The 47760-nt window shown below is 72.7% G+C and carries 48 protein-coding genes; 25 read left to right on the top strand and 23 right to left on the bottom strand.

What is annotated here, in order from left to right:
- The 5 genes from IEZ00_RS28880 to htpG form a co-directional block, all read right to left on the bottom strand.
- Nucleotides 1-820, bottom strand: an 820-nt coding sequence (locus IEZ00_RS28880) for a glycine betaine ABC transporter substrate-binding protein (RefSeq protein WP_229796178.1), incomplete at its 3' end; no start/stop codon positions are given.
- Nucleotides 817-1572, bottom strand: a complete 756-nt coding sequence (locus IEZ00_RS28875) for an ABC transporter permease (protein ID WP_189226507.1) — start codon at nucleotides 1570-1572, stop codon at nucleotides 817-819. The genes IEZ00_RS28875 and IEZ00_RS28880, both read right to left, overlap by 4 nt.
- Nucleotides 1569-2681 carry an ABC transporter ATP-binding protein gene (locus IEZ00_RS28870; protein WP_189226506.1) on the bottom strand — a complete coding sequence of 371 codons (1113 nt, stop codon included), beginning with the start codon at nucleotides 2679-2681 and terminating at the stop codon, nucleotides 1569-1571. The genes IEZ00_RS28875 and IEZ00_RS28870 overlap by 4 nt, the downstream gene beginning before the upstream one ends.
- Nucleotides 2671-3321 carry an ABC transporter permease gene (locus IEZ00_RS28865; RefSeq protein WP_189226505.1) on the bottom strand — a complete coding sequence of 217 codons (651 nt, stop codon included), beginning with the start codon at nucleotides 3319-3321 and terminating at the stop codon, nucleotides 2671-2673. Before IEZ00_RS28865 ends, IEZ00_RS28870 begins: the two co-directional genes overlap by 11 nt.
- 214 nt (nucleotides 3322-3535) lie before the next feature.
- Nucleotides 3536-5410, bottom strand: coding sequence for a molecular chaperone HtpG (gene htpG, locus IEZ00_RS28860; RefSeq protein ID WP_189226504.1), 1875 nt, complete (start codon nucleotides 5408-5410; stop codon nucleotides 3536-3538).
- 200 nt (nucleotides 5411-5610) lie between these two features.
- Here htpG and IEZ00_RS28855 point away from each other — a divergent pair, with 200 nt between their 5' ends.
- Nucleotides 5611-7218 carry a hypothetical protein gene (locus tag IEZ00_RS28855; protein ID WP_189226503.1) on the top strand — a complete coding sequence of 536 codons (1608 nt, stop codon included), beginning with the start codon at nucleotides 5611-5613 and terminating at the stop codon, nucleotides 7216-7218.
- Nucleotides 7219-7249: 31 nt separating this feature from the next.
- On the opposite strand, the gene IEZ00_RS28850 is transcribed toward IEZ00_RS28855, so the two are convergent.
- On the bottom strand, nucleotides 7250-8011 hold the full coding sequence (locus IEZ00_RS28850) for an SGNH/GDSL hydrolase family protein (protein WP_189226502.1): 762 nt from the start codon (nucleotides 8009-8011) through the stop codon (nucleotides 7250-7252).
- 82 nt (nucleotides 8012-8093) lie between these two features.
- Entirely contained in the window at nucleotides 8094-8378 is a 285-nt protein-coding gene (locus IEZ00_RS28845; protein ID WP_189226501.1) for an Rdx family protein, read from the bottom strand.
- 121 nt (nucleotides 8379-8499) lie between these two features.
- Between IEZ00_RS28845 and IEZ00_RS28840 the strand changes: the two genes are divergently transcribed.
- A complete protein-coding gene (locus IEZ00_RS28840; protein ID WP_189226500.1) occupies nucleotides 8500-9660 on the top strand; it encodes an SdrD B-like domain-containing protein in 1161 nt (386 codons plus the stop codon).
- Nucleotides 9661-9664: 4 nt separating this feature from the next.
- Here the strand turns inward: IEZ00_RS28840 and IEZ00_RS28835 are convergent, their stop codons facing one another.
- The 4 genes from IEZ00_RS28835 to IEZ00_RS28820 form a co-directional block, all read right to left on the bottom strand.
- The gene (locus tag IEZ00_RS28835) at nucleotides 9665-9940 is read right to left on the bottom strand and encodes a DUF202 domain-containing protein (RefSeq protein WP_189226499.1); all 276 of its coding nucleotides are present in this window, start codon (nucleotides 9938-9940) and stop codon (nucleotides 9665-9667) included.
- Nucleotides 9937-10293: a YidH family protein gene (locus IEZ00_RS28830; protein ID WP_189226498.1), complete on the bottom strand. Its 357-nt coding sequence runs from the start codon at nucleotides 10291-10293 to the stop codon at nucleotides 9937-9939. Before IEZ00_RS28830 ends, IEZ00_RS28835 begins: the two co-directional genes overlap by 4 nt.
- A 136-nt stretch (nucleotides 10294-10429) precedes the next feature.
- Entirely contained in the window at nucleotides 10430-11122 is a 693-nt protein-coding gene (locus tag IEZ00_RS28825) for a transglycosylase SLT domain-containing protein (protein WP_306344705.1), read from the bottom strand.
- 362 nt (nucleotides 11123-11484) lie between these two features.
- The gene (locus IEZ00_RS28820; RefSeq protein ID WP_189226497.1) at nucleotides 11485-12426 is read right to left on the bottom strand and encodes a helix-turn-helix transcriptional regulator; all 942 of its coding nucleotides are present in this window, start codon (nucleotides 12424-12426) and stop codon (nucleotides 11485-11487) included.
- Between the two features lie 86 nt (nucleotides 12427-12512).
- Between IEZ00_RS28820 and IEZ00_RS28815 the strand changes: the two genes are divergently transcribed.
- From IEZ00_RS28815 to IEZ00_RS28805, 3 genes are all read left to right on the top strand, one after another.
- A complete protein-coding gene (locus tag IEZ00_RS28815) occupies nucleotides 12513-12917 on the top strand; it encodes a VOC family protein (protein WP_189226496.1) in 405 nt (134 codons plus the stop codon).
- 143 nt (nucleotides 12918-13060) lie between these two features.
- Nucleotides 13061-13882, top strand: coding sequence for a protein phosphatase 2C domain-containing protein (locus IEZ00_RS28810; protein ID WP_189226495.1), 822 nt, complete (start codon nucleotides 13061-13063; stop codon nucleotides 13880-13882).
- 209 nt (nucleotides 13883-14091) lie between these two features.
- Nucleotides 14092-15024 carry an NADP-dependent oxidoreductase gene (locus IEZ00_RS28805; RefSeq protein WP_189226541.1) on the top strand — a complete coding sequence of 311 codons (933 nt, stop codon included), beginning with the start codon at nucleotides 14092-14094 and terminating at the stop codon, nucleotides 15022-15024.
- Nucleotides 15025-15303: 279 nt separating this feature from the next.
- Here IEZ00_RS28805 and IEZ00_RS28800 read toward each other — a convergent pair whose 3' ends face one another.
- Entirely contained in the window at nucleotides 15304-15510 is a 207-nt protein-coding gene (locus tag IEZ00_RS28800) for a helix-hairpin-helix domain-containing protein (protein ID WP_189226494.1), read from the bottom strand.
- Between the two features lie 119 nt (nucleotides 15511-15629).
- Between IEZ00_RS28800 and IEZ00_RS28795 the strand changes: the two genes are divergently transcribed.
- Nucleotides 15630-16370, top strand: coding sequence for a polyprenol monophosphomannose synthase (locus IEZ00_RS28795; RefSeq protein ID WP_244989557.1), 741 nt, complete (start codon nucleotides 15630-15632; stop codon nucleotides 16368-16370).
- 94 nt (nucleotides 16371-16464) lie between these two features.
- Nucleotides 16465-17601, top strand: a complete 1137-nt coding sequence (locus IEZ00_RS28790) for an AI-2E family transporter (RefSeq protein ID WP_189226492.1) — start codon at nucleotides 16465-16467, stop codon at nucleotides 17599-17601.
- Nucleotides 17602-17771: 170 nt separating this feature from the next.
- Here the strand turns inward: IEZ00_RS28790 and IEZ00_RS28785 are convergent, their stop codons facing one another.
- A complete protein-coding gene (locus tag IEZ00_RS28785) occupies nucleotides 17772-17960 on the bottom strand; it encodes a hypothetical protein (RefSeq protein WP_189226491.1) in 189 nt (62 codons plus the stop codon).
- A gap of 262 nt (nucleotides 17961-18222) precedes the next feature.
- On the opposite strand from IEZ00_RS28785, the gene IEZ00_RS28780 reads away from it, so the two are divergent.
- A complete protein-coding gene (locus IEZ00_RS28780; protein WP_189226490.1) occupies nucleotides 18223-19914 on the top strand; it encodes a hypothetical protein in 1692 nt (563 codons plus the stop codon).
- A gap of 6 nt (nucleotides 19915-19920) precedes the next feature.
- Here the strand turns inward: IEZ00_RS28780 and IEZ00_RS28775 are convergent, their stop codons facing one another.
- Entirely contained in the window at nucleotides 19921-20661 is a 741-nt protein-coding gene (locus tag IEZ00_RS28775) for an SDR family NAD(P)-dependent oxidoreductase (protein ID WP_189226489.1), read from the bottom strand.
- 223 nt (nucleotides 20662-20884) lie between these two features.
- On the opposite strand from IEZ00_RS28775, the gene IEZ00_RS28770 reads away from it, so the two are divergent.
- A complete protein-coding gene (locus tag IEZ00_RS28770) occupies nucleotides 20885-21601 on the top strand; it encodes an MOSC domain-containing protein (protein WP_229796177.1) in 717 nt (238 codons plus the stop codon).
- A 4-nt stretch (nucleotides 21602-21605) separates the two neighbouring features.
- Here IEZ00_RS28770 and IEZ00_RS28765 read toward each other — a convergent pair whose 3' ends face one another.
- Both IEZ00_RS28765 and IEZ00_RS28760 read right to left on the bottom strand, forming a co-directional pair.
- Nucleotides 21606-22616, bottom strand: coding sequence for an LLM class flavin-dependent oxidoreductase (locus IEZ00_RS28765; RefSeq protein WP_209618145.1), 1011 nt, complete (start codon nucleotides 22614-22616; stop codon nucleotides 21606-21608).
- 32 nt (nucleotides 22617-22648) lie between these two features.
- The gene (locus tag IEZ00_RS28760; protein WP_189226487.1) at nucleotides 22649-23038 is read right to left on the bottom strand and encodes a TerB family tellurite resistance protein; all 390 of its coding nucleotides are present in this window, start codon (nucleotides 23036-23038) and stop codon (nucleotides 22649-22651) included.
- A gap of 295 nt (nucleotides 23039-23333) precedes the next feature.
- Between IEZ00_RS28760 and IEZ00_RS28755 the strand changes: the two genes are divergently transcribed.
- Nucleotides 23334-25058, top strand: coding sequence for a cellulase family glycosylhydrolase (locus tag IEZ00_RS28755; RefSeq protein WP_229796176.1), 1725 nt, complete (start codon nucleotides 23334-23336; stop codon nucleotides 25056-25058).
- A gap of 118 nt (nucleotides 25059-25176) precedes the next feature.
- Nucleotides 25177-25638, top strand: a complete 462-nt coding sequence (locus IEZ00_RS28750; protein ID WP_189226485.1) for an RDD family protein — start codon at nucleotides 25177-25179, stop codon at nucleotides 25636-25638.
- Here the strand turns inward: IEZ00_RS28750 and IEZ00_RS28745 are convergent.
- The 3 genes from IEZ00_RS28745 to IEZ00_RS28735 are packed head-to-tail and all read right to left on the bottom strand — an operon-like array spanning nucleotide 25631 to nucleotide 27947.
- A complete protein-coding gene (locus tag IEZ00_RS28745) occupies nucleotides 25631-26275 on the bottom strand; it encodes a response regulator (RefSeq protein WP_209618151.1) in 645 nt (214 codons plus the stop codon). The genes IEZ00_RS28750 and IEZ00_RS28745 overlap by 8 nt on opposite strands.
- A gap of 2 nt (nucleotides 26276-26277) precedes the next feature.
- Nucleotides 26278-27486 carry a sensor histidine kinase gene (locus IEZ00_RS28740; RefSeq protein ID WP_189226484.1) on the bottom strand — a complete coding sequence of 403 codons (1209 nt, stop codon included), beginning with the start codon at nucleotides 27484-27486 and terminating at the stop codon, nucleotides 26278-26280.
- 5 nt (nucleotides 27487-27491) lie between these two features.
- Nucleotides 27492-27947: a hypothetical protein gene (locus tag IEZ00_RS28735; protein WP_189226483.1), complete on the bottom strand. Its 456-nt coding sequence runs from the start codon at nucleotides 27945-27947 to the stop codon at nucleotides 27492-27494.
- A 167-nt stretch (nucleotides 27948-28114) separates the two neighbouring features.
- On the opposite strand from IEZ00_RS28735, the gene IEZ00_RS28730 reads away from it, so the two are divergent.
- Nucleotides 28115-29827, top strand: coding sequence for an alpha/beta hydrolase (locus tag IEZ00_RS28730; RefSeq protein WP_229796175.1), 1713 nt, complete (start codon nucleotides 28115-28117; stop codon nucleotides 29825-29827).
- Nucleotides 29828-29880: 53 nt separating this feature from the next.
- On the opposite strand, the gene bla is transcribed toward IEZ00_RS28730, so the two are convergent.
- Complete coding sequence (gene bla / locus IEZ00_RS28725; RefSeq protein WP_229796174.1) at nucleotides 29881-30804, bottom strand: class A beta-lactamase; 924 nt, start codon at nucleotides 30802-30804, stop codon at nucleotides 29881-29883.
- Between the two features lie 183 nt (nucleotides 30805-30987).
- Between bla and IEZ00_RS37880 the strand changes: the two genes are divergently transcribed.
- From IEZ00_RS37880 to IEZ00_RS28695, 7 genes are all read left to right on the top strand, one after another.
- Nucleotides 30988-31122 carry a hypothetical protein gene (locus tag IEZ00_RS37880; protein WP_268248859.1) on the top strand — a complete coding sequence of 45 codons (135 nt, stop codon included), beginning with the start codon at nucleotides 30988-30990 and terminating at the stop codon, nucleotides 31120-31122.
- A 17-nt stretch (nucleotides 31123-31139) separates the two neighbouring features.
- Nucleotides 31140-31343, top strand: coding sequence for a DUF2795 domain-containing protein (locus IEZ00_RS28720; RefSeq protein ID WP_189226480.1), 204 nt, complete (start codon nucleotides 31140-31142; stop codon nucleotides 31341-31343).
- Nucleotides 31344-31451: 108 nt separating this feature from the next.
- Nucleotides 31452-32864: an extracellular solute-binding protein gene (locus IEZ00_RS28715; RefSeq protein ID WP_189226479.1), complete on the top strand. Its 1413-nt coding sequence runs from the start codon at nucleotides 31452-31454 to the stop codon at nucleotides 32862-32864.
- Nucleotides 32851-33732, top strand: coding sequence for a carbohydrate ABC transporter permease (locus tag IEZ00_RS28710; RefSeq protein ID WP_189226478.1), 882 nt, complete (start codon nucleotides 32851-32853; stop codon nucleotides 33730-33732). Before IEZ00_RS28715 ends, IEZ00_RS28710 begins: the two co-directional genes overlap by 14 nt.
- Nucleotides 33729-34550 carry a carbohydrate ABC transporter permease gene (locus IEZ00_RS28705; RefSeq protein WP_189226477.1) on the top strand — a complete coding sequence of 274 codons (822 nt, stop codon included), beginning with the start codon at nucleotides 33729-33731 and terminating at the stop codon, nucleotides 34548-34550. Before IEZ00_RS28710 ends, IEZ00_RS28705 begins: the two co-directional genes overlap by 4 nt.
- A complete protein-coding gene (locus tag IEZ00_RS28700) occupies nucleotides 34550-35608 on the top strand; it encodes an ABC transporter ATP-binding protein (protein WP_189226476.1) in 1059 nt (352 codons plus the stop codon). Before IEZ00_RS28705 ends, IEZ00_RS28700 begins: the two co-directional genes overlap by 1 nt.
- A 7-nt stretch (nucleotides 35609-35615) precedes the next feature.
- Nucleotides 35616-36377 carry a phytanoyl-CoA dioxygenase family protein gene (locus tag IEZ00_RS28695; RefSeq protein WP_189226475.1) on the top strand — a complete coding sequence of 254 codons (762 nt, stop codon included), beginning with the start codon at nucleotides 35616-35618 and terminating at the stop codon, nucleotides 36375-36377.
- A gap of 9 nt (nucleotides 36378-36386) precedes the next feature.
- Here the strand turns inward: IEZ00_RS28695 and IEZ00_RS28690 are convergent, their stop codons facing one another.
- Nucleotides 36387-37256 carry a helix-turn-helix domain-containing protein gene (locus IEZ00_RS28690; protein WP_189226474.1) on the bottom strand — a complete coding sequence of 290 codons (870 nt, stop codon included), beginning with the start codon at nucleotides 37254-37256 and terminating at the stop codon, nucleotides 36387-36389.
- A 232-nt stretch (nucleotides 37257-37488) separates the two neighbouring features.
- On the opposite strand from IEZ00_RS28690, the gene IEZ00_RS28685 reads away from it, so the two are divergent.
- Complete coding sequence (locus IEZ00_RS28685; RefSeq protein ID WP_189226473.1) at nucleotides 37489-38367, top strand: oxidoreductase; 879 nt, start codon at nucleotides 37489-37491, stop codon at nucleotides 38365-38367.
- A 222-nt stretch (nucleotides 38368-38589) separates the two neighbouring features.
- On the opposite strand, the gene IEZ00_RS28680 is transcribed toward IEZ00_RS28685, so the two are convergent.
- Entirely contained in the window at nucleotides 38590-42249 is a 3660-nt protein-coding gene (locus tag IEZ00_RS28680) for an ATP-binding protein (RefSeq protein ID WP_229796173.1), read from the bottom strand.
- A gap of 221 nt (nucleotides 42250-42470) precedes the next feature.
- Here IEZ00_RS28680 and IEZ00_RS28675 point away from each other — a divergent pair, with 221 nt between their 5' ends.
- From IEZ00_RS28675 to IEZ00_RS28655, 5 genes are all read left to right on the top strand, one after another.
- The gene (locus IEZ00_RS28675) at nucleotides 42471-42824 is read left to right on the top strand and encodes a hypothetical protein (RefSeq protein WP_189226472.1); all 354 of its coding nucleotides are present in this window, start codon (nucleotides 42471-42473) and stop codon (nucleotides 42822-42824) included.
- Entirely contained in the window at nucleotides 42821-42982 is a 162-nt protein-coding gene (locus tag IEZ00_RS28670) for a hypothetical protein (RefSeq protein ID WP_189226471.1), read from the top strand. Before IEZ00_RS28675 ends, IEZ00_RS28670 begins: the two co-directional genes overlap by 4 nt.
- Nucleotides 42983-43081: 99 nt before the next feature.
- Nucleotides 43082-44365, top strand: coding sequence for an extracellular solute-binding protein (locus IEZ00_RS28665; RefSeq protein WP_189226470.1), 1284 nt, complete (start codon nucleotides 43082-43084; stop codon nucleotides 44363-44365).
- 10 nt (nucleotides 44366-44375) lie between these two features.
- Entirely contained in the window at nucleotides 44376-45266 is an 891-nt protein-coding gene (locus tag IEZ00_RS28660) for a carbohydrate ABC transporter permease (protein ID WP_189226469.1), read from the top strand.
- A gap of 3 nt (nucleotides 45267-45269) precedes the next feature.
- Nucleotides 45270-46091: a carbohydrate ABC transporter permease gene (locus tag IEZ00_RS28655; RefSeq protein WP_189226468.1), complete on the top strand. Its 822-nt coding sequence runs from the start codon at nucleotides 45270-45272 to the stop codon at nucleotides 46089-46091.
- A 63-nt stretch (nucleotides 46092-46154) separates the two neighbouring features.
- Here the strand turns inward: IEZ00_RS28655 and IEZ00_RS28650 are convergent, their stop codons facing one another.
- Nucleotides 46155-47465, bottom strand: a complete 1311-nt coding sequence (locus IEZ00_RS28650; RefSeq protein WP_189226467.1) for a COG1470 family protein — start codon at nucleotides 47463-47465, stop codon at nucleotides 46155-46157.
- Nucleotides 47466-47760: the final 295 nt, after the last annotated feature.

Genomic DNA, 47760 nt, shown 5'->3' with positions numbered 1-47760 from the left:
GGAAGTCTTGGCGCAGCACGATCGCGGCGTTGTACTGGGGGAAGAACTTCCGGTCGTCCTCCAGCACCACCAGGTCCAGGGCGACGATCCGGCCGTCGGTGGTGAACACCTCGCCGAAGTTGCACAGCCCCTGCGCGGTCGCGGTGTAGATGGTGCCGATGCCGAAGGTCTTCACCTGCGCGGCCCCGGTGTCGAACCCGTAGGCCCGCGCCACGCCGGGGAAGCCGTCGTTGCGGCTGGCGAACTCCGTCTCCAGGCAGAACACGCCCTTGCTCGGGTCCTGCTGGACCAGCCGCACCATGTCCGAGGTGGTGCGCAGGCCGTTGGCCTCGGCGAAGGCCCTGGTGACGGCGAAGGCGTAGGTGTTGTTCACCGCCGAGTAGTCCAGCCACACCAGGCCGTTGCGGGCCAGGTCGGCGTCGCGCACGGCCTCGTACTGGGCGCGCTCCTCGGGGATCGGGTCGGTGTTGCCCAGGTAGCTGATCCAGCCCGTGCCGGTGTAGTCCCACGACAGGTCGATGTCGTCGGTGAGCAGCGCCTGGCGGGAGCTCATGGAGCCCTGGATGTTGGTCATGTCCCGGACCTCGGCCCCGGCGGCGGACAGCGCCACCTCGGCGAGGTAGCCCAGGACCTGGTTCTCGGTGAAGTCCTTGGACCCCACCGAGATCTCCACCCCGGCCAGCTCCGGGACCGGCCCGATGGAGCCGGGCGCCACCTCGAACGGCAGCGCGAACGAGCTCTCCAGGCCGCAGCCCGAGGCCAGCAGGCAGCAGGCGGCGGCGCCGAGCGCGGCCAGCCGCCGCCGAAGACGTGCGCTCATCGCAGCCCCTTCGGTCCCAGGTAGGTCTCGGCGACCGCGCCCAGCCAGTCCACCAGCAGCGCCAGGCCCACGGCCAGCACCGCGCCGGTGACCAGCACGGGCACTCGCGCGAGCTTGTAACCGGTGTCGATGAGCAGGCCGAGCCCGCCGCCGTTGACGAACACCGCCAGGGTCGCCACGCCGACCGCGTGCACCAGCGCGGTGCGCAGCCCGGCCAGGATCATCGGCACGGCCAGCGGCAGCTCGACGCGGCGCAGCACGGCCGCGCTGGACATGCCGATGCCGCGCCCGGCGTCGACCAGCGCCGGGTCCACGCCCTGCAGGCCCACCACGGTGTTGCGCAGCACCGGCAGCAGCGTGTAGAAGGCGATCGGCAGCACCGCCGCCCACATCCCCTCCATGCCCGAGGCCAGGAAGAACAGCACCAGCACGCCGATGGCGGGGGATGCCTGGCCGATCGTGGCGATGCCGAGGAACACCGGTGCCGCGCGGCGGGCCCAGCGCCGGGTCAGCAGCACCCCCAGCGGCACGGCCACCACCAGCACCAGCCCGGTCACCGCGAAGCTGATCAGCAGGTGGTCCCAGGTGACCGACAGCAGGGTCGAGGCGTTGATGCTCTGCGCCTCGATCGAGTCGAGGTCGGTGCTGAACGCCCAGGCCAGCACCCCGCCGACGAGCACGACCACGGCGATGGGCTGGGCCAGCAGCCGGAGCCGGTCGGCGCGGTCCCGCCGGGTCACCGCCGCGGTCACCCCGCCACCCCCGTGTGCTCCTCGCGCAGCTGCTGCACGGCCGCCATGACGGTGCCGATCTCGACCACGCCGACGTACTCGCCGCGGCCGCCGGTGACGACCGCGGTGCCGCCCTCGGTGAGGATGGCCTCCAAGGCGTCGCGCAGCGTCGAGCGCAGCGAGACCGAGTCGCCGACCGGGCGCGGCTGCCGGGGGTTGCGCGCGTGCACCCAGCTCACCGGCCTGCCGCGCGCGTCGAGCAGCAGTGCGAACCCGCGCCGGGCCCCGGCGAGCTTGCGCTCCAGCTCGGCGGCGTCGTCGGTCACCGACGCGGTCGTCACCTGGCCGAGTTCGACCTCCCGCACCCGCAGCAGCGTCAGCTGCTTGAGCGAGGCGCCCGCGCCGACGAAGCCCGCCACGGTGTCGTCGGCCGGGTTGGCCAGGATCGCCTCCGGCGTGTCGTACTGCAGCACCCGCGACCGGTCGCCGAGCACGGCGATCCGGTCGCCGAGCTTGACCGCCTCGTCGAAGTCGTGCGTGACGAACACGATCGTCTTGCGCAGCTCGGCCTGCAGCCGCATCAGCTCGTCCTGGAGGTTGCCGCGGGTGATCGGGTCGACCGCGCCGAACGGTTCGTCCATCAGCAGCACCGGCGGGTCCGCGGCCAGCGCGCGGGCCACGCCGACCCGCTGCTGCTGCCCGCCGGAGAGCTGGCGCGGGTAGCGGTCGCGGTGTTCGGCCGGGTCCAGCCCGACCAGGTCGAGCATCTCGTCGACCCGCTCGGCCACCTTGGCGCGGCTCCAGCCCAGCAGGCCGGGCACGGTCGCCACGTTCTGCCCGACCGTCATGTGCGGGAACAGCCCGGCCTGCTGGATGGCGTAGCCGATGCCGCGGCGCAGCCGGTCGGGGTCCAGCGACCGGGTGTCCTCGCCGTCGATGGTGATGCGGCCCGACGTCGGCTCGATCAGCCGGTTGATCATCCGCATGGTGGTGGTCTTGCCGCAGCCGGACGGACCGACGAACACCACGGTCTCGCCCGCCGGGATGGTCATGCTCACCGACTCCACCGCGGGCGCGGGGGCGCCGGGGTAGTGCTTGGTCACGTCGACGAGCTCGATCTCACTGGCCACGGATCCCCCTAGCGATGGTGTAGCGGCCGATCAGCGCGAAGACCCCGTCCAGGGCCAGCGCGAGGACGACGACGCCGAGCGTCCCGGCGATCGCCTGGTTGGTGGCGTTGGCGCTGCCCGCCCTGGTCAGGCCCGCGAAGATCTCCACGCCCAGGCCGGGGCCGCGGGCGTAGGCGGCGATCGCGGCGATGCCCATCAGCATCTGCGCGGCCACCCGCATCCCGGTCAGGATCGCGGGCCAGGCCAGCCGCAGCTCGACCCTGGTCAGCACGCCGAGCCTGCTCATGCCCACACCGCGCGCGGCGTCGCGCACCGCGGCGTCGACCCCGCCCAGTCCCACGATGGTGTTGCGCACGATCGGCAGCAGTCCGTAGAGCACCAGCGCGACCACCGTCGGCGGCGCGCCCAAGCCCAGCACCGGGATCAGCAGACCCAGCAGCGCGAACGACGGGATGGTCAGGATCGCGCTGGTCAACGCGGTCGCGGCGGCCGAGCCCAGCGGACTGCGGTAGACCACCAGGCCGATCGCCACGCCGATCAGCGCGGCCAGCAGCGTGCACTGCACCACGGCGCTGAGGTGCAGCAGGGATTCGGCGAGCAACCGGTCCCACCGGTCGGCCACGAACTCCCAGAAGCTCATGCCGCGAAAGCCCCCTCGGACGAGAACCGGAGGCGGGGACGACGCTCCACTGTGGTCGGCGTCCCCGCCCTGTTCACCCGAGGTGTATACCCGAGGAGTCGATCGGGCGGGAATTTTCCGACCAGATGTCAGGTAATCTCAACATGCGCCAGATCACAGGAAGAGTCCGGCGTGGAGCCCTCATGGCAGGCGAGGGCTCCACGCGGTCCCGAAGTCAGAGCGAGCGCTGCAGGTGCTCCGACAGCACCCGCACGAACCGGGACGGGTCGGCCAGTTCGCCGCCCTCGGCCAGCAGTGCCATGCCGTGCAGCAGTTCGACGGTCTCGGCCAGCCCGGCGCGGTCCTCGCGCTCGGTGAAGGCCTTGTGCAGCCCGGTCACCAGCGGGTGGGTCGGGTTCAGCTCCAGGATGCGCTTGACCGGCGGGAGCTCCTGCCCCATCGCGCGGTACATCTTCTCCAGCGTCGGGGTCAGGTCGTGGGCGTCGCCGACCACGCAGGCGGGGGAGGTGGTCAGCCGGGAGGACAGCCGCACCTGCTTGACCTTCTCCTCCAGCGCCGTGGTCATCCACGCCAGCAGGTCGGCGAAGTCCTTCTCGCGTTCCTGCGCCTGCGCCTTCTCCTCCTCGGTCTCCAGGTCGACCTGGCCCTTGGCGACCGACTGGAACTGCTTGCCGTCGAACTCCGGCACCGCGTCGACCCACATCTCGTCCACCGGGTCGGTCAGCACCAGCACCTCGTAACCCTTGGCGCGCAGCGCCTCCAGGTGCGGCGAGTTCTCCACGGCGACGCGCGACTCGCCGGTCATGTAGTAGATGTGCTGCTGGTCCTGCTTCATCCGCTCCACGTACTGCGCGAGCGTGGTCTGCCCCTCGGCGTCGTGAGTGGAGTGGAACGAGCACACGGCGAGGATCGCGTCGCGGTTCTCGACGTCGTTGAGCAGACCCTCCTTGACCGCGCGGCCGAACTCGCGCCAGAACGTCGCGTAGTCCTCCGGGCGCTCGGTCATCATGGTCTTGACCGTGGACAGCACCTTCTTCACCAGCCTGCGGCGCATCAGCTGGATCTGGCGGTCCTGCTGGAGGATCTCCCGCGACACGTTCAGCGACAGGTCCTGCGCGTCCACCACGCCCTTGACGAAGCGCAGGTACTCCGGCATCAGCTCTTCGCAATCGTCCATGATGAAGACGCGCTTGACGTAGAGCTGCACACCGCGCTTGGCGTCCCGCATGAACAGGTCGATCGGCGCCTGGGAGGGGATGAACAGCAGCGCCTGGTACTCGAAGGTCCCCTCCGCCTGCATCCGGATGGTTTCCAGCGGCTTGTTCCAGTCGTGGCTGACGTGCCGGTAGAACTCGGCGTACTCGTCCTCGGTGACCTCGCTGGAGGGCCGGGCCCACAGCGCCTTGCGGGAGTTGACCGTCTTCGGCTCGCCGTCCTCGCCCCGCTCGGGCAGCAGCCTGATCGGCCAGGTGATGAAGTCGGCGTAGCGCTTGACGATCTCGGTGATCTTCGCCGTCGAGGTGTAGTCGGGGAGGTTGTCCTCGGCGTCGGCGGGCTTGAGGTGCAGGGTGACCGAGGTGCCCTGCGGCGCGTCGGCGACGTCCTCGATGGTGTAGGTGCTCTCGCCGGTGGACTCCCACCGCACGCCCTCGGCCGAGCGCGGGTGCCTGGTCACCAGGGTGACCCGGTCGGCGACCATGAACGTGGAGTAGAAGCCGATGCCGAACTGGCCGATGAGGTCCTGCGAGCCCGCCGCGTCCTGGGACTCCCGCAGCTTGCGCAGGAACTCCGCGGTGCCGGACTTGGCGATGGTGCCGATCAGCCCGATCACCTCGTCGCGGGTCATGCCGATGCCGTTGTCGCGCACGGTCAGGGTGCGCTGCTCGCGGTCGACGTCGATGGCGATGTGCAGGTCGGAGGTGTCCGCGGTCAGGTCCTTGTCGCGGAAGGTCTCCAGCCTGAGCTTGTCCAGCGCGTCGGAGGCGTTGGACACCAGTTCGCGCAGGAACGTGTCCTTGTTCGAGTAGATCGAGTGGATCATCAGCTGGAGCAGCTGACGCGCCTCTGACTGGAACTCGAGCGTTTCCACGTTCTTCCTCTCTGTCCGGCCCTCGTCGACCCCACATCGTATCCAGCGGCGGTCCGTTGCCCGGTTGAGGACGCGGGCGGGCCGAGCGGTGCGGGAGGGCAACCGGTCCGCCCCGACGCTGCCCCCACCGCCGCTGCCCGCGCGGCCGCGCGGTCCTAGCGTCGGACCGGGGGACCGCGACGACCGGGAGGGTGGTGCCGGTGCATTCGAGGCAGGACCGCGCGGGTGAGGGGGAACGGCCCCCGCGGACACCGGTCCGCAGGTCGCCGGACCGGGACGACCCTGGCTCGTCGCCGTCCGCGGGCCCGACCGCCGCCAGGCTGCTCGACCTGCAGCGCAGCGCGGGCAACCTGGCCGCCACCCGGTTCGTCCAGCGGGTCGCCGAGGGCGGTGAGCCCCCGGACCGGCTCGATCAGACGCGGGCGCGGACGGCGCTGACCCGGTCGCTGATCGGTGCGAACGAGTCCGGGTTCGTCGCCGACCACCGCATCCGCGAAGCGCTGCGGGCGCGGGTCAAGAACGGACCGCTGTTCAGCGACAGCGAGCTGAGCGCGATCCGCCGCTGCGACCCGCAGTGGCTCGACACCGTCGAAGTGGGCGGCTACGACGCCGCGCGGGCCTACTACGCCGCCGAGGACTACAGCGGCTGGCTGCACCAGGGGGCGGGCAAGCGGCTGCTGGTCGCGACCATCGCGTGGGACACCCACGGCACGCCGGGGCAGCCCGAGAAGGTGCGCAGGTCCCCCGCCTACGTCCTGGGCAGGTCGCTGCGCCTGCGCCACCCCGCCGGGTTGAGCGCGGAGGAGCGCGAACGTGTCACGACGGAGCAGAACACCCAGATCAGCGACGCCTTCGTGAGAACGCTGGTGCCCAACGCGCCGCTGCCGGGCAGCAAGCCGTCCCACGCCGACAGGGTCAAGCGCTCGCAGGAGGTCCTGGGCCGCATCTTCCTGCTCATGCAGAACGGCCTGAAGGTCTACAACAAGGAGCAGGGCGCGCACGTGGACTACATCGAAGGGGACGTGGCCAGGGCGCTGGCGCACGGTGGCCGGGTCACCGTCCGCATCCCCCAGCTCAAAGCCAGGGACGAGAACAAGTTCGCCCTGCCCGAGTGGGTGGGCGTGATGGAGCCGGGCGGTTCGGGGAAGGACGTGAACCCCAAGGAGCGCCGCTTGTACGGCACGCACGACCAGAAGATCGGCAAGAACCGGGCCGACGGCACCCTCGGCGCCTTCGAGGAGCAGGGCGGTACCCTCATCGGGGCGCGCAACATCGTCAAGCAGTTGCTGGACAAGGCGCACCTGTCCCCGGACGGTTCCCGGCTCTACGGCCTCAACCTGGCGCTGGGCGGCTGGGGGGAGATGCACCACGAGGGTGACGTGATCAAGCCGGACGGCGCCCACGGCCACCTGTTCATCCACTTCAAACCGCCGGGGCTGGACCACGACGGCGACATGCAGTTCGGGTTGGAGACCACGAAGCCGTGGGGTGAGAACGCGATCGGCTACAAGCACGACATGTTCTCCTCCGAGAAGACCGCGAATCCCGAGTCCAGCGCCTACGGCATGAAGCACGACAAGATCGGCGAGGGCGCGCTGGCCGACAACCAGCGCCTGATCGACCTGCGGGACTTCGACAGCGGGGACGTCGGCTGGCAGGACTACCTGCGCCAGGTGGCGAACTACTGGCGGGACCTGATGGCCGAGGCCGCGCGGAGCGAGGCGGAGGTCCGGGACCTGATGCGGCGGCTGGTGGGACCTCGCACGGGCGAGTTCCGGCCACCGTGGTTGGCGGAGGACGAGGATTAGGTCCGCGGTGCGGCAGCCGCGAGCGGAGGGCTCAGACCCGCGGCAGGGCCTCGACCGGCGTCCAGGTGACGTGCTTGCCCGTCCGGCCGTCCCCCGACGAGCGGCGGCGCAGCCTGCGGGTCAGCCAGGGCAGCACGTGCTCGCGGTAGTACCGGGCCTCGGCGGACAGCGTGCGCCGGTCGACCGGTCCGGGGGCGATGGCGTGCGCGGTCGTGGGGTGCCCGAGGGCGTCGAGCACCCGCGAGGCGACCCGCTGGTGGCCCGCGGCGTTGAGGTGCAGCCGGTCCGGCGACCAGTAGGCGGCCCGCCGGATCTCGACGTCGTTGAACATGTCCACGAACAGCAGGTCGTGGCGGTCCGCCAGCTCGGCGACCGCCTTGGTCAGCGCGGCGCCCCGGCGGTGCACGGTGCGCCCGAACGGCAGCCTGGCCGAGGGGTCGGCGCCGCTGAGCAGCAGCAGCCGCACACCCGCGTCGGCGCACCGCCGCACCGCCCGCTCGGTCAGCGCCACCAGCTGCCGCTCGTCCATGCCGGGGCGCATCATGTCGTTGCCACCGCCGTTGAGCGAGATCAGCGTCGGCGCGGGGGACAGCGCCAGCGCCGCGTCGAGCTGCTCGGTGACGATGGGTTCGAGCAGCCTGCCCCGGATGGCGAGGTTGGCGTACTGCACGGTCTGCCCCAGCGCGCTCGCCAGCCCCGCCGCGACCAGGTCCGCCCAGCCTCGGGGCGAGCCGTCGGGCAGTTCGTCGCCGACCCCCTCGGTGAAGCTGTCGCCGATGGCCACGTATCGCACTGCTGGTGCCTCCCCCGCTGGACGTGGCGTCCAGGATAGGTGGGCCCCGGTCCGCCGCCCGCCTCGGGCGTGGCGGGCGCGCTCAGCGCCGGTCGCTGTGCCCGAGGTCCCGGTCGGGGGCGATGCGGTCGCGCACCAACCGCTTGAGCGCGGCCAGCTCGGGGAAGCCGCCGCGCTCCTCGCGCGACCAGATCACCTCGCCGTCCACCCGGATGTCGAAGACGCCACCGGTGCCGGGGACGAGCGCGACCTCGCCCAGCTCGGTGGTGAACGTCGTCAGCAGCTCCTGCGCGGTCCACCCGGCGCGCAGCAGCCACCGGCACTGCGTGCAGTACTCGATCTCCAGCCGGGGCCGCTTCGTCGTCACGCGGTCCAGTATCGCCGGGGAGTGGCGCTGACGCGGGGGCTACCCTCCTCCCCGGTCAGCGCTCAGCTCCAGCGCAGTGCTCATGGGGGGAGAACCCGAGATGTCGCCCGAGATGTCGACAGTGGTCAGACGCGCGTCCGCCGCGGTGCTCGCGGCCGGGCTGGTGCTCGCGGGCACCGCGCCCGCGCACGCCGGAACCGGTGAACTGCTGGGCGCGGTGTGGTTCGACCACGTCGACGACGGCGGCCGCGAGGCGTGGGAGCCCGTGCGGGCCGGGGCCCCGGTCACGGTGGTCCACCTGACCACCGGGCAGACCCGCCGGATCACCACCGACGAGCGCGGCGAGTTCCACCTCACCGGGCTGCCCTTCGGCGAGTACGAGCTGTCGGTCGACGCCAGGGGGTACCGGCCCACCACGGCGACCACCGTGCGGACCGCGGTGGACGAAGCGTCCCCGGTGTCCAAGGCGGGCCACTTCGGGATGCTCGGCAGCGCGGTGACCGGGTTCGTGTGGGACGACGCCGACCGCGACGGACGTCGGGCCGAGGCGGAGGCGGGTATCGCCACCGCGGTCGCGCTGATCGGCCGCGGCGACTCCGGGGAACGGGTCGACCGGACGGCGACCAGCCAGTCCGACAACCCAGGGGGGTACTACGGCTTCAGCGACCTGCCCGCGGGCACCTACCGGGTGGTCCCCACCGTCCCCGAGGGTTACAGCCCCACCGCGATCGGCGGTGGGCTGTTCTCCGACGACTCGCACGCGACCGGTGTCCCGGCGTCCACCCCGCCGTTCCGCGTCGAGGCGGCCAACCACGACAACTGGCACATCGACCTCGGCTTGGCCCCCGGTGCCGGGACCGACCCGATGCTGGTCAACCGCCAGTCGTTCAAGTGCCTGGACCAGGCCTACCCCGGTGGCGTCGCCACCACGGCCGTCAACGCCCACGACTGCAACAACGGCGACAACCAGCGCTGGTCGCCGCGCTGGGTGGGGGTGGACACCGCCGTGGTGGTCGACCGGATGAGCGGCTGGTGCCTGGACCAGGAGTACCCCCACGGCTCGGCGACCACCGGAGTGGGCGCCTACCCGTGCAACGGGGGTGCGAACCAGCGCTGGCGGATCGACTACCGGCCCCGCGACAACTACGCGACGCTGGTCAACGAGGCCAGCGGCTGGTGCCTCGACCAGGAGTACCCCAACGGCTCGATGAGCTACGAAGTCGGCGCGTGGCCCTGCAACGGTGGGCAGAACCAGACCTGGTACTGGAAGTCCTGGCGCTGACCGGTCACAGCAGCAGTCGCGCGGTGGTCAACGCCCCGGCGGCGACCACCGCGCCCGCGCTGAGCCGCAGGAACCACCGCGCCGAGCCCGCGGGCCGCACGCGCGAGGCCACGGCCGCCAGCGCGAGCACGCCGACCAGCAGCGCCCCGGCGACCACGTCCAGGGGCGCGTCACGGGTGATCCCCCTGCGCAGCAACAGCAACGCCGCCACGGCGGCCGACAGCGCCGTGCGCTGCCACGCCAGCGCGGTGCGCTCGCGCTGCAACCCGCGGTCGCTCACCGGACGTGCGGCAGCAGCGCGACCACCACGACCACACCCGCCACGGCGGCGATCCAGCCGATGACGAACGGCAGCCACGTCATCGGCAGCGGTTCGCCGTGCCGCATCGCCCGCTGCACCCGTGCCCACCGGCGGTAGGCGAACGCGGCCAGCGCGGTGCCGGTGACCGCCAGCAGCACCGCCAGGGCGGTGCGCAGGCCCGTCACCGAGAAGGCGGGGACCAGTTGGGTCAGCGCCACCGCACCGGCCAGCAGGGCCAGTGCGGTGCGCAGCCAGGCCAGGAAAGTCCGCTCGTTGGCGAGGGTGAACCGGTAGTCCGGCTCCTCGCCCTCCTCGTACCACTTCGGGCTCACGGCGCGTGAACGGTCCCGTGCGGTGGGTCGGTGGCGGCTCGGGTCATCCCGTCACGTCCTCGTGGAACTCGTCGGATGCGTGCCGGACCAGGATGCCGTGTCCCGCGCCGCGCCGCGTGCCGGGGACCACCGCCGGTCAGTACCCCTGGTAGCCGGTGCCCGCGCTGATCCCGACGAGGCCGGGGTGCGCGTGGAAGCCGCCGTAGCGGGCGTAGGTGTAGCGGACACCCGCGATGATGTTGTCCACCGGCCGCATGATGTCGTCGTAGCCGGGGAGCTTGTAGGCCTGGAAGGTCGGGTCGATGACCTGCATCAGGCCCTTGGACGGGGTGCCGCGCACGGCGTTGGAGTCCCAGTTGTTGACGGCGTTGGGGTTGCCGCCGGACTCCTTCTCGATCACCGTCCAGATGGCCTGGACGTCGTCGTTGGTGACCGGCGTGCCGTTGGCCTGGAGGACCCTGATGGCCTCCTTGATCCACGCCTCGACCTGCCGCTGCTTGGCGGGCTTGCGCGCCTCGATCTCGGCGGCGATCCGCTCGGCCTCGGCCTTCTTCCGCGCCTCGTAGCCCGACCTGGCCGCCTCGCTGGCCTGCTGCACCGCCTGGCGGGCCACCAGCTGCTCGTGGCGCAGCAGGCGGGCGGCCTCGCCGCCGACATCCACGGCGTGCACGGTCTGGATCTTGTCGGTGGCCGGGGGCGCCTTCGGGTCGGGCAGGCCGCCGAAGTCCGCGCCGCCCGCGACCGGGGTGAAGGTGGCGCCGCTGACCGCGTACGCGGCCGCGCCGCCCGCGCCGGTCACCACGCCCAGCGCCATGGCGACCACCGACACGCGGCGGCCGAGGGGAGCACGCTCGGATTCGGCGCGGTGGGCTCCTGGAGGTCCTTCGAGGACGGGAACGACCACGGGCGCCCCGGTATCGTGCGCCCTCCTGTGCCGAGCCAACGAACAGCCTCCCGCGTGAGCGATCGGCCCCCGCCGGAGTAGGCGTGCGCGTGTCCGTCCGGTGACCGTTCCGTGATCTGCGGCGGCGAACGTAACCAAGAGCGCCCAACGGGGACAAGCCTTCACGCTAATGGGTGACATGAGTCACGTTTTGTGGCGCAGCCGCTCACAGAGGGTCATTCGCCCCCTAACTGGGGCGAACATCGCGAAGCCGCGAACCGAGTGCTCGGGCAGCGATCACCGACCGCTCACCGGCCAGAGCCCGCGTAGCGGGCGGTGAGCTCGGCCCCTATGCGCGCCAACTCCTCCCGCACCGACGGCGGCTCCACCACCTCGATCAGGGCTCCCCAGCCCGCGAGGTGGCGGGCGATGTCCAACGGCGTCGGCGCGCCGAGGCGGACGCGGGTGCGCTCCCCGACCTCCTCCCCGGTCTCGCAGTGCCTGCCGAACTGGTCGCGCAGCACCGGGACGAACCGCGTATCCACGAGCACCGTCGCCCAAGTGCGCGAACGCAGCCGCTCCACCTCACCGACGACCTGCCGCCACGCCTCGGCCAGTGCGAAGTCGTCCGGGCGCGGGGCGGGCCGCTCGGTCAGCTCCGCCGAGGTGATCCGGTCGACGCGGAAGGTGCGCCGCCCGCGCTCGGTGCCCGCCAGCAGGTACCAGGTGTCGTCCTTGTCCACCAGTCCCCACGGGTCCACCAGCCGCTCCTCGGTCCCGTCCCGGTAGCGCAGTCGGACTTGCCGTCCGCGCACCACTGCGGTGCGCAGCAGGTCGACCACCCCCGGCCGGTGCCGCTCGCGCTCGCCCCACCGGGCCGGGTCGACCACCGTCGCGCCCGCGGCCGCCTCGGCGTCGGCGCGGAAGGTCGGCGGCAGCGCGCGCACGAGCTTGCGCAGCGCGGCCCTGGCTTCGGCGGACCCGGCCGCCGCGGGCCCCACGAGCAGGAACAGCGACTGGGCCTCGGTCGCCGACAGGCCGCTGAGGTCGGTGCGGGCGCCGCCGACCAGCGACCACCCGCCGCCGCGTCCCGGCTGCGGGTACACCGGGATGCCCGCCGCGGACAGCGCCTCCAGGTCGCGTCGAGCGGTGGCCAACGACACCTCCAGTTCGACGGCCAGGTCGGCGGCGGTCACCCGGCCCCTGGCCTGGAGGAGCAGGAGGGCGGCGACGAGCCGATCAGCGCGCATGCGCCCAGTTTCGCCGGAAAAGTGCTCAGGAGGTGAGCGCTTTGGCTCGGAAGATGGGTCTCGACCACCGAGGAGAGGGGATCACCGTGATGCGAGGACTCGCCAACGTCAGCTTCTTCGCCGACGACGTCGCGGCCGCGCGGGACTGGTACGCCGAGGTGTTCGGCGTCGAGGCGTACTTCGCCCGCCCGGTCGAGGGACCGCCCGCGTACGTCGAGTTCCGCGTCGGCGACTACCAGCACGAGTTCGGCATCGTCGACAGCCGGTTCGCCCCGCACGGCGGGGCGGGGAAGCCGGGCGGGGCGATCGCCTACTGGCACGTGGACGACGTCCGGGCCGCTTTCCAGCGGCTGCTGTCACTGGGCGCCGCGGTGCACGACGAGCCGGTCGAGCGCGGACCGGGCTTCGTCACCGCCTCCGTGGTCGACCCGTTCGGCAACGTCCTCGGCGTGATGTTCAACCAGCACTACCTGGACGTCCTCGGCGGGTGAGGGTCGCTCAGGTGGTCGGGGGAGTGCGGTGCGCGCTCACCCCGACCACCGAGCCGCTTCCGGCATCGAGCGCGCCGGAGTCGTGGAACAGACCCGGCTCACCGGTTCCCGCCGCCGGACCGGCAAGCACCTACGATGCGTTCGTGGTCGAGATCCGCGTGGCCGAGCAGGCCGGTGTCGGGGTGACGGGGCGGGAGCGGCCCACCGAGGACCACGTCGTGGTGCTCGACAACGCGGTCGCGGTGCTGGACGGGGCGACCAACCTGACCCCCGGCCTGCCCAGCGGCGGCTGGTACGCGGGCGTGCTCGCGCACCGGCTGGGCGAGTTGCTGCGCGCCGCCCCCGAAGCCGACCTGGCCGACCTGCTGGCCGAGGCGATCCGGGCGGTGGTCGAGGCCGAGGGGCTGGTGCCGGGCCGGTCGCCGTCGAGCACGGTGGCCGTGGCGCGCTGGACGCCGGACCGGGTGGACGCCCTGGTGCTGGCCGACAGCCCGATCGCGGCGTTCGGCCCGCGCGGTTACCAGGTGCTGGTCGACGAGCACCTGAGCAGGCTGCCGCGCTCCCCGCACACCTTCCGCGAGCGGCTGCGCACCGGCGGCGGCTACGACCAGGCTCACCTGGAGGCCCTGCGCGAGGGCATGACCAGGACGGCGACCTACCGCAACACCCCGGACGGCTTCTGGGTGGCCGAGGCCGACCCGGAGGCCGCGCGGCACGCCAGCCGGGCCAGCTGGCCGCGTGAGGAGGTCGGTGCGCTGCTGCTCGCCACCGACGGGGTGTCCTGCGGTGTGACCGACTACGGGCTGCTGACGTGGCCGGAAGCGCTCGACCTCGCCCGTTCCCGTGGCCCGCGGGCGGTGCTCGACGTGGTCCGCGAAGCGGAGGCCACCGACCCCGGCGGCGTGCGCTGGCCGCGCGCCAAGCGGCACGACGACCAAGCGCTGGTGCTGGTCGACGGTCTCTGAACGCCGCTTCACGGGAGGCGGTACATCTCCGGTCGGGCCTGCGACTTCCAACGCGACTGCGGGCTGCCGGCAGGCCTGGTGCCGAGTTCGAACGGGTACACCCCGTCGAGGGCGAGGACGGCGACGCGATGGGCGCGAGTCACGGCGCGATTCCGTTGCCGTGATCACGGACGCTCGGCAGGCTGGTGACCATGAGTGAGAGCAACACCATGCGCGCCATCAGCCAGGACGCCTTCGGCGGTCCCGAAGTGCTCCGGGAGGTCGAACGGCCGCGCCCCGTTCCCGGCCTCAGCGAGATCGTCGTCCGCGTCCACGCCGCGGGCGTCAACCCGACCGACTGGAAGCACCGCGGGGGCTTCCCGTGGCTGAGCGAGCCCGTGCCGGTCCTCGGGTGGGACGTCTCCGGGGTCGTCGAGGAGGTCGGCCGCGGAGTCACCCTGTTCAAGCCGGGTGACGAGGTGTTCGGCATGTTGCCCTACCCGCACGCCGCGGGCGCGTACGCCGAGTACGCCAAGGCCACCGCCCGGTCCTTCGCCCGCAAGCCCGCGAACGTCGACCACGTGCAGGCGGGTGCCCTGCCCCTGGCCGCGCTCACCGCCTACCAGGCGCTGGTCGACACCGCGGACGTCCAGCCGGGCCAGCGGGTGCTGATCCACGCCGCCGCGGGCGGGGTCGGCCACCTGGCCGTGCAGATCGCCAAGGCGCGCGGCGCGCACGTCATCGGCACGGCCAGCGAGGGCAAGCACGAGCTGCTGCGCGAACTCGGCGCCGACGAGCTGATCGACTACCGGACCACGGACTTCGCGGAGGCCGTCGGCGAGGTCGACGTGGTCCTGGACACCCTCGCCGGTGAAGTGCGCACCCGCTCCCTGGATGTGCTGCGCAAGGGCGGCGTCCTGGTCTCGATCCTGGCGGGCGACGACGACGCCGATGTGCGGAAGGCAGCCGAACTGGGCGTCCGGTTCGAGGGGATGCTCGTCGAGGCCGACCACGCGGGGATGCGTGCCATCGCCGAACTCGTCGAGCAGGGCAAGCTCCGCGTTCACATCGAGGCGAGCTTCCCGCTCGCCGAAGCCGCCAAGGCCCACGCCCAGGCGGAGACCGGCCGCACCACGGGGAAGATCGTCCTCGTCGTGCGCTGACGCCCCCGCGAGTCGAACCTCCAGGCACCCCGAACCGAACATTCGCGCACCGTGAGCCGAGCGCTTGCGACGGCGGGCGGCAGCGTCAGCAAGTCGTGGTGCGGCAAGCCGTTGGACACCGGGGCGGTCCCGTTGCCGTCGAGCAGGGGACCGCCCCGTCCGCGCCCCGCGAAAACCGTCTGTGCCGCAACAGGTCCGTGGATGCCCCCGATCACGGGTCCGTGCTCGTCCTCGTAGGCGGGCGTCGTGGTGAACAGCGGTACGCGGCGGAACTCGGAACTAGCGGCGGTCCGGGGCGAAGGAGAGGCCGTGCTCGGCCATCGTCTCGCGCAGCACCCGCACGGCCTTGGGGCCAACTCCGTGCAGTGCCAGCAGTTCCCGCTCGGTGACCTCGGTGAGCTGTTCCAGGGTGGTCCACCCCCGCAGCGTCAGCGCTCCGGTGGCGGGCCTGCCGATGCCGTGTGGCAGTGGCAGTGGCAGGGACATGGCTTCCTCCAAGGGAATGCGCAACGGATCACGTCAGTGCTGTTTGGACGGACGCCCTCGGTCAACTGCCCCGGCTCGTTGAGCTACCGTGGGTCGCCGAGTACACCGTAACCTAAGGAATGACAGTGGAAGAGAACTCGCCGAAGGTCACGGTCGTCGTCCCGACCTACAACGAGCGGGACAACCTGCCCAAGCTCGTGGAGCAGTTGCTCGCCCTGCCGCTGGACCTGCGCGTGCTGGTGGTCGACGACGACTCGCCCGACGGCACCGGCGCGGTGGCCGACGAGCTGGCCGCGGCGTCGCCGGGGTTGGTGGGCGTGCTGCACCGCGTGGAGAAGGACGGTCTGGGCCGAGCCTACGTCGAGGGCATCAGCCGGGCGCTGGACGAGGGCGCGGACATCGTCGTGCAGATGGACGCCGACCTGTCCCACCCGGCGGGGACCATTCCCGTCATGGTCGACACGCTGCTGACCACCGACGCCGCGGTGGTGCTCGGCTCCCGCTACGTGCCGGGCGGCTCCGCGGCGGGGGAGTGGGCGTGGCACCGCCGGGCGCTGTCGCTGTGGGCGAACTTCTACGTCGACACCATCCTGCGGCTGGGCGTCAAGGACGCGACAGCGGGGTTCAAGGCGTGGCGGGCGCAGACCCTGCGCCGGATCGACGTCCAGTCGGTGCGCAGCAACGGCTACGCGTTCCAGGTGGAGATGAACTACCGCGCGGCCAAGCTCGGCCTCCCGATCGCCGAGGTGCCGATCACCTTCGAGGAGCGCGCCGAGGGCGTGTCGAAGATGACGCTGAAGGTCCAGCTCGAATCCGCGGCCATGCCCTGGAAGCTGCGCTTCGGCAGGGACCTCGGCTGACGCGCCCGCTCACGTCCCGTGCGCGGGCGGTTGTTCTGGCAGGCTGATCCCCACAGGCGGCGCGCGGCGCGTCGCGGTGGAGGGACGGGCAGACGTGAGTGCTGGGAACCGCCGCTGGACCGATCGTGGGGAGGCCATCGGGCACGGGGTGAGCTGGTTGGCGCGCTGGAGCACGCGCCTGGCGCTGGCCGCGGTCGGCTTCGTCATCGTGTGGTGGCTGATCGGCAAGCTCTGGGTCGTGGTGATGCCGGTGCTGCTGGCGCTGCTGATCACCACCGTGCTGTGGCCGCCCGCCCGCTGGCTGCGCGCGCGGGGACTGCCACCCGCGTTGGCCGCGACCGCCGTGCTGCTGGCCGGGCTGGGCGTGCTCGGCGGTGTGCTGGCGCTGATCTCCACCTCGATCGCCTCCGGTGTGCCGGAGATCGCCGAGAGCGCCACCCGCGCCCTCCAGCAGGCTCGCGAGTGGATGGCCGGACCGCCGCTCAACCTCGGCGACAGCCAGTTGGACCAGCTGCTGCAGCAGGGCACCGACCAGCTGCAGGCCAGCGTCGGGTCGATCGCCAACGGGCTGCTCACCGGCGTGGGCACGGTCACCTCCGGCATCGTCACCGGCATCCTCGCCCTGCTGCTGGCGTTCCTGTTCGTCAAGGACGGGCCGCGGTTCGCGCCCTGGCTGCGCGGGGTCATCGGCGAGCGCGCGGGCAAGCACGTGACCGTGGTGCTGGAGCGGGTGTGGACCACCCTGGGCGACTTCATCCGCACCCAGGCGATCGTGAGCCTGGTCGACGCGGTGCTCATCGGTCTGGGCCTGGTCGTGCTGGGGGTTCCGCTGGCCGTGCCGCTGGCGGCGCTGACCTTCCTCGGCGGCTTCGTGCCGATCGTCGGCGCGTTCGTGGCGGGCGCGCTGGCCGTGCTGGTGGCACTGGTCAGCAACGGCCTGACCGCCGCGGTCATCATGCTGGTGATCGTCGTGGTGGTGCAGCAGGTGGAGGGCAACGTGCTCCAGCCCGTCCTGCAGTCCCGAAGCCTGCGCCTGCACGCCGCTGTCGTGCTGCTCGGCGTCACCGCGGGCAGCAGCCTCTACGGCATCGCCGGCGCGTTCCTGGCCGTCCCGGTGGTGGCCGCCGCGGCGGTCGTGCTGCGCTACCTGGGCGAGGTCATCGACCACGACACCGAGGAGCGGGCCACCGCCGAACCACCGGAACCGGCGACCAAACCCGAACCCGCCTGACGCGGGCAAGTACCACCCGACCCACTCCCGGACGTCGCCGCCTACTACCGGGGTTTCGCGAATCCGCAATTCGCGGTGTTTCGAACGCGCAATTCGCGGAAACCGGGCGGTCCTGCCCGACGGGAATCGGGCAGGACCGCTGCTCGGTGGCGCGATTTCCGCGGTGACGGCTACTCGGCGGAGGGATCGGCGCGCCGCGGCCCGTTGAGGCCGAGTTCCTCGGCCTCCTCGGCGTCGGGCATCTCCGGGTCACGCCACTCCTCGGCGCGGCTGGGGCCGCCTCCGCGCAGCTCGTTCTCGACCTCCTGCTTGAGCTGGTCGTCCATCATCGGGCCGTGTTGCGCGCTGCCGCGTTCCACTGTGGCCTCCTCCACGGCTCGTCGGTGCCTTGAACGCCCCGTGTACCCGCGCAGCGGCGGAATCCACCTCCCGCTCGCGGAAAATTGCCCGGCCGTGTCGGCCGCTGTCCGCCCCCGTGCGGGAAGCGATCGGGCGTCCACCACCTTTTCCGCCGTCCGCCCATTCGCCTTCCCCTCCGGACGTGCCGCCATTCCGGAATCGTCCATACGCTCCGCGCAGCCCGGTCGGCGACGACCGGGAGAACACGGAAGCGGAGGACAGATGACCAGGTCGCCCGCGCGACGCATCACCAGCACGCGAACCCCTCCTCACGGCCCGCTGGACCCGACCGGACCGGTGTTCCGGGAGCAGCGCGAATTCGCCGCCGCATTCGCGGGGACGCTGAACCGCGCCACCGTCGCGGCGGCGGCCGGGGTGGACCGCCCGACGCAGGCCGGGAGCATCGCCGCCCTGGTGCGCGAGGCGTACTCGCGTTTGGCTGAGGACCGTCGCGCGGCGGTGCGTCGCCGGGCCGACCGGCTCCTCGCCGGAACACCCGACCAGCTCCGCGACGTCTTCGGCCCGCACACCGACCGGCTGGAGGAGTGGGCGGGCAGCGCGGGGCTGCACCCGGAGCTGGGCGCGCTGCTGAAGAGCGCGGTGCGGGCGCACCTGGACAGCCACGCCGTCGAGATCGCGCAGGACATCACCGGCCACCTGTCCACGACGCCGGAAACCCTCGGGACCGCGCCCAAGACGTGGGTCAAGGGCGGCACCTCCAACGGGGACGCCTCGTGGACGTGGACCGAGATCGTGCTGGCCGCCCCCGCCGTGCTCCAGTTCCACTGGGGCACCGGGGAAGCGGGCGCCGAGCACGGGCGCTGGGACCTCTACCACGTGCAGCCGGGAGGTGTGGAAGTCCACCTGGGCAAGGGCCTGGCCGGAGTGCCGGGGTCGACCTGGTCCATCGACCTGGGCCAGTACCTGCCCGCCACCCCGCCCCAGGCGCCCCAGAAGTACGTCGTGCGGGTCACCCCGTACAGCGATCCGGTGGTGCTGCCCTCCTACGTCGAGGGGATGGCGGGCAAGAAGGTCCCGGCCGAGCCGGTCGGCCCGGCGTCGAAACCGGTCACCATCACCCACAGCGCGGTCGCGGGCGGACCACCGCCGGAGTTCACCGGGCCGGTGGCGGTCTACACCGGACTGACCTGCCACCTCGACTCGCTGGAGGTGGCGGCCGAGCAGGACGAGGTGGGCGACGAGGAGTTCCACCTCATGGGCTTCGTCCAGGAGATCCGCCCCCTGAGCAGCCCCAAGGGCACCACCCAGGCCGAGTTCGCCACGTCGGTGACGATCGACCCCGACGCCAAGCCGCCGTCGAAGGCGCTGCACGTCCACGAGGACTTCGCGCTGGGGTTCCCGGTCGCGCCCAACTGGCCGCGCACCTACCTGCTGGTGGTCTCGGTGCTGGAGGAGGACAGCGGTGACGCGATCGGCCGGTGGCAGGCCGACATGGCCGAGCTGTCCCAGGAGGTGCTCACGCCCGAGATCGACGGGATCATCCGCGAGTACCTGGAGGAGAAGCTGGACGAGTACCTCGAGAAGAACGCCCAGCAGTTGGTCAACGCGGGCATCGACGTCGCCTCCTGGATCGCGGGCCTGGTGGGCTCCACCGCCGCGTTCGTGGTCGCCTGGGTCGCCGCCGCGGCCGCGATCGTGATCTCCGGGATCATCGGCGGGATGGCCGACGACTACTACGGCACCGCGACCGGCGTCCTCGTCCTGCCGACGAACACCGCGCAGTACGTGCACAGCCTGCCCGGTCAGCACGATTCGGGCGCGTACCGCCTCGACCGCAGGGTGATCGAGATGCGCGGCATGACCCAGTGGCCCTACGCCGCCGCCTGGGACGGCGCGATCCGCGTGGGAGTGCGGTGGAGCTTCCACGACAAGGTGGACTACGAGGGCGCGTGATCCCGGTCAGCCGCCCGTGGCGGGCATCCCGCCGATGGCCTGGAGCACCGCGCCGTTGACGTAGCCCGCCGCGGGGGAGGCGAGGAAGGTGACGGCGGCGGCGATCTCCTCGGGTTCGGCGAGCCGTCCCAGCGCCGTGAACCTGCCCACCTCCTCGAACCCCGCGCCGAACGCGGCGGTGCCCTCGGTGCGGGTCGGCCCCGCGGCGACCGCGTTGACCCGGACGCCGCGGGGGCCGAACTCGGCGGCCCAGGACTTGGTCAGCAGTTCCAGCGCGGCCTTCGTGCCGCCGTAGACGCCCCCGCCGGGGCCCGGCACCGTGGCCGCTCCGCTGCTGACGTTGACCACGGCGCCGCGCCCGCGCCGGACCATCGCCGGAACCAGGGCCTGCACCAGCAGGAACGGTGCGCGCAGGTTCACCTCGACGTGGAGGTCGAAGGTGGCGGTGTCGGTGTCCGGGGTCGTGGTGAACTGGAACACCGCCGCGTTGTTGACCAGGATGTCGACCTCGCCCGCGTCGGCGGCCAGCCCGCGCACGGCGTCGGCGTCGGAGAGGTCGGCGGTGACGAACCGGGCCCGCCCGCCCACGGCCGCGATGCGGGCGACGGTGTCGGCGCCGCGTTCGGGGTCGCGGCCGTGCACCACGACTCGTGCGCCGAGTTCGGCCAGCGCGAGCGCGGTGGCCCGGCCGATGCCCGCGGTCGCCCCGGTCACCAGGGCGGACGATCCGGACAGGTCGATCTTCATGCTGCTGCTCCTCGCAAGTGGGGGTTGCGATGCTGCGACACCGGGCAGGAGGGGCCAAGTTTCGTTGCCGAAGCGGCAAACGGCGGTGCGGGCGTCGGTTTGCCCGCTCCCGCGACGTGTGCCACGATCCGGCCACGGGCCGAGAGGCGCTGCGACGGAAGCGATTCCGCCACGCTCGGTCTACGTCGTGAGCACCAAGGGCGCCTCCACCCGAGGAGGCGCTGTGTCGTCCGCAGTGGTCGGTCGAGTCGTCGCGCTGCACCGCTACCCGGTCAAGTCCATGGCGGGCGAGGCGCTGGAGCGGGCCGACGTGTCGTGGCACGGGATCGGCGGCGACCGCAGGTGGGGGTTCGTCCGCGACGACGCGCGGGGCAGCGGCTTCCCCTGGCTGACCTTGCGCCAGCGGCCCGACCTGGTCCTGCACCGCCCCCGACTGCTCGACCCGCGGGACGCCGACCGGTCGCCGGTGGTGGTGCGCACGCCGTCCGGGGACGAGCACGACGTGCTGTCCCCGGTGCTGGCCGAGGCGCTGGGCGCGCGGCCGGTGAAGCTGGACCGGGGCGTGTTCGACGCGGCGCCCCTGTCGCTGCTGAGCACGGGCAGCGCGGCGGGGGTCGGGGCGCCCGACGTCCTCCGGTTCCGGCCCAACGTGCTGGTCGAGGCGGCGGGCGGGTTCGCCGAGGACGCGTGGGTGGGCTCGGTGCTGACCATCGGCGCGGCCGTGATCAGGGTGGACCGGCCGGACCGGCGCTGCGCGGTGGTGGGCGTCGACCCGGTGACCGCGCGGCGCGATCCGGGTGTGCTGCGCCGGATCGCCCGTGAGCACGGCATGACGCTGGGCGTGTACGCGTCGGTCGTGTCGCCGGGGCGCGTCGCCGTCGGCGACGCGGTGGTCCTGCGCGCGGACCGGTCGGCGGGAGTCGCCGCTGCCTCGGGGTGAGGGATCAGGCGGCCGGGGACCACCCCAGGGCGGGGCCGAGCCGGGTGGCCATGTCGGTGAGGATCTGCACGTAGTCCTCGTGCGCGAAGGTGAACGGCAGCGCGAACGCCACCTCGTCGACCAGTTGGAACGCGGGATCGGCGTGCAGCCGGTCGGCGATCTCGGCCGACGTGCCGACCAGGTCCGGCGCGAACATCAGCCGAGCCGGGCCCTGCGGCGTGGCGGTGCGCGGCAGCCGCTCGCGCGCGTAGTCCTCGTACTTGGCGCGCTGCTCGGCCGAGGCGCTGTCGGTCGGGACCACCACCAGCCCCTGCGAGACGCGGGCGCGCTCGCCGTCGGGGTGGTGGGCGCGGAACGCCTCGACGTGCGAGCGCTGGACGGCGGCGAAGTCCTCCGACTCCTCGGCCTTGACCACGTTGCTGGTCAGGAAGTTCATCCCGTGCTGGCCTGCCCACCGCGCCGAGCCCAGGCTCGCGCCGCCGTACCACATCCGATCGCCCAGGCCGGGGGAGTGGGGCTGCACGCGGTCGGAGTAGACCTCGAAGCCCTCGGTGCCGCTGAAGGACGTCGCGGGCTCGCCGCGCACGAAGCCCAGCAGCCTGCGCACCCGCTCGTAGCTGAAGTCCTCCACCTCGGCGGTGTCCGGGTACAGCGCGTCCTTGACCCGCTCGTAGTGCATCGGTGCTCCGATGCTGACGCCGGGGTTGAGCCGCCCACCGGACAGCACGTCCACCGTCGCCAGGTCCTCGGCCAGCCGCAGCGGGTTCTCCCAGCCCACCGGGATGACGGCGGTGCCCAGCTGGATGCGGCTGGTGCGCTGCGAGGCCGCCGCCAGCACGGCGACGGGTGAGGAGATGCCGTACTGGAGGTGTCGGTGGCGCACCCACGCGCTGTCGAAGCCCAGCTGCTCGCCCAGCTCGATGATCTTCAGCGTGGCCTCGTGACCAGCCCTGGGGTCGTCGCCGTCGAACAGGCCGATGGTCAGGAAACCCAGTCTGCGCAGTGCGGGCGACACGGCACTCCTCCCCGTGGGCGGGCCCGGCGCGGTCAGCGGCCGAGCGCTGCCCTGACCCTACCCACCGCGGCGTGCTCGGCTCGCCCGACGGTTCCGTCGGCCGAGGCCACCTCGGCGCAGATCGCCAGCACGGCGTCGGCGAACGCGTCCGCCTCCTGGGCGGACCGGCTGCCCAGGATCGCCATCGAGTCGCGCAGCGCGGCCAGGACGCCGTGCTCGACGTCGGCCATCGAGCCCGCGGGCAGGCGCGGCGCTTCGGCGCCGATCACTTCTTGCAGTTCGGGCGACAAAGTGGACATCGCCTTGACGCCCGCGTAGCTCTCCTCGTCGAGCGAACCCTCTTCCGCGACCGACACCAGCACCATCGCGCCGTAGACGGCCGTGCGCAGCGTCCGGCCCTCCTGGTCCGTGTAACGACTCATGTGGACAACTCTAGAGGCGCCGCCGCCGGCTTGATCGCGAAGGCGGGGAGAGTGGCCGGAGGTGCTGCGGGCGGCACTGGGTCCGCTGCGCCGCGGCGGACCGGCGAACAGTGCGGTCGAATTCGACCGGGCAATCGTCGAACGTCTTTCGAAGAGCTGTCGAACAATGCTGAACAGCTCCCTTTCCCCCAACGCTCGCGTCGAAACCCTTGCCCGGCTGCCGCGATCGCGGCCAACATCGTCGGGAAGTGGCGTCGAAAACGCCGCCGTGATCGCGAGGAGCGTTATGGCGCGGGTGAGCGGGAGAACGGGCGGCAGCCGCCGGTGGACAGCTCTGCTGGCTGGTGGCGCGGCCGCGCTGCTGGTGGGCGCGGGCGTGGTGACCGCCAACAGCGCCGCGGCGACCACCGCAGGCCACCCCTTCGCCGGGGACGCGATGGCCGAGGTCGCCGCCATGCAGCCGGGTTGGAACCTGGGCAACTCGCTGGACTCCACCGGCGCGGACGAGACCTCGTGGGGAAACCCGCGGATCACCAGGGAGCTGCTGGCCAATGTCCGGGCCCAGGGGTTCCGGAGCATCCGCATCCCGGTGACCTGGGGCCAGCACCAGGGCGGGGCGCCCGACTACGCCATCGAGGCGGCCTACCTCGACCGCGTCAAGGAGGTGGTCGGCTGGGCACTGGCGGGCGGCTTCCACGTCATGATCAACGTCCACCACGACTCGTGGCAGTGGATCTCCGCCATGCCCGCCGACCGCGCGGGCGTGCTCGCCCGCTACAACGCGATCTGGACGCGGCTGGCGGCCGAGTTCCGCGACTCCTCGCCGAAGCTGGTGTTCGAGAGCGTCAACGAGCCGCAGTTCACCGGCAGCTCCGGCGACGCGCAGAACGCGGCGCTGCTGGAGGAGCTCAACACCTCCTTCCGCACCGCCGTGCGCCGCTCCGGCGGCGTCAACGCCACCCGCCTGCTGGTGCTGCCGACCCTGCACACCTCCGCCGACCAGGCGCGGCTCGACGAGCTCGCGTCGACCATCGAAGCGATGGACGACCCCAACCTGGCCGCGACCGTGCACTACTACGGCTACTGGCCCTTCAGCGTCAACGTCGCGGGCGGCACGCGCTTCGACGCCACGGCGCGCAAGGACCTGACCGACGCCTTCGACCGCGTCCACAGCACGTTCGTCGCCCGCGGCATCCCGGTCATCATCGGCGAGTACGGGCTGCTGGGCTTCGACCGCCACACCGGCACCATCCAGCAGGGCGAGAAGCTGAAGTTCTTCGAGTACCTCGGCCACCACGCGCGCTCCCGCCTGCTCACCACCATGCTCTGGGACAACGGCCAGCACTTCGACCGCACGTCGTTCCAGTGGCGCGACCCGGAGCTGATCGCGCAGATCAAGTCCAGCTGGACCACGCGTTCCGGCACCGCGTCGACCGACCAGGTCTTCAACGCCCGCGCGAGCGCGATCACCGCCAAGACCATCGCGCTCAACCTCAACGGCACCTCGTTCGTCGGCCTGCGGCACGGATCGACCGACCTGGCGCGCGGCACCGACTACACCGTCCAGGGCGATCAGCTCACGCTGACCGCCGCCGCGCTGACCAGGCTGGCGGGGGCGCGGGCCTACGGCACCAACGCGGTGCTGTCGGCGCGCTTCTCCCGTGGTGTGCCGTGGCGGATCAACATCATCACCTACGACCCGCCGGTGTTGCGGAGCGCCACCGGGACCACGGCGTCCTTCGCCGTCCCGACGGACTTCCGCGGCGACCTGCTGGCCACCATGGAGGCCAAGTACGCGGACGGCAGCAACGCGGGCCCGCACGACTGGACCTCGTTCAAGGAGTTCGACCGCACCTTCGCGCCGGACTACAGCGGCGGGACCACGGCGCTGAAGGCCGAGTTCTTCGCCGAGGTCGACGACGGCGCTCGCGTGACGCTCACGTTCCACTACTGGAGCGGCACCACGGTCACCTACTACGTCACCAAGTCCGGCGACTCGGTCACCGGCACCACGGCCTGATCACCCCAGGAGGTCGTGGGCCTTCCGCGTGCTCATCACCGGCACTCGCGGCGACGTGCGGCACGAGGTCGTACCAGTCCACACAGGACAGAGGCATGCTTGTGGGACGATGACCGCTGTGACGGATGCCGTGGAGACCGGCGGCGGCGTGGTGCTGCGCCGGTACCTGCAGTACGCGCTCGACTGCCTGCTGCTGTTCATCGGATCGCTGCTGGTCGCGGCGCTGGGCGTGGGCGTCGGGATCGCCGTGGTCAAGCTGGGCGGCACACCGCGGCTGTTCTTCGACATCCCCCTCTACACCTACATCGCCGCGGTGTTCCTCGGCTCGGTGTGGATCGAGGTGTGGTACCCGCACCGGCACGGCGGCGCCACGCCCGCGATGCGCTGGCTGGGCCTGCGGATCACCACCCTGCGGGGCGGGAAGCCGCCGCTGCGCGCCTACCTGCTGAGGTCGCTGCTGATGACCGTGGACGGCATCTTCCTGTGCCTGGTGGGCGCCGCGCTCATCGCCCTCACGCCGCGCCATCAGCGGCTGGGCGACCTGGTGGCGCGCACGCTGGTCGTGCGCGCGGTCAGGTGACCAGGCGGTTCTCCCAGGCCCAGACGGCGATTTCGGTGCGGTTGCGGGCGCCCAGCTTGTTCTGCACGCTCGCCAGGTGCGTCTTGACCGTGGACAGCGAGATCCCCAGGTCGGCCGAGACCTCCACATTCGTCCGGCCCCTGGCGACCGCCCGCACCACGTCGGCTTCCCGCGCGGTCAGGGGGATGTCGGACCGCCCGCCCCGCGGCGCGCGGCCGGTGAAGTGGGCGAGCAGCCGCACGGTCACCGACGGCGAGACCATCGCCTCGCCCTTGGCCGCGGCGTGCACCGCCTCGACCAGCAGTCGCGGCCCGGCGTCCTTGAGCAGGAACCCGCTGGCCCCGGCCAGCAGCGCGGCGTAGACGTTCTCGTCCACGTCGTAGGTGGTCACCACGACCACCTTCAGCGGGTCGGGCACGTCCGGCCCGGCCAGCAGCTCGGTCGCGCGCAGCCCGTCCAGCTTCGGCATCCGCAGGTCCATCAGCGTGACGTCGGGGCGCAGCTGCCTGGCCAGCCGCACCGCGGCCTCGCCGTCCGGCGCCTCGCTGATCACCTCGATGTCGGGCTCGGCGTCGAGGATCAGCCGGAAACCGGTGCGCACCAGGGTCTGGTCGTCGGCGATGAGCACGCGGATCACCGTCACACCCCCCTCGGCAGGTGGCCGAACGGCGTTTCCTCCGGCCCCATCGGCAACCGCGCGGTGGTGTGCCACCGCCCGGCCGGTCGGGGCCCGGCCTCCAACGTGCCGCCCAGGGCGGCGACCCGCTCGGTCATGCCGGTGATCCCATAACCCCCGTGTCGGTCGGCGGGCCGCTCGGGCACACCGTCGTTGCCGACGTCGAGCACCAGGTGGTCGTCCTCGACCCGCGCGGTGACGCGGACCTCGGTCGCCTCCGGGGAGTGCCGCTGGACGTTGGTCAGCGCTTCCAGCAGCACCCGGTGGACGGTGCCCGACAGCTCCGGCGGAACCGGCAGGTCGTCCAGTTCCTCCGCCACGTCCACCACGGCCCGGTCGGCGGCCACGGCGCGCACCACGTCCCCCAACCGGGAGTCGGGTGGGGGAAGGGCGTGCTCGGTGCTGCGCAACATGCCCACCAGTCTCCGCATCGCCACCAGTGCTTCCGCCCCCGCTCGCTCGATGTCGGCGTAGACCGCGGCGGATTCCTGCTCCGGCACCGAGGGATTGCCCGAAAGGGCGCGTGCGGCCTGCACGCGCACGACGATACCGCTGACGTGGTGCGCGACCAGGTCGTGCAGCTCCCTCGCCAGCTGCAGCCGTTCGTTCGTGCGCACCCGGTCGAGCGCGGCCAGATGACGGGCATCGGCATCGCGCAGGACCAGGCCGACCGCCAGCGCCACGCCCCACAGCAGGGCGGCGGGCGCGGCCAGCAGCGCGGCGGGGGAGTCCAGGCCGTGGCGCACCGCCGGAGCGGCCACGACGGCCGCACCGGCGGCTGCCGCCAGCACCACCGCCCCCACGGGTGGCAGGCGCCTGCACCCGGCGCCGACCAGCAGGACGCAGGCGAGCACCTCGGTGGTCGCCGGGTAGGCGGTCGATCCCCAGTCCAGGGTGTCGGTCAAGGCGCTGAAACCGGTGCTCAGCAGCGACAGGCCGACCACCGCCGCGCCCAGGACGCCGATCCGCCGGGGGAACCGGCGACGCAGCGCGGCCAGCACGGCGACCGCGGTGCCCACCGGCGGCACCGCGGTGGCCAGCAGGGGCGTGGCCACCCCCGAGGGGGCTTGCCAGCGGACCGCCAGCGCGCTGTCCACGGCGGTCGTCGCCACCAGCGCGGCGATCTCGGCCACGAGCACTCCTCGTCGCGCCTGCACACCGGGTGCGGTCATGCAGGTCAGTCCCTCGCCGCCCGCACCGCGGCGATGTAGGCGTTGGAGGAAGGCGCGTAGCCGAGCGCGGTGCCGATCACGGCGACCACGAAGCCGGCCCGCTCGACGGCGTGCTTGCGCTCGCCGGTCACCAGGGCGGCCAGCTGCAGCAGCGTGCTCACCGCCAGCACGACCCGCGCCCAGTCGCGCCCGGCCCGGAACTTGACCGCCAGCCACAGGTAGACCAGCGCGACCAGGGTGGTGAGGACGAGCAGGACGCCCTGACCGGCCGAGGCGGTCCCCCGGACCTGGTCCTCGGTCAGCCGCGGTGAGGAGCGCAGGTTCGACGCGCGCACCGCGTCCTCGAACTCGGGCCGCGCGGCGAGCACGACCACGCCGGAGGCCAGCGCGGTCGCCGCGTAGGTCAGGAACGCCAGGAAAGCCGCGGTGACGGCGCGCGGAGGCGCAGTGGGAGATGCCATGCCCGGAGCTTACGGAATGACCGAAAAGGACTGTCACGCAACGGGAATCCCCCTAGTCCTTTCGGCCGATGCCGGTGCTCGGAGGATCAACGAACGGCCGTGGTCGCCGATCGGCCCGGTCGGTGATGATCGGCCCGTCCCAGGTCCCCCCTCGAAAGGGCAGCACCTTGCGCCGCCTCACCGGGAACGTGGCGACGACGTTGGCAGCGGTGCTGGTGCTCACCGGCACCACCGCTGTCGCGCACGCCGCGGACGATCCGTTCGACACCTACGACGACCAGCAGCTCACCTGGGGCGCGTGCCCCTTCGACACACCCGAGGACGCGCGCCCCGCGCAGTGCGCGCTGGTGACCGTGCCCCGCGACTGGGCCGCGCCGACCTCGGGCGTGGACCTGAAGATCCAGATCAGCCGGGTGGAGGCCACCGGCGAGCGCCTGGGCGCCCTGCTGGTCAACCCCGGCGGCCCCGGCGGCCAAGGCTCCTCGCTGGCCGGGGCGCTGGCCGCGCTGCAGCCCGCGGTCAGCGAGCGGTACGCGTTCATCGGCATGGACCCCCGCGGCACCGGGCGCGAAGGCGCGCAGGCCGAGGACCCCGGCCTGGTGTGCGAGATCCCCAACGGCAGGCTGTCCACCCGGCAGGACCTCGACGCCCGCGACCGGTCCGCGGACAGCATCGCCGAGCACCAGAAGGCGCCGCGCGCCATCGCCGAGGCGTGCCAGAGCGAGGCGCTGACGCCGTACATCACCACTTGGCAGACCGCCCACGACATGGAGCTGATCCGGCGGCTGCTCGGCGAGACGCGCCTGAACTACCTGGGCTACTCCTACGGCACGTGGCTCGGCGCGAAGTACGCGTCGCTGTTCCCGGACAGCGCGGGCAAGGTGGTGCTGGACTCCAGCGTCAACTGGCAGGGCAGGCTCCAGGCCGCCTTCGAGGCCTTCCCGGTCATCGGCCAGCGCCAGTTCGACGACGTGTTCCTGCCGTGGATGACCCGCCACTTCGCCGACCTGGTCGGCGCCACGCCCGCTCAGGCCAAGCAGACCTGGGAGCAGGCCCGCGCCTACCTCAAGGCCGAGCGCGTACTGGCCCCCGACGCCTTCGACGGCGTCTTCGTCGGCATGGGCAGCGAGCTGCGCTGGGTGCTCGGCGCGGCGCTGTTCGCCCTCGCGGTCGGCGAGATGCGCGGACAGGCGCCCGAGGCGGCCGTGGCCGCCGGGGTGCGGGCGGAGCTGGACGCGTGGTCGCGCGCCGAGCACGGCGTCCCCCTCGCCCAGCTGACCACCCGCAGGATCGCCGCCGCGCTGGAGGAGGACTACACGCGGCTGGCGGGCACCAGGGTCGCCGTCGCCTGCGGCGACCAGCCCACCCGCTCCGCCGCCTGGTACCGGTCGCTGAGCGACCGGCAGGGGCCGCGCTACCCGCTGTTCGGCTGGGCTTACGGGCTGTCGGAGTTCTGCGGCTTCTGGTCCGACGCGCCGCGCCAGGCGCTGCCGGACCTGCCCGCGCGGGTGGCCGGGAAGGTGCTGGTCGTGCAGGGCGAGTTCGACCCGCAGACCGGCTACGAGCAGGCAGGCGCGGCGGTCCGGGCGGCACCCGGCGTGAGCATGGTCTCGGTCGACGACTCGGCGTTCCACGGGCAGTACGCGGTGGGGGGCAACCCGTGCGTGGACGGCATGGTCAACGTGTTCCTGCTGCACAACTCGCGGCCGTCCAGCGCGACCTGCCCCGGCGTGCCGCTGCCCGGTGAGGACGAGGTCCACCCGGTGGCCGGGCCGGTCGAGCGGCGCGGGGCGGCCCGCCAGGCCGTGCCGCCCGCCTCGCCGCTGCGCGACCGGGTCCAGGAGCGGATCACCGAGTCCAACTCGGCCGACGCCGCCTGACCCGACGTCTGCAAGTACTACCCGAGGGCCTCGGGTAGTACTTGCAGACGTGGTCAGCGCAGGGCGTTGACGGCCGCGGCGGCTGCCCGCGCGATCAGCGCGTCGTCGTGGTCGGCGTCGGCGGTGTCGCGGTCGGACAGCACGGCCAGGACGATCGGGGCGCGGTCGGGCGGCCAGACCACGGCGATGTCGTTGCGCGTGCCGTAGCCGCCGCTGCCGGTCTTGTCGCCCACGACCCAGCCTTCCGGGACGCCTGCCCGGATCAGCTCCGCCCCCGTGGTGTTGCGGCGCAGCAGGTCGACCAGGACCGCCCGGCGGTCCTCGGGCAGGGCGTCGCCCAGGGCGTAGGCCCGCAGGCTGCCCGCGAGGGCGCGCGGGGTGCTGGTGTCGCGCTCGTCGCCCGGAACGGCCTCGTTGAGCTCGGTCTCCACCCTGGCCGCCTTGGTCGTGGTGTCACCGATCGCGCGCAGCGCCGCGTTGAGACCCTCGGGGCCGCCCAGGTCGCGGAAGAGCAGGTTCCCGGCCGTGTTGTCGCTGTAGCGCACGGCCGCGTCCATCACCTCGCGCAACGTCATGCCGGTGCCCACGCGGTCCCCGGTGACGGGGGAGTACTCGACCAGGTCGCTCCGCGCGTACGTCACCACCTGCTCCAGCTCGCCGACGGCGTGCCGCCGCAGCACGGCGCCCGTGGCCAGGGCCTTGATCGTGGAGGCGTAGGCGAACCGCTGGTCCGCCCGGTGCGCGACCTCCCTGCCCGTGCCGGTCTCCACCGCGTACACGCCGAGTTCCGCGTCGAACTCCCGCTCCAGTCGTGCGAACTCCGCCTCGGCGGGGGCGGCTGTCGTGCTGGATGGGGCGCTGGGTGCCGCGGTGGCCCCTGTGGTGGGTTTGGTGGTGGGCGTCGCGGTGCAGCCCGCCAGGAGGAAGGCCGCCAGGAGAAAGGCGATGGTCGCGGCCGTGATGCGTCGGGTGGACACGAAAGTGCCTCTCGTTCGGTGCTCCGGTGTCGTCACGCCCAGTCTCAGGACGGCCATCCATGCTGTCCAAGACGGAAACAGCCGCTTCCATGCTGAAACGACATACGGCAGGCGGTGGGGGCGGCCCCCGCTCAAGGGGGGCGCGGGGCGTTTCGGGGGTGGGGGAGCGGGTATCGCACCGGCATGGAGCAGACAGCGGTTCCCGGTCCCGAAGAGGACTCCGACGAGGCCAAGCCCGCCACCGAGCAGGAGGAAGGGCTCGGCGAGGAGGACTCCTCGCTGCCGGACCAGGACGACGAGACGCCCGAGCGCGGCTGACCGGATCAGGAGCGACGATGCCCGAACCCACCGTCCGCGACCACCTCAGGGACTGCCTGGCCGAGGTCGCCTTCCCGGCGAGCAGGAACACGCTGCTCGACGCGGCCATCGGACACGGCGACCCCACCGCGGTCCAGGCGCTGCGCGAGATCCCCAAGAGGGACTACGCCGACCTGTCCGCGGTGTTCGCGGCCGTCAGCGCCGAGGACCCCGGTGCGTGAGCCCTCCGGTGTCGAACGGCTGATCGCCCGTTAGGCCGCTGCGCGCCGCGCGACCGGCTGCCATGTTGGAGCGTGGACTACCGATCGGCTCCCTGGGTGGGAGGGCGCATGTGGCGGACGACGACGACCGCCCCGCGGGTGGTGTGCTGCCTGCTGGCGGTGTCCGGCCTGCTGACCGGCTGCCTCGGCCGGACCCGGGAGGCGGACCCGACGCGCAACGCCGACGCCAAGGAGGTCACGCTCACGATCGTGGCCAACGCGGTGTCGGGCGGGAAGAACGCGCGCGGCGCGGACTGGATCACCAACTGGGTGATCCCCCGGTTCACCGAGGCGCAGCGGGCCAAGGGCGTCGCGATGACCGTCCGGTTCGAGCAGAACGGCGCCGGGGACGAGGACTTCAAGACCAAGGTCGCGCTGGACCTCAAGACCGGCGGCGGCGCCGACGTGGTGGAGCTGGACGGCATCTGGCTCGGCGAGTTCGCCCAGGCCGGGCAGGTCCGCCCGCTGGACGAGGTGGTCGGCGCGGCGGAGGTCGACGCGTGGGACGGCTGGCGGCAGATCCCCGACGCGGTGCAGGGCCTCGGTGAGTTCGAGGGCAGGCGCTACGGCGTGCCGATGGGCACCGACGGGCGCGTGCTGTTCTACAACAAGAAGCTGTTCGCCCAAGCCGGGCTGCCCGTCCAGTGGCAGCCGCGCAGCTGGGACGACCTGCTCGACGCCGCGGCCAAGCTCAAGGCGCTGCCCGGCGTCTGGCCGCTCCAGCTCAACGCGGGCACCGCGATGGGCGAGGCCACCACCATGCAGGGTGTGCTGCCCGCACTGGCGGGCACCGGCGCGCTGGTGCACCAGGACGGCAAGTGGCAGGGCGACACGGCGCACGTCCGCGACGTGCTCGGGCTCTACCGGCGCATCCACCGCGACGGCCTGGCCGACCCGGTGCTCCAGCAGGAGGCCAACGGCCGCGAGCGCTCGTTCGCGCTGTTCGCCGAGAACAGGATCGGCATCCTGCTGGAGAGCGACTACTTCTGGCGGTCGGTGCTGGACCCGGTGGGCGGCGTGGCCAGGATGGCCGATCGCGACACGGCGGTGGGCTGGGCGCTGATCCCGGCGCGGCGGCCCGGCGCGGGCGTGGGCGGGCAGGACTTCGTCAGCACCTCCGGCGGCGGCGTGCGGGTGATCAACCCCGACACCCGCTACCCCCGGCAGGCCTGGGAGTTCCTCCGGTTCCTCAACTCCGCCGAGGCGGTGAAGTCGTCGCTGGCGGGCACCGCGCAGATCACCCAGCGCCAGGACGTGAACGACGAGGTGCTGGCGGGCGATCCGGTGCTCGGCTTCATCGCCGACCGAGTACTGCCGATCACCCGGTACCGGCCCCCGCTGGCCGACTACCCGAAGGTGTCGGCGGCACTGCAGCAGGCGACCGCGGACGTGGTGGCCGGGAGGGAACCGGAGCAGGCCGCGCGCTCGTACCGGGAAGCGCTGGTGAAGGCGGTCGGCGAGGACTCCGTTGCGGGCGGCTGACCGCGACGCGGCCGGTCTGGGCCCGGTGCGGGCGTTCGGCTTCCTCGCCCCGGCCCTGGTGCTGATCGGGGTCTTCCTGGTCTTCCCGGCGCTGTGGACGCTCTACATCGGCATCACCGACTACCAGCTCACCGGGCCCGCGGCGGTCCAGCCCCAGGTGGTGGGCGCGGAGAACTTCCGCACCGCGCTGGCGGACCCGCTGTTCGGCAACTCGGTGCGGCTGACCGCGCTGTACGCGCTGTGCTCGGCGGTGATCGGGCAGAACGTCCTGGGCTTCGCCCTGGCCTGGCTGCTGCGACCGGTGCGCCCCGGACTGCGGCGCGCCGTCGAGGGACTGGTGCTGCTGGCCTGGGTCCTGCCCGGCCCGGTGGTGGCCTACCTGTGGTTCGCGGTGCTCAGCCGCGACGGCGGCACGCTGGGCCTGCTGCTGGACCGGCCCGCGACCGCGTGGCTGGTGGAGTACCCGATGGCCAGCCTGGTGGTGTTCAACATCTGGCGCGGCACCGCGTTCTCGCTGCTGCTCTACACCTCCGCGCTGGCCGCGGTGCCGCCGTCGCAGGTGGAGACCGCCCGGCTGCTGGGCGCGAACGGCTGGCAGACGGTCCGCGACGCGGTGTTCCCGCACATCCGGGGGCACGTGCTGACCAACACGCTGCTGATCAGCCTGTGGACGGCCAACGACTTCACCCCCTTCCTGCTCACCGCGGGCGGCCCGAACCACGAGTCGGAGGTGCTGCCCGTGCTGATCTACCGGCAGGCGCTGGAGAGCGGTCAACTCGGCTACGCCTCGGCGATATCGCTGCTGCTGCTGGTGGGCAACCTGCTGGTGGCGCTGGTGTACCTGAGGCTGCTGCGGAGGCGGGCGTGACGCCGCGGCGGGTGGTGCGCCGCATCGCAGCCTCCGCGTTGATCGCGGTGGTGCTGGCGTTCTTCGCGGTGCCCATGCTGTGGCTGGCGGGCGCGCCGTTCGACGCGCGGCCCGGACTGGGCCTGCGCTGGCCGGACTGGACGCTGGCCAACGTGCGGGCCACCCTCGCCCACCCGTACGCGCTGACGTCCCTGGCCAACTCGGTGCTGCTGTGCCTGGTGGCCTGCGCGGTGACCACCTCCTCCGCCGCGCTGGCCGCGTACGCGCTGTCGCGGGTGCGCCTCCCCGGCCGCGACGCGCTGCTGTACCTGCTCCTGCTGCTGTCCAGCGTGGTGACCGGCACCGCGGCGATGGTCCCGATCTTCGTGCTGATGCTCCAGCTGGGGCTGATCGACTCGCGGTTGGGCACCGCCCTGGTGCTCGCGGGCGGCCTGCTGCCCGCGGCGATCTTCATCCTCAAGGACTTCGTGGACGCGGTGCCGCGTTCGTACGAGGAGTCCGCGCGGGTGTTCGGCGCGTCGGCGGGACAGGTGCTGGGCCACGTGGTGCTCCCCGTGGCCAGGCCGGGCATCGCGATGGTGCTCGTGTGGTCGTTCGTCAACGCGTGGGGCAACTTCCTGCTGCCGTTCCTGCTGCTGCGCGACGTGGGCAGGCAGCCGGCGGCGGTGCTGCTGCGCACGCTCCAGGACGAGGGCGGCAGCGTCAACCTGGCGGTGATCCCGGTGTTCTCGCTGCTGTACTCGATCCCGGTGGTCGTGCTGTACGTGCTGGTCGACAAGCGCTACGGGTTCCGATTCCACGGAGGCATCAAGAGCTGATGGCCGCCATCGACATCGCCGGGGTGTCCACCACCTACCCGAACGGGGTCCGCGCGGTGGACGGGCTGGACCTGCGCGTCGCCGACGGCGAGCTGTTCGCCCTGCTGGGGCCGTCCGGCTGCGGCAAGACCACGCTGCTGCGCACGATCGCGGGCCTGGAACCCGCCGCCGAGGGCTCGGTCACCATCGGTTCGCGGGACGTCACGCGCCTGCCACCGGGTGCGCGCGGGGTGGCCATGGTGTTCCAGGACTACGCGCTGTTCCCCCACATGACGGTGGCGGAGAACGTCGGCTACCCGCTGCGCGTGCGCCGCGCTCCCCGCGAGGTCCAGCGGAGCACCGCCGAGCGGGTCGCCTCCGGCCTGAGCCTGTCGGAGCTGCTGGACCGCAGGCCGGGGCAGCTGTCCGGTGGCCAGCAGCAGCGCGCGGCGCTGGCCAGGGCGCTCGCCGTGGAAGCCGACGTGCTGCTGCTGGACGAGCCGCTGTCCAACCTGGACGCCCGGCTGCGGTTGGAGGCCAGGACCTTCCTCAAGCGCCTGCAGCACGACTTGGGGCTCACCACGGTCTTCGTCACGCACGACCAAGCCGAGGCGCTGGCGCTGGCCGACCGGATCGCGGTCATGGAAGCCGGACGGGTGCGCCAGCTCGGCACCCCGCGCGAGGTGTTCCAGCGGCCCTCGGACACGTTCGTGGCCAACTTCATCGGCTCCACTCCGATGAACCTGCTCGACGCCGTGGTGCGGGACGGTCACGTCGAGTGCGCGGGAGCGCGCTTGGCGCGGGTGCCGCACCTGGCGTCCGGGACCGGCGTCATCGTCGGCGTGCGGCCCGAATACCTGCGCGTCGACGAGCACGGCATCACCGGGCGCGTGTCGATCGTGGAGAACCTCGGCGTGACCTCGTTGGTGACGCTGGAGTGCGCCGGGGGAGCGCTGGTCAGCCTGACCGTGCCGGAACAGGACGAGCCCGCGTTGGGGCGGAGCATGGCGGTGACCGCGGCACCGGGCCGGTTGCTGCTCTACGCGGCGGAGGACGGACGCCTGCTCGATTCGAGGTGAGGAAGACATGACACAGGGCCTGGACTTCTACCGCGCGGCCGGGTACCTCCGCCGCGACCGCCTGCTGCGGCCCGACCGGTTCGAGGCGCTGGCCGAGCACTTCGAGCGCAAGCTCGCGGCGCTGCCCGACGGGCAGCGGCCGGAGCACATGGACGTGCCGCACTTCACCGATCCCGAGCTGTTCGGCTGGCTGCTTGACCCCGACGTGCTGGACCTGGTCGAGCCGATCATCGGACCGGACATCGCGCTGTTCTCGTCGCACTTCATCTGCAAGCCCTCCGGGGACGGCAGGGGCGTGCCGTGGCACCAGGACGCCTTCTTCTGGCGGGACAGCATCGAACCGGCCGCGCGGGCGGTCACCGTGTGGCTGGCCATCGACCCGTCCACGCGCGAGAACGGCTGCATGCGCGTGATCCCCGGCAGCCACCTGCGCGGTGCGGGCCGCTACCGGCGCTCCTGCGACGAGGAGGGCGTCTTCGACCAGGAACTGGTCCCGTCCGATGTGGACGAATCCAGTGCTGTCGACGTGGAGCTGGAGCGCGGGCAGTGCAGCGTCCACTCGGCGATGCTCGTGCACGGCAGCCCGCCCAACCGCAGCTCCGCGCGCCGCTGCGGCTACACCATGCGCTACATGCCCACGACGGTCCGCTTCAAGCACGAGCGGGTGGGGCACCGGCACCAGGTCTACCTGGCGCGGGGAGTGGACCGGGCGGGCAACGTCTACGCCGATCCGACCAGGGCCTACCCGGAGCTGCTCGCCAACCGCTGACCTCTCCGGTCACGCCCCCGGCCGCCCGGCCGCGGGCTCGGCGGCCGGGCCGAGGGGTGGCGCCCAGGGCAGGGTGGAAGCCAGGAGCGCGAGCTTCTCCGCGTCCTCGCTGCCCGTGTCCGCGTGGTACACGACGAGCATCATCCCCTCGGTGCCGGTGACGAGGAGCTTCTCCCGGTGCAGCACCAGCCTGCCGACCTGGGGGTGGTCGAAGCGCATGACCGCGCCCTGCCGGGGCCCGACGTCGTGCCGCGCCCAGAGCTCGCGGAAGCGGGGGCTGGCCAGGGACAGCTCCCCGACCAGCTCGATGAAGCGGGGATCGTCGATGTCGGTGCCGACCGACTGGCGAAAGCCCGCGACCAGCCCCGCGGTGGCCACCTCCCAGTCCGGGAACAGCGCGCGTTCGGCGGGGTCGAGGAACACGTCCCGCAACCGGTTGCCGCCCACCGCCAGCCGCGGCGACAGCGCCGTGGCCAGGGGGTTGGCGGCGAGCACGTCGAGGTAGCGCCCCTCCACGAACGCGGGCAGCTGGAGCGTCGGGACGAGCTTCGCCATGCCGGGCGGGACGGTCTCCCTGATCGGCCGCCGCCTGCGCCGGGGCTTGTCGACGGCGAGGCTGATCAGGTAGGCGGTCATCTCCTCGTCGAGCCGCAGCGCCCTGGCGATCGACTCCAGGACCTGGACCGACGGCTTGCGGTCGCGTCCCTGCTCCAGGCGCAGGTAGTAGTCGGCGCTGATGCCCGCGAGCATCGCGACCTCCTCGCGGCGCAGGCCCGGAACCCGCCGCACCCCCACCACGGTGATCCCCGCCTGCTCGGGCGTGACGAGTTCGCGGCGGGCGCGCAGGTACTCGCCCAGCAGGTTCTCTTCATCAGCCACGTTTCCACGGTAACCCGCGCTCCCTCGGGTGTGACTGGTCCTGTCACCCCCAGGATCGAGGGGGCACTGGCAGGTGCTCGGGACCGCGCCGATGGTTGCGGTCACGACCCAGCAGCGCTTTCCCGTCACGGGCGTCATGGGCTGGCGACCGCGCGCTCCGGGAGGCCGTTCCCGCCGCCGCGCAGCACCCTCGCCGAGGATCTGGTCACGAAGTAGCGAAAGGACGCACCACATGGGCACCGGGAACACCCCCGGCGGAACGTTCACCACGTCGGAGGGGATCTCCTTCACGCGCATGGGCTACGGCGCCATGCAGCTCGCGGGCCCCGGCGTGTGGGGGCCGCCCGCCGACCGCGAGGAGGCCGTCCGCGTGCTGCGCGCCGCCGTCGAAGCGGGCGTAGACCACGTCGACACCGCCGACTTCTACGGTCCGCACGTCACCAACGAGATCATCCGCGATGCCCTCGCGCCCTACACCGGGGTGAGCGTCGTGACGAAGGTCGGCTCCGTGCGGGGCGCGAACCGCGAGTGGCTGCACGCCCGCCGTCCCGAGCAGCTGCGCGAGCAGGTCGAGTCGAACCTCAGGACCCTGGGCGTCGAGGTGCTGGACGTGGTGAACCTGCGCGTCGGTGGCGGTCCCGACGGCCACTCGGCGGTGCCCGGCTCGCTGGCCGAGCCGTTCGGCGCGCTCGCGGAGCTGCGCGAGCAGGGCAAGATCAAGCACCTCGGCCTGTCCGTGGTGGACGCCGAGCAGGTGGCCGAGGCGCGGTCCATCGCCCCGGTCGTGACCGTGCAGAACTGGTACAACGTCGCGCACCGCGGCGACGAGGAGCTCATCGCCGGGCTCGCCGCGCAGGGCATCGCCTACACCGCGTTCTGGCCGCTGGGCGGCTTCACCCCGCTGCAGTCGGGCGTCCTGGACGCGGTCGCCGAGCGCTTGGGCAGCAGCGCGAAAGCCGTGGCGATCGCCTGGCTGCTGCACCGCGCGCCGAACGTCGTCGTCATCCCCGGCACCTCGAAGCTCGCCCACCTGCGCGAGAACCTCGCCGCGGCCGAGCTGGAGCTGCCAGCGGACGCGCTCGCGGAGCTGGAGGGCATCGGCGGCGCATGACCGAGCCGAGCGCGGACGTGGGCAGGTCCGCCGTCGGACCCACCGGACTGGGCGACCAAGGGCTCCCGACGGCGACCCCGACCACCGAGGCTGCGTCGGCAAGTACTACCCGACGTGCCCGCGAGAGTGGATAACTACCACCCGGCGTCCCGAACGCTCGGCTCGTGGTGCGTGAACGCGCGACTGGTGGTGTCCGGACGCGCGACTCGCGGTGGGGGTGGGTCAGCAGGCGGGGTTGACGTGCTCGGCGATGTCCGCGCGGGAGCGGGAGTCCAGCTTGTCCAGCAGCCTCGACACGTGGGACTGGACGGTGCGGCGGGGCATCGCCAGCTCCTGGGCGATGTCGGGGTTGGACAGCCCCGCCGCGACCAGCCGGGCGATGCGGACTTCCAGCGGAGACAGGGCGGGCAGGCCGGAAGCGTCCGGCTCCCGCTCGCGGCGGACACCCGCGGCGCGCCTGCGGCTCTCGGCGCGGTGGACGTCCCACCGGGCGTGCACCGCGCCGAACAGCTCCACCGCCTCGGCGAAGGTCGCCGAAGCCTCGTCGGCGCGGTCGTGCGCGGCCAGCAGCACCGCGGCGTCCTCCAGCGCCGAGGCCAGTTCCACCACCCGGCCGACCCGCCGGTAGTGGGACGCCGCGGTCAACACCGGTTCGGGGTCGCCCGCGACCAGACCGCGGCAGTGCTCGGCGGCGGCGAACGCCCGTGCCGGGCGCACCTCCTTGTCCGCCTCCTCCTGGCACACGGCCAGCGCTTCACGCGCGGCGGTGTGGTCGCCGACGTCGAGCGCCAGGCGGGTGGCGTAGGGCAGCCACTGGTGGCGCAGCATCATCCGCGCGTAGTCGGGCCGCAGCACGGGTGCGAGGTGGTCAAGCGCTTCGGCGGTGGCACCGCGCCGCTCGGCGGCCAGCGCGGTGGCGACCAGGTAGAAGTCGCAGCTCTCCCGTTCGGCACCGGTGCTGGGCGCGTGTGCCTCGGCGGCCTCCAGGTGCGCCGCGGCGGTGACCCGGTCGTGGCGGCGGCCCGCGATCAGCGCGGCCACGCCGTGCATCAGCAGTGCCGCCGGACCGGGTTCGCGCAGGCCGAAGAAGGTGATGGCGGGCCCGTCCTCGGTGACCGTGTCCAGTTCGGCCAGCGCCTGGTCCCACTGGCCGGTCCAGTAGTGGTGCACGGCGGCGGAGACCTGCAGGGCGGTGGGCAGGTGCTGCTGGTCGGCCACCGCGTCCGCCGAGCGCAGCGCCTGCTCGGCCTCGGCCAGGCGGTCGAGGTTCTGCAGGCTGAACACCCGGTTGTCCAGCAGGTCGAAGCGCAGCTCGGCCAGACCGGGGTGGTGGCCCGTGACGCGCAGCGCGTCGTCGACGTGGCGCAGCGCCCGCTCGTGGTCGCGCCGGATGGAGTGGATCAGCCACAGCGTCTGCGAGGCTTGTGCGATGGGGTAGGGCTCGCCCTCGGCCACCGCTTCGGCGTGCGCGCGCCGGGCGGTGCGCTCGGCCAGGTCCAGGTCGGCCAGGTCGCCGCGGCGGAAGTTGGCCAGCAGGGACCGGTGCCTGGTCCGCCAGATCGCGGGCACGTCGGGCGCCTCCAGCGCCTCGCGCAGCATGGCGATGGCGGTGTCGGTGTCGCCGAGGCGGTGCCGCATGGCCGCGCGCAGGTGCCGCATCTCGGCGGCGTCGGCGGGGTCGGTGATCAGCCGCAGCGCCTGCTCGGCCTCCCGCTCGGGGAAGCGCTCCAGCCGGAACAGCACCTTGACCAGGGCGACGAGCAGGGTCGCCCGCTGCGCGGGTGTGGGCAGGTCGGTGGCCAGGGTGCGGCGCAGCAGGTCGGTGGCGATGGCGGGGGCGCGGTTGGTGACCGCGACGTGGTGCTCGACCAGCCAGCCCACCACCCAGTCGTCCACCGGGATCGGGTCGGCCACCAGGTGCTCGGCGACCCGCTCCACCGGCACGCCCACACCGGCCAGCGCCTCGGCGGCGTGCCGGTGCAGTGCCGCCCGCACCGGGAGCGGGATGGCCTCGTGCAGCGCCTGGCGCAGGTAGGGGTGGCGGAAAGCCAGGTCGTCGCCCGCCTCGACGACGACGGTGGCGGCCACCGCTTCGCTGAGCACTCCCGCCAGTTCCAGCGGTGACCTCCCGGTCACCGCGGTCAGCTCGGCGACGCGGAACTCCGCGCCGAGCAGCGCGGCGAACCGCAGCACCTCGCGCGTCGGGTGGGACAGGGACTCCACGGTGCGGTCCACCGCGGCCAGCAGCGAACGCGGCACCTCCAAGGCGGCGGTCAGGTCGACGTGGGCGACGCCGCGCACCACGCGCACGGAGTTGCCGCGCACCAGGGCGTGGGCGACTTCCTTGGTGTAGAGGGGGTTGCCCGCGGTGCGGCGGGCCAGCTCGCGCAGGGCCTCGCCGGGTGGTGCGCCGACGACGTGGCCGATCAGCTCCTCGGCCTCGGTCTGGGCCAGCGGGCGCAGCTCCAGCACGTGCCCGTTGCGGGCCTCGACGCCGCGGCGGACCTGGGTCAGCTCGGGCCTGCCCAGATCGGGTCGGGTGGCGGCGACCAGCAGCAGCGGCAGCTGCCGGGTCGCGTTGGCCAACCGGTGCCACAGCAGCACGCTGGCGTCGTCGGCCCAGTGCAGGTCGTCGACGACCAGCAGCAGCGGCGCGGTCGCGCACGCCTGGTCGACCAGGCCCATCAGCTGGTCCACCGCGGTGGGCACCGGGTCCGACGGCCCCCAGCGGCCGTGCGCGGGTTCGGCGCGCAGCCGGGCGGCCAGTTCGGCGCGTCGCCGGTCGGGGGAGCTGGGGTGCACGTCCAGGCAGTCCATGACGACCTGGAGCGGGAACCGCCCGCCCAGCTCGTCGGCGGTGGCCCAGGCCAGCTGGCAGCCCCTGTCCGCGGCGTCGGCCAGGGCGGCGCGGAGCAGCTCGGACTTGCCGATGCCCGCTTCGCCCTCGATCCACACCGCGGCGCCCCGGCCCGCCAGGACGTCGGCGACCAGGTCGCGCAGCAGGGCGGTCTCCTCGACGCGGCCGACGAAGGTGGTGTTGGGCTGCCGCAGGGCCTGCGCCACGGGGGCAGGCACGCTGTGCAGCCGCGGCGGCGCGGCGGGTGGGGGAGTCGCCGGGCCCGCCAGGATCTGCTGGTGCAGCTCGCGCAGCGCCGGTCCGGGTTCCACCCCCTGCTGCGATATCAGCGCGCGGCGTGCCTCCTGGAACGCTTCCAGCGCCTCGGCGCGTCGCCCTGACCGGTGCAGCGCGAGCATGACCAGCTCGCGCAGCGACTCGTGCCAGGGGTGCTCGGCGATCAGCCCGGCGAGGTCGGCCACCACCTCGGCGTGCTCGCCCAGCTCCAGCCGGGCGCAGGCGTGCAGCTCGGCCGCGCCGAGCCGCAGCTCCGCCAGCCGGTGCCGCTCCAGCTCGGCGAACGGGCCGGGCACGCCGGAGCATGCGGCGCCGTGCCACAGCGCCAGCGCGCGGCCCAGCGCGTCGCGGGCCTGGCTCCACTGGCCCGCGGCGAGCAGCCTGCCGCCTTCCGCGCGGGTCCGGTCGAACACCTCGGTGTCCACCGCGTTCTCGGCCAGGCGCAGGCAGTAGCCGCTGGCGCGGGACACCAGGTCGGTGCGGTGCGGACCCAGCGCGCGGCGCAGCCCGGAGACGTAGGTGTGCAGGCTGCCGACCACGTTGCGGGGCGGTGAGGTGCCCCAGACGGCGTCGATCAGCTCCTGCCGGGACACCAGCTGGTTGGCCCGGCCCGCCAGCGCCGCGAACACCGCCCGCTGCCTGGCCGGGCCCAGCGCCAGCTCGGTCTCCCCCGACCAGGCGCGCACCGGGCCGAGCAGCTGCACGCGCAGGCCGTCGCCGGTGGTGGTGCCAGCGGTGGTGGTCGACACCCGTTGCCCCCTGACCTCGCCTCGACAACACCGGAATAACCCCCCTACGGCAGATCGGGTTCACCAACATCACCACGTTCACTCGTTCGGAGTAATCCGCCGTGCTGGGCAGGGACGGGGGTAAGGACGGGCAGATCGCGATCCGGGCACTTGGCCGCCGGCCTGCGCGCGTGGTGGGCTGGTGATCACATCCCTGGTTCCCGTGCGGAGGTGCGGTGGGTATGCGATCCGATGGGGACGCGAGCCGCGAGCCGCGTGGTGTGACCGGCGAGAGATTCGCAGGCGACCTCTTCCTCCGCTTGGCCAACGAGGGCTGGCTGGTGGTGGGGTCGGAGCAGGCCGACCACGTCATCGCGGAGCTGGAGCGGACGCTGGACGCGGTGCGCGCGTACCTGCGCCGCGTGGAGCTGTCGCGCAAGCTGCGCGACGCGGCGGACGGGATCACCCCGGACGTGGACCGGCTGGTGGTGCAGGCGGCGTTCGAGGGGCAGGTCGCCGCCGGGACCTGGGAGCAGGCGCTGGTCGAGCTGCCCAAGTACATCCAGGCGTTCCGGATCGCGGCGGCCCAGCGGTGAAGGCGTACGACCTGCGGGTGGTCGACCTGGCCGACGAGCTGAACGCGGCCCGCGACGAGCAGCGCCTGCACGTCGCCCGCGGCGACACCCGGACCGCCGAGCTGCTCTCCGCCTGGATCGACGCCCTGCTCGACGAGTGGAACCGCCGCCGCGCCTGACCGGCATGCCCCTTCAGGCAACCATCCGGTGAGGAGAGGCAGCCGGGGTCGCGGCGGGCCACGCGGGCACCCGCGGCGCGAACAGGATGGACCCACCTGATGGCGCTGCGCAGGGGGGCAACCGTGGGACGAGTGCGTGCGGGACGATCGCTGCTGGTGGTAGCGGCGCTGGTGCTGGCGGGCTGCGGCACCGGAGCCGGGCAGGACGGGAAGTTACGGCTCACCGTCGCCACCTTCGGCGAGTTCGGCTACGAGCCGCTCTTCGCCGAGTACGAGCGGGCGAACCCGGGGATCGACGTCGTCGGCCGGGTCGCCGACTTCGACTCCCACCACAAGGGGTTGATCACCGCGCTCGCGGCGGGCCGGGGCGCCGCGGACGTGGTGGCGGTGGAGGAGCAGTACATGCCCAGGCTGCGGCAGTCCACCGACAAGTTCGCCGACCTCGCTCAGTTCGGCGCGGGGGAGCTGCGCGACCGCTGGGTGCCGTGGAAGTGGGCGCAGGGCGTGTCGGGGGAGACCGTGGTGGGCCTGGGGACCGACATGGGCGGTCTGGCCATGTGCTACCGCCGCGACCTGTTCGCCCGCGCGGGGCTGCCCACCGACCGCGACCAGGTCGCCGCCCTGTGGCCGACCTGGGAGCACTACGCCGAGCTGGCCGAGCGCTTCGCGCAGCGGGTGGACGACGCGGAGTTCGTCGACTCCGCGGGCGCGGTCTACACCGCCGTGCTCAACCAGGCGGAGGAGAACTACTTCGCCAAGTCCGACGACTCCTTCATCGGCGACACCAACCCCAACGTGCGGCGCGCCTTCCGGATCGCGGGCGGGATCGGGGCCAAGGGCTGGACCGCCAGGGTCACCACCTTCACCCAGCCCTGGAACGCCGCGATCAACCAGGGCCGCTTCGCCACCACCACCTGCCCGGCGTGGATGCTGGCCCAGATCGAGCAGGCGGGCGGTCCCGAGGGCGCGGGCCGGTGGGACGTCACCGCGATCCCCGGCGGTGCGGGCAACTGGGGCGGTTCCTACCTGACCGTGCCCTCGCAGGGCGCGCACCAGCGCGAGTCCTACCGGCTCGCCGAGTGGCTGACCGCGCCGCAGCAGCAGAAGAAGCTGTTCGTGCAAGCGGGCATCCTGCCCAGTCAGCCGGAGGTCTACCAGGACCCGGTGGTGCTGGAGCACCGCGACCCGTACTTCGGCGACGCGCCCGTGGGCCGGTTGTTCGCCGCCTCGTCCGACAGCGTGCGGCCCAACCACCGCGGGGTGCGCGACGCGGACGTGCGACCGGTGTTCGGCCAGGCGCTCGGCCGTGTCGAGGACGGCGCGCAGACCGTCGACCAGGCGTGGGAACAAGCCGTCCGCGAAGCCAAGACGATCCTCGGTTGAGGGCCGCACGGTGCTGTTCGCGCGCTGGGACCACCGCATCACCCCGTACCTGTTCATCGCCCCCTTCTTCGTGCTGTTCCTCGTCTTCGGGCTCTACCCGCTGCTGAGGACCGCGTGGATGTCCCTGCACCGCTGGGACCTGCTCGACGGGCCGGTGGCGTTCACCGGGGCGGAGAACTACACCGCCCTGCTGGCCGATCCGCACTTCTACAACGCGCTGGTCAACACCTTGAGCATCTTCGTGGTCGCGACGGTGCCACAGCTGTTGGCGGCGCTGGGCATCGCGGCGCTGCTGGACCGGCCGTCGCGCGGCAGCACCGCGCTGCGGGCGGTGGTGCTGCTGCCCAACGTGGTGCCGGTGGTCGCGGTCGCGCTGGTGTTCACCCAGCTGCTCGGCCGCGACCAGGGCCTGGTCAACTGGGCGCTGTCGTGGTTCGGCGCGCGACCGGTGGACTGGCAGGCCCACGCCTGGTCGGCGCACCTGGGCGTGGCGATCATGGTGATCTGGCGGTGGACCGGTTACAACGCCCTGCTCTACCTGGCGGCCATGCAGACCGTGCCCAGGCAGCTGCGCGAGGCCGCCGAACTCGACGGGGCCTCGCGCGCCAGGGTGTTCTGGACGGTGACGCTGCCCTGGATACGGCCCACCGTCCTGTTCACCGCCGTGGTGTCGACCATCGGCGGGCTGCAGCTGTTCGCCGAGCCGCGGTTGTTCGGCGGCACCAGCACCGGCGGCAACGACCGGCAGTTCCAGACCCTGGTGATGTACTTGTACGAGAACGGGTTCGACCGGTTCGACGCCGGTTACGCGGCCGCCGTCTCGTGGGTGCTGTTCGCGCTGTGCGCGATCCTCGCGTTCGGCAACGCCGCACTGCTGCGCCGACTGGTCCGGCGGGGCTGAGGGGTGCGGCGCACCAGTGGTCCGCTGGCCTCAGCGGCGTTGCTGGGCGTGCTGGTCGCCTCGCTGTTCCCGCTGTACTGGTCGGTGGTGGTGGCCTCGCACGACAACGCCGCATTGTCCCGGCGGGTGCCGCCGCTGCTGCCCGGCGCGGAACTGCCTGCCAACGCGCGAGAGGTGTTCGGAGCGGTCGACTTCTGGGCGGCGCTGGGGAACTCCGCCGCCGTGGCCGGGATCGCCACCGCCTCGAACGTGCTCCTGTCGACCATGGCCGGGTTCGCCTTCGCCCGACTGCGCTTCCGCGGCCGGGACAAGCTGTTCGCGGTGGTCGTCACCTCGGCGATGGTGCCCGCGCAGCTGGGCGTGGTCCCGCTGTTCGAACTGGTCGGGGACTTCGGCTGGTACGGCGAGCTGACAGCGGTGGTGGTGCCCGGTCTGGTCAGCGCGTTCAGCGTGTTCTGGATGCGCCAGGCGTGCCGGGAGTCGGTGCCCGCCGAACTGGTCGACGCCGCGCGGGTGGACGGCTGCTCGGTGGCGCGCACCTACTGGCACGTCGCGCTGCCCGCCTTGCGCCCGCACGCGGTGGTGCTGGGGATGCTGACGTTCCTGGCCTCCTGGAACGACTTCTTCTGGCCGCTGGTGGTGCTGGACCCCCACCGGACGCCCACCGTGCAGATCGCACTGTCCACACTGGCCGGCGGTTACTACACCGACCACCCGCTCGTGCTGACCGGTGCGGTGCTGGGCACGCTGCCGGTGGTGCTGCTGTTCGCCTTGACGGCCAAGCGGATCGTCGCGGGTCTCGGGCGCGGCGCGGTCGGTCGGTGAGCCGGGCGCGGGCGGTGGCGCGGCCGGAGAGGCCGCCTCCGCCACCACGCGCGCCACCTCGGCTCAGTTCTCCGGCGGCAGGTCGCCCAGCGCGCCGCTGACGTTGAGCAGCTGGAAGCAGTTGGGCGCTTGCCGCCCGCTGGCGGGGGTTCCGGGCCTGGTGCAGTCGACAGTGGCGGTGACGGTGGCGTTCTCCGGGATGTCGATGGGGGTCACCCAGTGGTAGTCCTGGTTGCGGAAGGTTTCCAGTGCGATCGTGACCACCGTGGGTCCGCCGAAGGAGATGCTGAGCACGCCCTCGTCGCCCTGGTGGTTGGTCAGCACCAGGTCGGTGAGTCGGAAGACCTTGCCCTCGGGCACGGTGAAGCTGCCGGTGCCCTGCTGCCCGCCGTTGGTGCGCACCTCGATGGTGCTGGAGCTCTGCTCCCCACCCGCGACGCCCGCGCCAGGAGGCTGCCCCTGACCCTGCCCCTGACCCTGACCCTGCCCCTGGCCTTGTCCCTGTCCCGGCTGCTGGCCGCCCTGCTGACCGTTCTCGCCGCCACCGGGCTGGTCGGGGTTCGGCGCCTGTTCCTGGCCCCCGGCCTCGACGATCTCCTGCGCCCGGTCGTCGGCGGCCTCCCGCGCGGCGCTGCGCACCGCGGGCCGCACCAGCAGCAGCCAGGCCAGCAGCAGCGCCAGCAAGGCGGCCAGCACGGCCAGCAACCACCGGGGGAACACCGGCAGCTGGATGAACTCGCCCTCCAGCGGGTGCTGAGCTGTTGCCTCGCCCGCGACGGCCGTCGCGTCCACGTTCAACGGCCAGTGCACGGGCTTGCCGAACCACAGCACCTTGGCCACCCGCACGCGCAGCTCCAGCTCCGCGCGGTCGCCGGGCTCCACGGTCAACGGCCGCTGCGGCGTGGTCATCGCCAACTGGTCGTCGGTTTCCGGTGCCACCAGCGAAGCCGCGATCGGTGTGTTGCCCAGGTTGTGCTGCTCCACTTGATACCGCGCGCTGCGCCAGGCGCGGCGGCGTTCGGGCACCAGTTCCGCGCGCTGCTCGGCGAACGGCTCTATGACGACCGTCGTCTCCGACACCGTCACCGACTCGGGACGCTCGGCGGGCAGCACGCGCACGCCCAGCGGGACCTCGCCCGCGCGCACCGAGGGCGAGCGCGGCGGCCGCAGCCGCACGGTCACCTCGCCGGACGTGCCGGGGTACAGCGACAGCCGGTCCGGCTCCACACCGGTCCACGGCGCGCACTCACCCACCACCTCGAACTCGTACGCCTCGACGATGTCGCTGTCGTTGCGCACCGTCATCGTCGTGCTGGTCTCCTGGCCGGGCGTGACGACCACCGTGGGGAGACCGAATTCCGTCGTTGCGGTCACGGCAGCCAACGGTAAGGAGGGCAAGTGCTGTCCTGGCAGGGAGAAAAGGGCACCGTCCGGGCAAAGCCGTGCACTCACTACCCGTGCGGCAGATGCGGTCCGGCTCTGGACGCACGATGTTCTTAAAGGGGCTGCCGCAATCCCGGTTCTACGGGGTATCGCATGACGACGTTTCCAGGAGGTTTGGCATGACAACGAGGATCCCGGTCGCGGTGTACGCCGAGGACCCCGTCCTGCGCACCGGCGTCACCCACCAGCTCCGCCCACGTCCGGAGGTGCAAGTCCTGTTGTCGCA

This window comes from Saccharothrix coeruleofusca, from assembly GCF_014648515.1.
Lineage (GTDB): Bacteria > Actinomycetota > Actinomycetes > Mycobacteriales > Pseudonocardiaceae > Actinosynnema > Actinosynnema coeruleofuscum.
Note: the sequence above shows the minus strand (reverse complement) of the source record. Positions and strands in the feature narration are given on the sequence as shown.

Bases quoted from the DNA above. Each gene is read 5' to 3' on its own strand.
- IEZ00_RS28720 (WP_189226480.1), top strand. From the start codon at position 31,140: ATGCCCGAACCCACCGTCCGCGACCACCTCAGGGACTGCCTGGCCGAG.
- IEZ00_RS28780 (WP_189226490.1), top strand. From the start codon at position 18,223: ATGACCAGGTCGCCCGCGCGACGCATCACCAGCACGCGAACCCCTCCT.
- IEZ00_RS28800 (WP_189226494.1), bottom strand. From the start codon at position 15,510: ATGTCCCTGCCACTGCCACTGCCACACGGCATCGGCAGGCCCGCCACC.
- IEZ00_RS28760 (WP_189226487.1), bottom strand. From the start codon at position 23,038: ATGAGTCGTTACACGGACCAGGAGGGCCGGACGCTGCGCACGGCCGTC.
- IEZ00_RS28685 (WP_189226473.1), top strand. From the start codon at position 37,489: ATGGGCACCGGGAACACCCCCGGCGGAACGTTCACCACGTCGGAGGGG.
- IEZ00_RS28805 (WP_189226541.1), top strand. From the start codon at position 14,092: ATGCGCGCCATCAGCCAGGACGCCTTCGGCGGTCCCGAAGTGCTCCGG.
- IEZ00_RS28740 (WP_189226484.1), bottom strand. From the start codon at position 27,486: ATGACCGCACCCGGTGTGCAGGCGCGACGAGGAGTGCTCGTGGCCGAG.
- IEZ00_RS37880 (WP_268248859.1), top strand. From the start codon at position 30,988: ATGGAGCAGACAGCGGTTCCCGGTCCCGAAGAGGACTCCGACGAGGCC.
- IEZ00_RS28735 (WP_189226483.1), bottom strand. From the start codon at position 27,947: ATGGCATCTCCCACTGCGCCTCCGCGCGCCGTCACCGCGGCTTTCCTG.
- IEZ00_RS28715 (WP_189226479.1), top strand. From the start codon at position 31,452: ATGTGGCGGACGACGACGACCGCCCCGCGGGTGGTGTGCTGCCTGCTG.
- IEZ00_RS28865 (WP_189226505.1), bottom strand. From the start codon at position 3,321: ATGAGCTTCTGGGAGTTCGTGGCCGACCGGTGGGACCGGTTGCTCGCC.
- IEZ00_RS28675 (WP_189226472.1), top strand. From the start codon at position 42,471: ATGCGATCCGATGGGGACGCGAGCCGCGAGCCGCGTGGTGTGACCGGC.
- IEZ00_RS28775 (WP_189226489.1), bottom strand. From the start codon at position 20,661: ATGAAGATCGACCTGTCCGGATCGTCCGCCCTGGTGACCGGGGCGACC.
- IEZ00_RS28700 (WP_189226476.1), top strand. From the start codon at position 34,550: ATGGCCGCCATCGACATCGCCGGGGTGTCCACCACCTACCCGAACGGG.
- IEZ00_RS28820 (WP_189226497.1), bottom strand. From the start codon at position 12,426: ATGCGCGCTGATCGGCTCGTCGCCGCCCTCCTGCTCCTCCAGGCCAGG.
- IEZ00_RS28795 (WP_244989557.1), top strand. From the start codon at position 15,630: ATGACAGTGGAAGAGAACTCGCCGAAGGTCACGGTCGTCGTCCCGACC.
- IEZ00_RS28665 (WP_189226470.1), top strand. From the start codon at position 43,082: ATGGCGCTGCGCAGGGGGGCAACCGTGGGACGAGTGCGTGCGGGACGA.
- IEZ00_RS28695 (WP_189226475.1), top strand. From the start codon at position 35,616: ATGACACAGGGCCTGGACTTCTACCGCGCGGCCGGGTACCTCCGCCGC.